At 73.1% G+C, this 56,027-nt stretch carries 53 protein-coding genes and 1 pseudogene (2 of these 54 cut by a window edge); 27 read left to right on the top strand and 27 right to left on the bottom strand.

Translation table 11 applies throughout. The annotated features are described in order from the left end of the window. On the top strand, positions 1–165 hold the final stretch of the coding sequence (locus ACZ6N8_RS09865) for a glycosyltransferase family 2 protein (protein ID WP_466008924.1). The gene continues 960 nt to the left of window position 1, outside the view; only the last 165 of its 1,125 coding nucleotides appear in the window; its start codon lies beyond the left edge, outside the window; the stop codon is at positions 163–165. Between the two features lie 11 nt (positions 166–176). After that, positions 177–1,664, top strand: coding sequence for a phytoene desaturase family protein (locus tag ACZ6N8_RS09860; protein ID WP_466008923.1), 1,488 nt, complete (start codon positions 177–179; stop codon positions 1,662–1,664). Between the two features lie 10 nt (positions 1,665–1,674). Here the strand turns inward: ACZ6N8_RS09860 and ACZ6N8_RS09855 are convergent, their stop codons facing one another. Then, on the bottom strand, positions 1,675–2,388 hold the full coding sequence (locus ACZ6N8_RS09855; RefSeq protein ID WP_357989113.1) for a CDP-alcohol phosphatidyltransferase family protein: 714 nt from the start codon (positions 2,386–2,388) through the stop codon (positions 1,675–1,677). Between the two features lie 21 nt (positions 2,389–2,409). After that, positions 2,410–3,327: a methylenetetrahydrofolate reductase [NAD(P)H] gene (gene metF, locus ACZ6N8_RS09850; protein WP_357989084.1), complete on the bottom strand. Its 918-nt coding sequence runs from the start codon at positions 3,325–3,327 to the stop codon at positions 2,410–2,412. Between the two features lie 249 nt (positions 3,328–3,576). Here metF and ACZ6N8_RS09845 point away from each other — a divergent pair, with 249 nt between their 5' ends. Continuing rightward, positions 3,577–3,957 carry a helix-turn-helix domain-containing protein gene (locus ACZ6N8_RS09845; RefSeq protein ID WP_466008921.1) on the top strand — a complete coding sequence of 127 codons (381 nt, stop codon included), beginning with the start codon at positions 3,577–3,579 and terminating at the stop codon, positions 3,955–3,957. 9 nt (positions 3,958–3,966) lie between these two features. Beyond that, entirely contained in the window at positions 3,967–5,049 is a 1,083-nt protein-coding gene (locus ACZ6N8_RS09840; protein WP_466008920.1) for a polyprenyl synthetase family protein, read from the top strand. Between the two features lie 142 nt (positions 5,050–5,191). On the opposite strand, the gene ACZ6N8_RS09835 is transcribed toward ACZ6N8_RS09840, so the two are convergent. Then, a complete protein-coding gene (locus tag ACZ6N8_RS09835; RefSeq protein WP_139587435.1) occupies positions 5,192–5,581 on the bottom strand; it encodes an Rv2175c family DNA-binding protein in 390 nt (129 codons plus the stop codon). 188 nt (positions 5,582–5,769) lie between these two features. On the opposite strand from ACZ6N8_RS09835, the gene pknB reads away from it, so the two are divergent. After that, positions 5,770–7,752 (top strand): Stk1 family PASTA domain-containing Ser/Thr kinase, encoded by a 1,983-nt coding sequence (gene pknB / locus ACZ6N8_RS09830; RefSeq protein ID WP_466008919.1) that lies wholly within the window; start codon positions 5,770–5,772, stop codon positions 7,750–7,752. After that, a complete protein-coding gene (locus ACZ6N8_RS09825; RefSeq protein WP_466008917.1) occupies positions 7,752–8,633 on the top strand; it encodes a deoxyribonuclease IV in 882 nt (293 codons plus the stop codon). The genes pknB and ACZ6N8_RS09825 overlap by 1 nt, the downstream gene beginning before the upstream one ends. Positions 8,634–8,697: 64 nt before the next feature. On the opposite strand, the gene ACZ6N8_RS09820 is transcribed toward ACZ6N8_RS09825, so the two are convergent. From ACZ6N8_RS09820 to ACZ6N8_RS09805, 4 genes are all read right to left on the bottom strand, one after another. Beyond that, a complete protein-coding gene (locus ACZ6N8_RS09820) occupies positions 8,698–9,726 on the bottom strand; it encodes a threonine aldolase family protein (protein ID WP_466008915.1) in 1,029 nt (342 codons plus the stop codon). After that, positions 9,719–11,125, bottom strand: coding sequence for a class II 3-deoxy-7-phosphoheptulonate synthase (locus ACZ6N8_RS09815; protein WP_364362568.1), 1,407 nt, complete (start codon positions 11,123–11,125; stop codon positions 9,719–9,721). The genes ACZ6N8_RS09820 and ACZ6N8_RS09815 overlap by 8 nt, the downstream gene beginning before the upstream one ends. An 81-nt stretch (positions 11,126–11,206) precedes the next feature. After that, entirely contained in the window at positions 11,207–11,755 is a 549-nt protein-coding gene (locus ACZ6N8_RS09810) for a hypothetical protein (RefSeq protein WP_466008913.1), read from the bottom strand. 179 nt (positions 11,756–11,934) lie between these two features. Then, positions 11,935–13,560 carry a glycosyl hydrolase family 18 protein gene (locus ACZ6N8_RS09805; protein ID WP_466008911.1) on the bottom strand — a complete coding sequence of 542 codons (1,626 nt, stop codon included), beginning with the start codon at positions 13,558–13,560 and terminating at the stop codon, positions 11,935–11,937. A 166-nt stretch (positions 13,561–13,726) separates the two neighbouring features. Between ACZ6N8_RS09805 and ACZ6N8_RS09800 the strand changes: the two genes are divergently transcribed. Beyond that, on the top strand, positions 13,727–14,215 hold the full coding sequence (locus ACZ6N8_RS09800) for a glutathione peroxidase (RefSeq protein ID WP_466008909.1): 489 nt from the start codon (positions 13,727–13,729) through the stop codon (positions 14,213–14,215). Positions 14,216–14,266: 51 nt separating this feature from the next. Here ACZ6N8_RS09800 and ACZ6N8_RS09795 read toward each other — a convergent pair whose 3' ends face one another. Further along, positions 14,267–15,118, bottom strand: a complete 852-nt coding sequence (locus tag ACZ6N8_RS09795; protein ID WP_466008907.1) for a GNAT family N-acetyltransferase — start codon at positions 15,116–15,118, stop codon at positions 14,267–14,269. A 97-nt stretch (positions 15,119–15,215) separates the two neighbouring features. On the opposite strand from ACZ6N8_RS09795, the gene ACZ6N8_RS09790 reads away from it, so the two are divergent. Next, positions 15,216–15,890 (top strand): NADPH-dependent F420 reductase, encoded by a 675-nt coding sequence (locus ACZ6N8_RS09790; RefSeq protein WP_466008905.1) that lies wholly within the window; start codon positions 15,216–15,218, stop codon positions 15,888–15,890. A 27-nt stretch (positions 15,891–15,917) separates the two neighbouring features. Here the strand turns inward: ACZ6N8_RS09790 and ACZ6N8_RS09785 are convergent, their stop codons facing one another. Then, positions 15,918–17,519 carry a glycosyltransferase 87 family protein gene (locus tag ACZ6N8_RS09785; RefSeq protein WP_466008903.1) on the bottom strand — a complete coding sequence of 534 codons (1,602 nt, stop codon included), beginning with the start codon at positions 17,517–17,519 and terminating at the stop codon, positions 15,918–15,920. A 126-nt stretch (positions 17,520–17,645) separates the two neighbouring features. On the opposite strand from ACZ6N8_RS09785, the pseudogene ACZ6N8_RS09780 reads away from it, so the two are divergent. The 4 genes and pseudogenes from ACZ6N8_RS09780 to ACZ6N8_RS09765 form a co-directional block, all read left to right on the top strand. Further along, a pseudogene (locus ACZ6N8_RS09780) lies at positions 17,646–17,990 on the top strand (class I SAM-dependent methyltransferase); the annotation flags it as partial. 77 nt (positions 17,991–18,067) lie between these two features. Further along, positions 18,068–18,310, top strand: coding sequence for a hypothetical protein (locus ACZ6N8_RS09775; RefSeq protein ID WP_466008901.1), 243 nt, complete (start codon positions 18,068–18,070; stop codon positions 18,308–18,310). Positions 18,311–18,579: 269 nt separating this feature from the next. After that, on the top strand, positions 18,580–19,497 hold the full coding sequence (locus ACZ6N8_RS09770) for a DUF4397 domain-containing protein (protein ID WP_466008900.1): 918 nt from the start codon (positions 18,580–18,582) through the stop codon (positions 19,495–19,497). Next, positions 19,476–20,138 (top strand): class F sortase, encoded by a 663-nt coding sequence (locus ACZ6N8_RS09765; RefSeq protein ID WP_466008898.1) that lies wholly within the window; start codon positions 19,476–19,478, stop codon positions 20,136–20,138. Before ACZ6N8_RS09770 ends, ACZ6N8_RS09765 begins: the two co-directional genes overlap by 22 nt. Before the next feature lie 8 nt (positions 20,139–20,146). Here ACZ6N8_RS09765 and ACZ6N8_RS09760 read toward each other — a convergent pair whose 3' ends face one another. From ACZ6N8_RS09760 to ACZ6N8_RS09740, 5 genes are all read right to left on the bottom strand, one after another. After that, positions 20,147–20,497 (bottom strand): DUF2203 family protein, encoded by a 351-nt coding sequence (locus tag ACZ6N8_RS09760; RefSeq protein WP_466009170.1) that lies wholly within the window; start codon positions 20,495–20,497, stop codon positions 20,147–20,149. A gap of 46 nt (positions 20,498–20,543) precedes the next feature. Continuing rightward, positions 20,544–21,362 carry a pyrroline-5-carboxylate reductase gene (gene proC / locus ACZ6N8_RS09755; protein ID WP_139584494.1) on the bottom strand — a complete coding sequence of 273 codons (819 nt, stop codon included), beginning with the start codon at positions 21,360–21,362 and terminating at the stop codon, positions 20,544–20,546. A 73-nt stretch (positions 21,363–21,435) separates the two neighbouring features. Continuing rightward, the gene (locus ACZ6N8_RS09750) at positions 21,436–22,464 is read right to left on the bottom strand and encodes a 6-phosphofructokinase (protein WP_139584498.1); all 1,029 of its coding nucleotides are present in this window, start codon (positions 22,462–22,464) and stop codon (positions 21,436–21,438) included. Positions 22,465–22,625: 161 nt separating this feature from the next. After that, positions 22,626–23,129, bottom strand: a complete 504-nt coding sequence (locus ACZ6N8_RS09745; protein ID WP_466008895.1) for a pyridoxamine 5'-phosphate oxidase family protein — start codon at positions 23,127–23,129, stop codon at positions 22,626–22,628. A 77-nt stretch (positions 23,130–23,206) separates the two neighbouring features. Further along, the gene (locus tag ACZ6N8_RS09740) at positions 23,207–23,704 is read right to left on the bottom strand and encodes a polyadenylate-specific 3'-exoribonuclease AS (protein WP_354826934.1); all 498 of its coding nucleotides are present in this window, start codon (positions 23,702–23,704) and stop codon (positions 23,207–23,209) included. A 261-nt stretch (positions 23,705–23,965) separates the two neighbouring features. On the opposite strand from ACZ6N8_RS09740, the gene ACZ6N8_RS09735 reads away from it, so the two are divergent. After that, positions 23,966–24,658 (top strand): Crp/Fnr family transcriptional regulator, encoded by a 693-nt coding sequence (locus ACZ6N8_RS09735; protein WP_088988366.1) that lies wholly within the window; start codon positions 23,966–23,968, stop codon positions 24,656–24,658. Positions 24,659–24,734: 76 nt separating this feature from the next. Here ACZ6N8_RS09735 and ACZ6N8_RS09730 read toward each other — a convergent pair whose 3' ends face one another. Further along, on the bottom strand, positions 24,735–24,932 hold the full coding sequence (locus ACZ6N8_RS09730) for a hypothetical protein (RefSeq protein WP_466008894.1): 198 nt from the start codon (positions 24,930–24,932) through the stop codon (positions 24,735–24,737). Positions 24,933–25,094: 162 nt separating this feature from the next. Here ACZ6N8_RS09730 and ACZ6N8_RS09725 point away from each other — a divergent pair, with 162 nt between their 5' ends. After that, positions 25,095–28,619, top strand: a complete 3,525-nt coding sequence (locus ACZ6N8_RS09725) for an adenylate/guanylate cyclase domain-containing protein (RefSeq protein WP_466008892.1) — start codon at positions 25,095–25,097, stop codon at positions 28,617–28,619. A 6-nt stretch (positions 28,620–28,625) separates the two neighbouring features. Here ACZ6N8_RS09725 and ACZ6N8_RS09720 read toward each other — a convergent pair whose 3' ends face one another. Further along, a complete protein-coding gene (locus ACZ6N8_RS09720) occupies positions 28,626–29,303 on the bottom strand; it encodes a lysophospholipid acyltransferase family protein (protein WP_466008890.1) in 678 nt (225 codons plus the stop codon). 422 nt (positions 29,304–29,725) lie between these two features. Here ACZ6N8_RS09720 and ACZ6N8_RS09715 point away from each other — a divergent pair, with 422 nt between their 5' ends. Beyond that, positions 29,726–30,577, top strand: a complete 852-nt coding sequence (locus ACZ6N8_RS09715; RefSeq protein WP_466008889.1) for a DUF308 domain-containing protein — start codon at positions 29,726–29,728, stop codon at positions 30,575–30,577. Between the two features lie 159 nt (positions 30,578–30,736). Then, positions 30,737–32,218: an alpha,alpha-trehalose-phosphate synthase (UDP-forming) gene (locus tag ACZ6N8_RS09710; RefSeq protein ID WP_466008887.1), complete on the top strand. Its 1,482-nt coding sequence runs from the start codon at positions 30,737–30,739 to the stop codon at positions 32,216–32,218. A 19-nt stretch (positions 32,219–32,237) separates the two neighbouring features. On the opposite strand, the gene ACZ6N8_RS09705 is transcribed toward ACZ6N8_RS09710, so the two are convergent. The 6 genes from ACZ6N8_RS09705 to ACZ6N8_RS09680 all read right to left on the bottom strand — a co-directional run bounded on the left by ACZ6N8_RS09705 (position 32,238) and on the right by ACZ6N8_RS09680 (position 37,515). After that, the gene (locus ACZ6N8_RS09705) at positions 32,238–33,032 is read right to left on the bottom strand and encodes an alpha/beta hydrolase (protein ID WP_466009168.1); all 795 of its coding nucleotides are present in this window, start codon (positions 33,030–33,032) and stop codon (positions 32,238–32,240) included. A gap of 57 nt (positions 33,033–33,089) precedes the next feature. Beyond that, positions 33,090–34,484, bottom strand: coding sequence for a flavin-containing monooxygenase (locus ACZ6N8_RS09700; RefSeq protein ID WP_466008885.1), 1,395 nt, complete (start codon positions 34,482–34,484; stop codon positions 33,090–33,092). 114 nt (positions 34,485–34,598) lie between these two features. Further along, the gene (locus ACZ6N8_RS09695) at positions 34,599–35,303 is read right to left on the bottom strand and encodes an endonuclease/exonuclease/phosphatase family protein (protein WP_364362552.1); all 705 of its coding nucleotides are present in this window, start codon (positions 35,301–35,303) and stop codon (positions 34,599–34,601) included. A gap of 11 nt (positions 35,304–35,314) precedes the next feature. Next, on the bottom strand, positions 35,315–36,262 hold the full coding sequence (locus tag ACZ6N8_RS09690; protein WP_466008883.1) for an ROK family glucokinase: 948 nt from the start codon (positions 36,260–36,262) through the stop codon (positions 35,315–35,317). Positions 36,263–36,338: 76 nt separating this feature from the next. Next, entirely contained in the window at positions 36,339–37,031 is a 693-nt protein-coding gene (locus tag ACZ6N8_RS09685) for a hypothetical protein (protein WP_466008881.1), read from the bottom strand. 28 nt (positions 37,032–37,059) lie between these two features. After that, on the bottom strand, positions 37,060–37,515 hold the full coding sequence (locus tag ACZ6N8_RS09680; RefSeq protein ID WP_466008880.1) for an SRPBCC family protein: 456 nt from the start codon (positions 37,513–37,515) through the stop codon (positions 37,060–37,062). Positions 37,516–37,667: 152 nt separating this feature from the next. On the opposite strand from ACZ6N8_RS09680, the gene ACZ6N8_RS09675 reads away from it, so the two are divergent. The 7 genes from ACZ6N8_RS09675 to ACZ6N8_RS09645 all read left to right on the top strand — a co-directional run bounded on the left by ACZ6N8_RS09675 (position 37,668) and on the right by ACZ6N8_RS09645 (position 45,920). Continuing rightward, positions 37,668–39,476 carry an AMP-dependent synthetase/ligase gene (locus tag ACZ6N8_RS09675; protein WP_466008878.1) on the top strand — a complete coding sequence of 603 codons (1,809 nt, stop codon included), beginning with the start codon at positions 37,668–37,670 and terminating at the stop codon, positions 39,474–39,476. Between the two features lie 14 nt (positions 39,477–39,490). Next, the gene (locus ACZ6N8_RS09670) at positions 39,491–41,182 is read left to right on the top strand and encodes a sensor histidine kinase (protein WP_364362547.1); all 1,692 of its coding nucleotides are present in this window, start codon (positions 39,491–39,493) and stop codon (positions 41,180–41,182) included. A 7-nt stretch (positions 41,183–41,189) separates the two neighbouring features. Beyond that, positions 41,190–41,858, top strand: coding sequence for a response regulator transcription factor (locus ACZ6N8_RS09665; RefSeq protein ID WP_007072219.1), 669 nt, complete (start codon positions 41,190–41,192; stop codon positions 41,856–41,858). Between the two features lie 189 nt (positions 41,859–42,047). Beyond that, positions 42,048–42,857, top strand: a complete 810-nt coding sequence (locus tag ACZ6N8_RS09660; protein WP_364362546.1) for an SAM-dependent methyltransferase — start codon at positions 42,048–42,050, stop codon at positions 42,855–42,857. 79 nt (positions 42,858–42,936) lie between these two features. Next, positions 42,937–44,595 (top strand): putative bifunctional diguanylate cyclase/phosphodiesterase, encoded by a 1,659-nt coding sequence (locus ACZ6N8_RS09655; RefSeq protein WP_466009166.1) that lies wholly within the window; start codon positions 42,937–42,939, stop codon positions 44,593–44,595. A 59-nt stretch (positions 44,596–44,654) separates the two neighbouring features. Continuing rightward, positions 44,655–45,239: a TetR/AcrR family transcriptional regulator gene (locus ACZ6N8_RS09650; protein ID WP_466008876.1), complete on the top strand. Its 585-nt coding sequence runs from the start codon at positions 44,655–44,657 to the stop codon at positions 45,237–45,239. Between the two features lie 12 nt (positions 45,240–45,251). After that, positions 45,252–45,920 (top strand): lysophospholipid acyltransferase family protein, encoded by a 669-nt coding sequence (locus tag ACZ6N8_RS09645; RefSeq protein ID WP_466008875.1) that lies wholly within the window; start codon positions 45,252–45,254, stop codon positions 45,918–45,920. Between the two features lie 13 nt (positions 45,921–45,933). Here the strand turns inward: ACZ6N8_RS09645 and ACZ6N8_RS09640 are convergent, their stop codons facing one another. From ACZ6N8_RS09640 to ACZ6N8_RS09630, 3 genes are all read right to left on the bottom strand, one after another. Next, positions 45,934–47,058, bottom strand: a complete 1,125-nt coding sequence (locus ACZ6N8_RS09640) for a glycosyltransferase family 4 protein (RefSeq protein ID WP_387119969.1) — start codon at positions 47,056–47,058, stop codon at positions 45,934–45,936. Then, positions 47,055–48,314 (bottom strand): M48 family metalloprotease, encoded by a 1,260-nt coding sequence (locus tag ACZ6N8_RS09635; protein ID WP_466008873.1) that lies wholly within the window; start codon positions 48,312–48,314, stop codon positions 47,055–47,057. Before ACZ6N8_RS09635 ends, ACZ6N8_RS09640 begins: the two co-directional genes overlap by 4 nt. Positions 48,315–48,430: 116 nt before the next feature. Then, on the bottom strand, positions 48,431–48,649 hold the full coding sequence (locus ACZ6N8_RS09630; protein ID WP_466008872.1) for a hypothetical protein: 219 nt from the start codon (positions 48,647–48,649) through the stop codon (positions 48,431–48,433). Between the two features lie 257 nt (positions 48,650–48,906). Here ACZ6N8_RS09630 and ACZ6N8_RS09625 point away from each other — a divergent pair, with 257 nt between their 5' ends. Beyond that, positions 48,907–49,398, top strand: coding sequence for a hypothetical protein (locus tag ACZ6N8_RS09625; protein WP_466008870.1), 492 nt, complete (start codon positions 48,907–48,909; stop codon positions 49,396–49,398). A gap of 30 nt (positions 49,399–49,428) precedes the next feature. Here ACZ6N8_RS09625 and ACZ6N8_RS09620 read toward each other — a convergent pair whose 3' ends face one another. Together ACZ6N8_RS09620 and ACZ6N8_RS09615 are read right to left on the bottom strand one after the other, a co-directional pair. After that, on the bottom strand, positions 49,429–50,148 hold the full coding sequence (locus ACZ6N8_RS09620) for a DinB family protein (protein WP_400312878.1): 720 nt from the start codon (positions 50,146–50,148) through the stop codon (positions 49,429–49,431). 106 nt (positions 50,149–50,254) lie between these two features. Next, positions 50,255–51,706, bottom strand: a complete 1,452-nt coding sequence (locus ACZ6N8_RS09615; protein ID WP_466008867.1) for an NYN domain-containing protein — start codon at positions 51,704–51,706, stop codon at positions 50,255–50,257. A gap of 127 nt (positions 51,707–51,833) precedes the next feature. On the opposite strand from ACZ6N8_RS09615, the gene ACZ6N8_RS09610 reads away from it, so the two are divergent. The 3 genes from ACZ6N8_RS09610 to ACZ6N8_RS09600 form a co-directional block, all read left to right on the top strand. Further along, the gene (locus ACZ6N8_RS09610; RefSeq protein ID WP_466008866.1) at positions 51,834–53,588 is read left to right on the top strand and encodes a DEDD exonuclease domain-containing protein; all 1,755 of its coding nucleotides are present in this window, start codon (positions 51,834–51,836) and stop codon (positions 53,586–53,588) included. Between the two features lie 128 nt (positions 53,589–53,716). Continuing rightward, positions 53,717–55,510, top strand: a complete 1,794-nt coding sequence (locus ACZ6N8_RS09605; protein ID WP_466009164.1) for a RelA/SpoT family protein — start codon at positions 53,717–53,719, stop codon at positions 55,508–55,510. 53 nt (positions 55,511–55,563) lie between these two features. Further along, positions 55,564–56,027, top strand: partial view of an NUDIX hydrolase gene (locus ACZ6N8_RS09600; protein ID WP_139585795.1) — the 5' portion only. Its footprint extends 79 nt past the window's final position; only the first 464 of its 543 coding nucleotides appear in the window; the start codon lies at positions 55,564–55,566; the stop codon falls past the right edge of the window.

The following is a 56,027-nucleotide window of genomic DNA, read 5'->3' as shown; positions in this document are numbered from 1 at the left end:
GGGGTGGTCGGGCGGGTGCTGACCGCGCGGGCGACCGGGGGCCGGTGGTGGCCCGACGCGCTCGCACACCCCGTGTCGGTCGTGGTCCTCGGTTGGTTGACCCTGCGGTCGTACCATCTGCGGAAGCGGCGCCGCCTGACCTGGCGGGGCCGCCCGGTCAGCTAGGAGGGCGCGGCATGGCGCGGATCGTGGTCGTCGGCGCCGGGGTGGGTGGCCTCGCCACCGCCGCCCGGCTGGCCGCCACCGGGCACCAGGTGACGGTCTTCGAGGCCGCCGACACGGTCGGGGGCAAACTCGGCAGGTACGCGCACGACACCCCGGCCGGGTCGTTCCACTTCGACACCGGGCCGAGCCTGCTCACCCTGCCCGAGGTCTTCCACGACCTGTTCGAGGCGACCGGGGCGAAGCTCGACGAGTACCTGGACCTGGTCCCGCTGGACCCGATCGTCAGGCACGTCTTCCCCGGCGGCGGCCCGGCGCTCGACTCGTGCGCCGACCCGGTGGAGTTCGCCGCCCGGATCGGGGCCGCCTTCGGTGACCGGGCAGCCGCCGACTGGCAGCGGCTGTGGCGCCGGGCCGCGCGGGTGTGGAACGCCTCCGAGCGGGACATCCTGCGCCGTACCGTCGACTCGCCCCGGGACCTCGCGTCGCTGGCCTGGCGGATCGGTGACCTGGCCGCCATCGCCCCGGGCCGCACCCTGCGCGGGCTGGGCCGCCGGCACCTGTCCGACCCCCGGCTGCGGATGCTGCTGGACCGGTACGCCACCTACACCGGCGCCGACCCGCGTCGGGCGCCGGCGGCGCTGGTCGCCGTCCCCTACGCGGAGCTGGCCTTCGGCGGCTGGTACCTGCGGGGTGGGCTGGGCACCCTCGCCGACGCGCTGCTGACCCGCTGCCTGGACCTCGGCGTGGTCGTGCGGACCGGCATCCGGGTGACAGGGATCGACGCGACAGGCGGCCGGGTGCACGGGGTACGCCTCGCCGGCGTCACCGCGCCGGTGCCCGCCGACGTGGTGGTGGCCAATGTGGACGCGATCACCGTCTACCGCGACCTGCTGCCGCATCCGCGCCGGCTGGCCGCGCTGACCGACCGCAGCCTCGCCGGCTTCGTGCTGCTGCTCGGCGTCTCCGGCAGCACCGGGCTGGCCCACCACAACGTCTTCTTCCCACACGACTACGACGCCGAGTTCGACGCCGTCTTCGGCGCCCCGGGGCGGGGCGTACGGGCCCGACCGGCCGTCGACCCGACGGTGTTCGTCACAGTGGCCGACGACCCGACGGCCCGTCCGGCCGGGCACGAGGCGTGGTTCGTGCTGGTGAACGCCGCACGGCAGGGCACCGCCGCGGGCGCGGTCGACTGGCGCCGCCCCGGGCTTGCCGACGCGTACGCCGACCGGATCCTGGAGGTGCTGGCCGAGCGCGGCGTCGACGTCCGGGACCGGTTGCTGTTCCGCGAGGTCCGTACGCCGGCCGACCTGGACGCGGCGACCGGCGCCCCGGGCGGCTCGATCTACGGCACCGCCGGCGGGCTGCTCCGCCCGGCCAACCGGGGCCCGGCGCACGGGCTGTGGCTGGTGGGCGGCTCCAGCCACCCCGGCGGCGGGCTGCCGATGGTGACCCTCTCCGCGCAGATCGTCGCCGACGAGATCGGCCCCGCCTGGTAGGGCCGGCCGCTCAGCCGGCGTCGAGCAGCGCGCGGCGGACGGTGGACAGCAGCTGCCCCAGGCCGAAGCCGGCCAGCAGCACCCACACCGCGGTCGCCATGGTGATGGTGCCGGCGGCCAGGTCCGGCTCGATGAGCCCGGCCAGCCCGGCGACCAGCAACCCGACAAGCGCCACCGACACCCGGGTGGGGCGCTCGCCCACTGTCACCGCACCGATCTCGCGCATGCCGGCCGAGACCGCGCGGGCCCGCACGTACTCGTGCAGCCAGGACAGCGCGCCGCCCGCCACGACCAGCGCGCCCGGGGCGCCGACCAGCCAGAACGCCAACAGCCACGCCACCTCACCGAGCCGGTCGGCGAGCGAGTCGTAGACGTAGCCGAGGCGTGTGGTGCGGCCGGTGGCGACGGCCACCGCACCGTCCACGCTGTCGGCCACGGCGGCGAGCAGGACGAACAACGCGCCGAGGAACGGCCCGTCGGCCGGCCGGGTCGCCAGCAGCGGTACGCAGAAGCAGAGCAGCACCCCGGCCACGGTGACCGCGGTGGGGCCCACCCGCAGCCGGCCCAGCACGTACCCGACGTGGTACGCGAACCGCAGCCACGCGCGTACCACAGGCGCGGCGGCACGGGGGTCGAACCCGCCGTGCAGCCGCGCCCACGCCGTGGCGTACTGATCCCAGTTCAGCTGTGTGCCCACCTGGGGATCAACCGCCGTGCCGGGCATGAGGTGTCGCGGGACCACAGTTCACACCCGCGCGCCGACCTTCAGGTTCTGCCAGACCTCGCGCGTGGCGGTGGACCGGTTCAGGGTGATGAAGTGGATCCCCGGTACGCCCTCGTCCAGCAGTCGGCGGCTCATCTCGCTGGCCTGCTCGATGCCGAGCTGACGGACCGCCTCCGGGTCGTCGGCGACGCGCTCGAAGCGGGCCGCCAGCGCCTGCGGGAAGGGTGCCCCGGACAGCTGCACGGACCGCTCGATGGTGCCGATCTGGGTCACCGGCATCACCCCGGCCAGGATCGGCGTGGCACAGCCGGCGGCGGCCACCCGGTCGCGCAGGCGCAGGTAGTCGTCGGCGTCGAAGAACATCTGCGTGATCGCGAACTCGGCGCCGGCCCGGCACTTACGGACGAAGTGCGCGGTGTCGCTTGCCACGTCGGGCGAGCGGGGGTGCTTGTACGGGAAGGCCGCGACGCCCACGCTGAAGTCGCCGGAGTCGCGGACCAGGCGGACCAGGTCCTCGGCGTAGTCCACGCCCTCGGGATGGCGGACCCACTCACCGCCCGGGTTGCCCGGGGGGTCGCCGCGCACCGCCAGCACGTTGCGTACCCCCACCCCGGCGAGCCGGCCGATGACGTGCCGCAGCTCGGCGACGGAGTGGTTGACGGCGGTGAGGTGGGCCATCGGCAGCAGGGTGGTGTCGGTGGCGATCCGTTCGGTGACGGCCACGGTGGTGTCCCGGGTCGAGCCGCCTGCTCCGTAGGTGATCGACACGAACGACGGGCGCAGCGACTCCAGCTCGCGGATGGCCTGCCACAGCAGCCGCTCCCCCGCCTCGGTCTTGGGCGGGAAGAACTCGAACGAGAAGGTCGGCTGGCGGTCACGGATGAGCTCCCCGATCGCCGGTTGGGGATTGGGGAGTACCGAGGGAAGACCGAGCGCCACGAACCGACTCTAGCGGGCGACGCCACCGCGACCCAGGCGCTTCCCACAGCGGGGGCGTGGCACCGCCGCGCGGGCCGGTCCGGCGGGCGCGAAGGAGTCGTACCCCCGGGGTAGGAATGGGTGGCGCGTACGGGTCGACGGGGGCCGACCGGGCTCGCGCGGGGGGGTCGGCAGCCGCGTGGTGGCGGTCCGGTTCCGTCCGGTCGGGCGGGTGGTCGTCACCGCGCCGACGCACCGCCGGGAGGACCGATGACCCCGCACCCACCACCGCGCCCCGCGCAGCTCGGGCCGCTGCTGGCCCGCCGTCGGCTGGCTCTGGGCTGGAGCCAGCGGCGCACCGCCGCCGAGTTGTGCGCCGCCGCTGGGGTGCCGACGTTGAGCCGGCACGAGGTGTCGAGGTGGGAGAGACAGCGGCGGGTGCCCGGCGGCTTCTGGCTCGGCTGGCTGGCCGTCGTGCTCGACGTACCCCTGGTGGTGCTCGCCGCGGCCGCGGCCGCCACCCGGCGGGCCACCCCGTCGGGCGCCGGTGGTCCGGGGCGGCGGGCTGCCGGGCCGGCCGGGCGGACGGGCCCCGGCCGCCCTGGCGGGAGTACGCGTGGCGGTGGAGCGCGAACGTCGGCGACCGGCTAGCGTCGTGGCGTGACCCACGCTGCTCCCGTTTCTCCCGTCGACCGCGCTGGCCTGCGACAGCGTGTCGACAAGGCGCTCACCGAGTTCCTGGCCGGCCAGCGGACCCGGCTGATCCAGGTGGACGACGCCCTGGTCGAGGTGGCGGAGGCGATCGAGGCGTTCGTGCTCGGCGGAGGCAAGCGGCTGCGTCCGGCCTTCGCCTACTGGGGTTTCCGGGGCGCCGGCGGGGTGGACGGCGACCAGGTGCTCACCGCCCTCGCCTCGCTGGAGTTCGTGCAGGCCAGCGCCCTGATCCACGACGACCTGATGGACCGCTCCGACACCCGCCGCGGTGATCCGGCGGTGCATCGTCGGTTCGCCGAGCAGCACCGGACGGCCGGCTGGGGTGGTGACCCGGACGGGTTCGGCGACGCCGCCGCGATCCTGCTCGGCGACCTGTGCCTGGTCTGGTCCGACGAGCTGCTGCACTCCGCCGGGCTGGACCTGCGGGCGGCGGCCCGGGCCCGGCCGGTCTTCGACGAGATGCGCACGGAGGTCACCGTCGGGCAGTACCTCGACGTGTTGACCCAGGCCACCGGGGACACGTCGGTGGAGCGGGCCAGCAAGGTCGCCAGGTACAAGTCGGCGAAGTACACGGTCGAGCGGCCGTTGCTGCTGGGTGCCGCGCTGGCCGACGCGCCGCCGGAGGTGTGCGCCGCCTACTCGGCGTACGGGCTGCCGCTGGGCGAGGCGTTCCAGCTCCGCGACGACGTGCTGGGGGTCTTCGGTGACCCGGCCCTGACCGGCAAGCCGGCCGGTGACGACCTGCGCGAGGGCAAGCGCACCTATCTGGTGGCGGCGGCCGTGGAGACCACCGACGACGCCGGGCGGGAGCTGCTGCTCAGCCGGCTCGGCGACCCCGAGCTGGACGAGCGGGGGGTGGCCCGGCTGCGCGAGCTGATCACCGCGAGTGGCGCTCTGGCCCGTACCGAGCAGCGGATCGTCACGCTGACCGACACCGCGCTGGCGGCCCTGAGCGCCGTGGACCTCGACACCGAGGCCCGCCAGGCCCTGGTGGACCTGGCGATAGCGGCGACCCGCCGAGCCGACTGACCCAGCCCTCACCCCCCGCTCGCTGGGTTGACCATGAAGTTAGCGGCACTCGCCTCGGCGTGGGCGCGCCGCCAACTTCATGATCAACGGAGAGCGCGGGGGCCGGAGGCCCCGGGGCGCGGGTGGGGGCGGGTGGTGGGGGTTAGAAGCCGAGGGCCTGGGCTCGGCGCTTGACCTCGCGCGCCTGGTCCCCGGACAGGGCCGCCGCCGGGGTGTTGCCGGGGAGCGTGTCGTCGGGCTCGTAGAGCCAGCGCAGCGCGGCCTCGTCGTCGTAGCCGTTGTCGGAGAGCAGGTTGAGCACGCCGGGCAGGTGCTTGAGTACGGTCTCGTTGGCCACCAGGTCGGCCGGGATCCGGCGGACGCCGTCGCGGCGGACCGCCAACAGCTCCCGGTCGCGGATCATCTGGTGCACCTTGCTGATCGACACGTCGAGGCGCTCGGCGACGTCGGGCAGGGTGAGCCAGCCGGCCGGGTCGGCGGGTCCGGCGAGCTCGGGGCCGGGCACGGCCTGGTCGGGTACGGGTTCGGTCACCCGGACACCCTGTCACGCCGCCGCCGCGTCGAGCCACCGGCACCCCGGACGACCTGGTGGACCTTCGTCCCGCGTACGCCGCTGACCAGCGGACGAGGGCCCGCGAGTGCGGCGGGACGGACCGTGTCGGCCGCCGGCTGTAGCATCCTGTTCAACCTTCACCCCCTGGACACATAGACTCCCTGCCGATGGACACACAGGTCGCCGACACGTTGCTGGGCTCGCTTATCGACGGGCGCTACCGCATTCGCGGTCGCGTGGCCCGTGGCGGCATGGCGACCGTGTACACCGCCACCGACGAACGCCTCGAGCGCACCGTCGCAGTCAAGATCATTCATCCGACCCAGGCGCCCGAGGCTCGGGCCCGGATCGCCAACTTCGTGGCCCGGTTCACCGACGAGGCGAAGACCATCGCCCGGCTGACCCACCCGAACGTGGTGGCGGTCTACGACCAGGGCACCCACGCCGGCCTGCCGTACCTGGTGATGGAGTACGTGCGCGGTCGTACGCTGCGCGACGTGCTGGCCGAGCGACGCCGCCTCAACCCGGACGAGGCGTTGGCGATCGCCGAGCAGATGCTCGCCGCGATCGCCGCCGCGCATCGGGCCGGCCTGGTGCACCGCGACGTCAAGCCGGAGAACGTGCTGGTCGCCGAGGCGCCCACCGGCGGCGTCGCCAATCTGGTCGACAGCGTCGTCAAGGTTGCCGACTTCGGGTTGGCCCGGGCCGTCGAGGCGAGCGCCGACGACGAGCAGGGCAACCAGCTGATGGCCACCGTGGCGTACGTCGCCCCGGAGCTGGTCACCGAGGGCCGCGCCGATCCGCGCACCGACGTCTACTCGGCCGGGATCGTGCTGTTCGAGATGCTCACCGGTCGGGTGCCCTACGACGGCGACCGCCCGGTGGATGTGGCCTGGCAGCACGTCGACCGTGACGTGCCGGCGCCCTCGACGCTGGTGCCGGGCCTGCCGTCGGTCCTCGACGACCTGGTGCGGCGGGCCACCCGACGCGACCCGGCCGCCCGGCCGGCCGACGCCGGCGCGCTGCTGGCCGACGTGCAGGTGGCGCGGGACAACCTGGGTGACGCCAACAGCCGCACCACTGTGTTGAGCCGGGTCACCGACGAGCCGCCGGTCTCCCAGCCGACAATGATGGTCGCCACGGTCCGGCCGGCCGAGCGCCCGGCCTGGGCCAGGCTGCCGGAGGGCGGTCAGGGGCCGGGCCGGAGGCGGGCCGCGCCGGAGCCGGCGGAGGGGCTGTGGGCCCGGCTGGCCGAGCTGCGGACCAGCGTGATGGGCGACCCGCGTGGCCGGCGGGCCGTCGCGGCAGTGGTGGTGGCGTTGGGCCTGGTGGTCGCACTTGGTGGTTGGTGGTTCGGCGTCGGGCGGTACACGTCCGCCCCGCAGCTGGTCAGCCTGACCAAGGCCGAGGCGCAGGCGCAGGCCGACCGGGCCGGGCTCACCCTGGCGTACGGCGAGCCGCGTTTCGACGAGAAGGTCCCGAAGGACAGCGTGCTGGGGCAGAGCCCGGGATCCTCCGCCAAGATCGTCAAAGGTGGCACGATCACCCTGACCCTCTCGCTGGGCCCGGAGCGCTTCCCCGTGCCCGACGTGATCGGCAAGGAGTACGAGCTGGCCGAGGCCGATCTGGTCAACGCGAAGCTGGTGGTGGCCAAGGGCGCCACCCGCTACGACGACACACTCCCGGCCGGCGTCGTCCTGGACAGCAACCCGAAGGTGGGCGCCGAGGTCAAGCCGGGCACGAAGATCACGCTCATCCTGAGCAAGGGTCGCGCCCCGGTGTCGGTGCCGAACCTGGTCGGCAAGAGCCTCACCGAGGCCCGCACCGCCCTGACCGGGCTCGGCCTGGTGGCGGTGGAGACGTACAAGGACTCCGACAAGCCCAAGGACGAGATCCTGGGGCAGAGCCCGGCCGACGGCGCCGGCGTGGAGAAGGGCACCCAGGTCAAGCTGGAGGTCAGCAAGGGTCCACCGCTGGCGGTCGTGCCCCGGGTGATCGACCTGCCCTGCCAGCAGGCCAAGCAGGTGCTGGAGAGCCAGGGCTACCCGGTGACCATCGCGCTCAACCCGAACGCGGTGGTCCGGATCCAGGCCCCCGGTGAGAATTCGCAGGTGCCACCGGGCACCCCTGTCGTCATCACGTGCTTCTGATGCCGACGGTCCACTCGCGTCCGGTGGGCGCGCACACCTCCACCTCCGGCGGGCTGGCGAAGGCAGCCCTGCCGTACGCCGACGTGACGGGCGCGCAGGTGGTGCAGGTCTACGTCTCCAACTCGCGGGGCTGGGCGCTGCCCGCCGGTGACCCGGCACAGGACGCGCTGTTCCGGCAGGGCTGCGTCGAGCGGGGCATCCCCGCGTACATCCACGCGTCGCTGCTTGTCAACCTGGGCTCACCCACCCCGGCCACTGTGGAGAAGTCGGCGCAGACGCTGGCGCACGCGCTGCGCCGGGGCGTGGCGATCGGCGCCCGGGCGGTGGTGTTCCACGCGGGCAGTTCGGTGGACGAGGGGCACGCCGAGGAGGCGATGCGGCAGGTCCGCCGGGAGCTGCTGCCGCTGCTCGATTGGGCCGCCGAGACCGGTGGGCCGATGCTGCTTGTCGAGCCGAGCGCGGGCGGCGGTCGGTCGCTCGCCTCCCGGGTGGAGCAACTCGGACCGTACCTGGACGCGGTGGACCGGCACCCCATGCTCGGGGTCTGCTTCGACACCTGCCACGCATGGGCGGCCGGGCACGACCTGGCTGCCGAGGGCGGCATGACGGCCACCCTGGACACGCTTGTGGCGACAGTGGGCGCGGACCGGCTGCGGCTGGTGCACGCCAACGACTCGAAGGACCTGTGCGGCTCCACCCGGGACCGGCACGAGAACATCGGCAAGGGCACCATCGGCGAGCCGGCCTTCGCCGAGCTGATGGCCCACCCGGCCACCGCGGGCGTCCCGATCGTCGTGGAGACCCCCAGCGGCGACAAGCACGAGGGCCACGCCGCCGACATCGAAACGCTGATCCGCCTGCGCCCGTCACCGCCGGGCTGATCAAGAGGTTCGCGTCATCCGGAAGCCGGAGTCCGACGCGAACCTCTTGATCACCAGGTTCCGGTCAGGCGGACAGGATCCGCGGTAGGGCTTCGACCGCGCGGTCGATGTCCGCGTCGTCGACGCCCAGGTGGGTGACCAGGCGTGCGGTACGGGGGCCGAGCACCGAGATCAGGATGCCCTCGGCCCGCGCGGCGGCGGCCAGGGCACGCGCGTCAAGTGCGTGCTTCGTCAGATCCAGTGCGACGAGGTTGGTGCGGGCCGGGGTGGCGAGCACCCCGAACGGCGCGATCACCTCGGCGAGCCGGGCCGCCCGGGCGTGGTCGTCGGCCAGCCGGTCGATGTGGTGCGCGAGCGCGTACCTGCCGGCGGCGGCGAGAACACCTGCCTGACGCATACCGCCGCCCATCCGCTTGCGGATCGTCCGGGCCCGGCCGATCTTCTCGGCGCTGCCGACCACGAGCGACCCGACGGGCGCGCCGAGCCCCTTGGACAGGCAGACCGACACGGTGTCGAAGAGCTGGCCGTACTCGATCAGGGGAACCCCGTCCGCGACGTGCGCGTGCCAGATCCGGGCGCCGTCGCAGTGCAGCGCGACCCGCGTTTCGTCGGCGACGGCGCGCAGGTCCCGCAGCGTGGCGAGGGGGATCACCCCACCGCCACCCCGGTTGTGGGTCTGCTCGACGGCGATGGCCCGGGTGGGGACGGCGAAGTAGCCGTCCGGACGGATCATCCGGGCGACCGTCTCCGGGTCGATGTCCGCGCCGACCGCCGGCCAGGTCCGCGAGGAGATCCCGCCGTACGCGGCTGCGGCGCCGATCTCGTACGTCACCACGTGCGCGTCGGCGTCGCAGAGCAGCTCGTCACCGGGCGGCACCAGCAGTTGCAGGGCGATCTGGTTGGCCATCGACCCGCTCGGGGCGAACAACGCCGCCTCGTGGCCGAACAGCGCGGCGACCTCGGCTTCGAGGGCGTTGACTGTCGGGTCCTCGCCGTAGACGTCGTCGCCGACCTCGGCGGTGGCCATCGCCTCCCGCATCCCGGCGGTGGGCCGGGTCACCGTGTCGGACCGCAGGTCAACAAGATCAGCCACGCAACATCTCCGCTACCAGGAAGGCCAGCTCCAGCGACTGCTGGGTGTTCAGTCGCGGGTCGCAGGCGGTTTCGTACCGGTCGGGCAGGTCGAGGTCCTCGATGCCCTGGGCGCCACCGAGGCACTCGGTGACGTCCTCGCCGGTCAACTCGACGTGCAGGCCACCGGGGTGGGTGTCCAGGCCCCGGTGCACCTCGAAGTAGCCAAGCACCTCGTCGACGATCCGGTCGAAGTGCCGGGTCTTGTACCCGTTCGACGACTCGTGGGTGTTGCCGTGCATCGGGTCGCACTGCCAGACGACCTTCGCGCCGGCGGCGGTGACCTTGGCCACGATCGGCGGCAGGGCGTCGCGTACGCGGTGGTTGCCCATCCGGCTGATCAGGGTGAGCCGGCCGGGGACGTTGTCCGGGTTGAGCTTCTCGCACAGCTCGATCGCCTCGTCCGGGGACGTGGTGGGGCCGAGCTTCACGCCTATCGGGTTGGCGATGCGGGAGATGAAGTCGATGTGCGCGCCGGTGATCTGCCGGGTGCGCTCGCCGACCCAGAGGAAGTGCCCGGAGAGCCCGTACGCCCGGCGGTCGGAGACCCGGGTCAGCGCCCGGTCGTACTCCAGGGCGAGGGCCTCGTGGGAGCAGTAGAGCGTGACGGTCCGCAACGCCTCGTCGTCGGTCATCCCGCAGGCCCGGATGAAGGCCAACGCGCGGTCGATCTCCCGGGCGATCGCCTCGTAGCGCTCCCCCGCCGGGGAGTTCTTCACGAACCCCTTGTTCCAGTCGTGCACGGCGTGCAGGTCGGCGAGCCCTCCGGCGAGGTAAGCCCGGAGCATGTTCATGGCCGCCGCCGAGTTGGCGTACGCCCGGATCATGCGCTGCGGGTCGGCGACCCGGGCGGCCGGGTCGGCCTCCAGCGAATTGATCATGTCGCCGCGGTAGGCGGGCAGGCCGCGCGCGTCGGTGGGCAGCGAACGGGGCTTGGTGTACTGGCCGGCCACCCGGGCGACCTTGACCACCGGCAGCGACGCGCCGTAGGTGAGCACGATCGCCATCTGGAGCAGGGTGCGGGCGTTGGCCAGCAGGTGGCTCTCGGTGTTGTCGACGAACGTCTCGGCGCAGTCACCGCCCTGGAGCAGGAACGCCTTGCCCTCGCAGACCAGGGCCAGCTTCTGCCGCAGCTGGTCCACCTCGTAGGGCGCGACGACCGACGGCACGGTGTCGAGCACCTTGCACACCTCGGCGACGGTCGCCGGATCGGACCACGGCGGGGTCTGCTCGCGGGGCAGCTCCCGCCATCGGTCCAGGCCGAGGGCGGCGTCCTCGGCGGAGTCGACTGTCGGTCGGCTGGTCTGCAGGCCCGGGCTACCCACCGCGGGATGGCTCAGCTGATGCCACTCATGGCGCATGAGAGAAAGCGTACGGCGACGGTCGGCGTGCCTGGTCGGCGAGGGGGATGGTTCCGGCAGGTGGGAGATCGATCCGGTGGGTCAGGACGCGGGCGGCGACGGTGCGCCGCCCGGTGCCCCGTCACCGGGTGCCGGGGCGCCAGCCGGCGGCGGGGCGCCAGCGGGTGCGGAGGCGTCGCCGGGTGCCTCGCCGGCGATGCACCAGTCACCGCCGTCGCGGGTGACTGTGAACACCAACGGCCGGGTGATCGTGCGCTTGCCGGCGGCCACCGAGACCGAGACGCTGACCTCCTGCCCGCGCGGGCCTGGTTCGACGGCGTCGATCGTCGCCCCGGGCACCTCGAAGTGGTCGGCGAAGTCGCCGTTCGGGCCGGTGGCGCTCAGGTCGAAACCCTCCTGGAACAGCGCGCAGAGCTGGCTGCGGCCGGCAGCGACGTCCTTGGCGGTCATCGCGTCGAGGTACGCCTGCACCCGTTCACGGGAGCGGGTGGCGGCCTCCTCGGCGGGTGCCCGCTCGGGCTTGGCCGCCTCCTGCTCGTCACCGCCGCCGATGCCGCAGCCGACCAGGGAGACCGGTAGCAGCACAAGCCCGGCGGCGGTCGCCGCCAGCCTGCGGTGGGTCGGGCGCATGACCACCTCCGTCGACCGTGCCATCGAGACGTGCCGAGCCGCGAGTCTGCCACATCCCGGCAGTCCCGCCCAACGCCGTCGGCCCGGCCGACGCGGGGCGTCGACCGGGCCGGTGCGTCACGGGCGGGGAGGGACGGTGCGGCCCCTCCCCGCCGTGTGGGTACTGCGTCGCCCTCGGCTCAGCCGAGACCGCCCTTGATGGCGCCGATGAGCTCCCCGTTGCTGGTGTCACCGGAGAGTTCCCAGAAGAACGCGCCACCGAGGCCCTGGTTGTTCGCGTACGTCATCTTGCCGTTGATGGTCGACGGGGTGTCGTAGCTCCACCAGTTGCTGCCGCACTTGGCGTACGCGGTGCCGGCGATCGTGCCGGTGGTCGGGCAGGTGTTCTTGAGGACCTTGTAGTCCTCGATGCCCGCCTCGTACGTGCCGGGTGCCGCGCCGGTGGCGCTGCCGCCAGGTGCCGCCTGGGTGACACCGGTCCAGCCCCGTCCGTAGAAGCCGATGCCGAGCAGCAGCTTGTTGGCCGGGATGCCCTTGCTCTTGAGCTTCTGGATCGCCGCGTCGGAGTTGAAGCCCTGCTGCGGGATGCCGGTGTACGAGGTCAGCGGGGAGTGCGGGGCGGTGGGGCCCTGGGCGTTGAACGCGCCGAAGTAGTCGTACGTCATCGGCATGAGCCAGTTGAGGTTGCCGATGGCGCCTGCGTAGTCGGTCGCGTCGATCTTGCCGCCGTTGCTGCCGTCCGCCGTGATGGCGGCGGTGACCAGGGCGTTCGAGCCGAACTTCGACCGCAGCGCGCCGATCACGTTCTTGAAGGCGTTCGGGCCGCTGGCGTCACAGCTCAGGCCGCACGCGTTCGGGTACTCCCAGTCGACGTCGATGCCGTCGAAGACGTCCGCCCAGCGCGGGTCCTCGACCAGGTTGTAGCAGCTCTCGGCGAAGGCGGCCGGGTTCTGCGCGGCCTGGGTGAAGCCGCCGGACCAGGTCCAGCCACCGAACGACCAGATCACCTTCAGGTGCGGGTTCATCTGCTTGAGCTTGCGCAGCTGGTTGAAGCTGCCCCGCAGCGGCTGGTCCCACGTGTCGGCGACACCGTCGACGCTGTCCGCCGCCGTGTACGCCTTCTCGTAGTCGGCGTAGCTGTCACCGATCGAGCAGCGGCCACCTGTGGTGTTGCCGAAGGCGTACAGGATGTGGGTCAGCTTGGCGGCCGAGCCGCTGGTCTGGATGTTCTTGACGTGGTAGTTGCGGGCGTAGACGCCCCACTCGGCGAAGTAGCCGACGACCTTCTTGCCACCCGTGTTCGGCGGTGGGGTGGTCGGCGGTGGCGTCGTGGGCGGCGGGGTGGTGGGTGGCGTCGTGGTGGGCGGGGTGGTGGTCGGCGGCGTCGTGGTCGGCGGGGTGGTCCCGCCGCCGCACGCGGCGCCGTTCACCGTGCAGTTCAGCGGCGTCTTGTACGCGCCGGTGCCGTTGTAGCCCCAACTGAACGAGGCGCCGGGGGCCAGGCCGCCGGCCCAGCTCTTCTTGACCGCGACGTAGTGGTTTCCGCTGCTCGTGACGTCGGCGTCCCAGGCGCTGCTGATGGTGGTCCCCGACGGCAGGTCGAATTCGATGCGCCAGGTGCTGACGGTGGCGCCGGAGCCGTTGGTGATGGTCACCTTCGTCTCGTGACCGGTCCCCCAGTCCTGCGCCTTGGTGAACGTGGTGGTGACCGTGCCGGCGCCGAACGCGGTGGTCATCGGCACCGCTGCGACGGTCACGGCGACCACGGCACCGGCCCAGAGGGCCCGGCGGAGCGATCTTTTCATGAGGCGTCTCCCGAACTGTTAGGAAACTTTCCAAAAGAGATTGGTGAGACGGTACTCACAGCGTCATCACTTCGTCAAGATGCGCATGTGTCGATTTCCCTGATGCGTGGAGTCCTCCCCCGCGTCCCGTCCCGGGCCCCCGCCGCCCGACGCGTAGCCTCGAACCATGACCGTCTTCGACATCCCGATCGACGCCCTCAACGGCGGCCCCGCGGACCTGGACCGCTACCGCGGCAAGGCGCTCCTGGTCGTCAACGTCGCCTCCCGCTGCGGCCTCACCCCCCAGTACGCGGGCCTCCAGGCGCTCGCCGACACGTACGCCGCGCGCGGTCTCGTGGTGCTCGGCGTGCCGTGCAACCAGTTCGCCGGTCAGGAGCCGGGCAGCGCCGCCGAGATCAGCGACTTCTGCCAGGTCAACTACGGCGTGACCTTCCCGCTGACCGAGAAGGTCGACGTCAACGGCCCCGAGCGGCACCCGCTCTACAGCGCGCTGGTCGACACCCCTGATGTCGACGGGCACACCGGGGACGTGCGGTGGAACTTCGAGAAGTTCCTGGTGGCCCCGGACGGGACGGTCGCCGCCCGCTTCGCCCCCACGGTCACCCCCGACTCCGACGACCTGCGCGCCGCCATCGAGAAGGTCCTCCCCGCCTGAGCGCCGGCGACCAAGAGGTTCGGGCCCCGCGCGGTGACGCGGACCTCTTGGTCACCGCGCTGTGGTGTGGAAGCGCCACTGGGCCGCGTCGGCCACGGGGAGGTAGCCGAGAGCCTGGTAGATGTGGTTGCTCGTCGGGTTGGCCAGGTCGGTGTGGAGGGTGCAGGTCGTCGCGCCGGCGCTCAGGGCGTACCGGCTGACGTGGGCGACGCAGCCGCTGGCGAAGCCGCGCCCCCGCCGCTCCGGTGGTGTGTAGACGCCGCTGACCCTCACCACGCCTGCAACCTGTCGGCTCAGCCACGCCATCGCGACAGGTGTGCCCGCGACCTCCCAGAGCCAGAGCAGGTCCCCGTGCGGCAGCCGGGCGTCCACCTGTCGCGGCAGGTCGACGCGCCGCTGGCCGGGCGTGGTCTCCGCACCGAACGCCTCGGCCCAGGCCACCAGCAGCTCGCGGTCCGCGACGGTCGCCGGCCGGGCGTGTCCGGGTACGCCGGCCGGCGGCCGGACCGCGTCCAGGTGGAAGATCCGCTGCGCGGTTCCGGGTACGGCCAGCAGGCCGGCGCGATCGGCGTACCACCTGGCGAACTCCACCACGGCCGGGACCGGGCCATGCACCTCGACCAGTGGCGGCGCCGCCCGCACGAAGTGCTCGGCGAGCGCCCGCGCGGCGGCCACCGGCACCGCGCCGAGCAGCGGCCCGCGCGGCGGCGTCCACACCGCCGCGCCCACAGTCACCCCGCCGTCGACCACCCGCACGAACCGCTCGTCACCGGAGAGTGGCACGTCCCCGGAGAGCCGGTCGGCGACGAGCGTGAGCAGTACGTTGTGCAGGACGGGCTCGCGGCGCAACCAGGCGCCCGCCGTACCGGCGAAGGCCGCGAGATCCTCGACGAGACAGCGCATGCCCGGCAGTGTGCGCAGCCGGACGGCGGTGCGGCAACCGGATAACCCACCAGCCCGGTCGGGAATGCGTCGCGGGTGGACGGAGTTGGGAACGAGCATGACAACAGTGGGATTGATCGGCAGCGGCAACATCGGCGGCACCGTGGCCCGGCTGGCGGTGGACGCCGGCTACGACGTGGTGCTGAGCAACTCGCGGGGGCCGGAAACCCTCCAGGGCCTCGTCGACGAGCTGGGCAAGCAGGCCAGTGCCGGCACCGCCCAGGACGCCGCCCGGGTCGGTGACCTCGTGGTGGTCAGCGTGCCACTGAAGGCGTACCGCGCGGTGCCCGTCGAGCCACTGGCCGGCAAGGTCGTCATCGACACCAACAACTACTACCCGCAGCGCGACGGGAACCTCCCCGAGCTGGACTCCGGCGAGACCACCAGCAGTGAACTGCTCCAGCGGCACCTGCCCGACTCGCGGGTGGTGAAGGTCTTCAACAACATCTACTTCAAGGGCCTGGCCACGCTTGCCCGGCCGTCCGGCGCCGCCGACCGCAGCGCCCTCGCCATCGCCGGTGACGACGCCGCCGCGAAGGCCGAGGTGACAGCCTTCCTGGACCGGATCGGCTACGACGCGGTCGACGTCGGCCCGCTCGCCGAGGGATGGCGCTACCAGCCCGACACCCCGGCGTACGGCCTCCTCTACGCCGCCAGCCCCACCGACTGGGAGCACCCGGCACCGGGCGACGCCGAGAAGCTGCGCGCCGCCCTGGCCGCCGCCACCCGCTGATCCACCGCCGCGCCCTCCGGCGACCGCCTACCTGGTGGCCGTACGGAGGGCGGCGGCGAGTTCGTCGTCGTAGCTGGCGATCGGCTGGCCGTCCGAGGCGTACGCCACGAGCCGCCCCTGGGCCATCGTCGCCGAGCGGAACGAGAAGGTCCGCGTCCCCGGGTAGGCGGCGAGCAGTGGAATGGTCCGGGGCGCCCCGCCCGGGGCGGAGTAGTACTCCAGGCGGGTCACCTGCGGTGAGACCACGCCGTTGACCCGGACCTTGGTCTTCTCCGCACGGGTGCCGAAGGTGACAGGCGCGTCGGTGCCGTACGCGGCGCACTCGGCAGCCCCCCGGCAGACGAAGAAGTACCTGGGGTTGGCCACGTCGTCGAGGGTGTACGCCTTGAAGGTCGGGTCGGCGCCGGCCGGCAGCGGCTGCACGGCGAAGAACGCGACAGCCACGGTCGCCGTGACGCCCACCCGCAGCCACGCCCGCCCGGCGGCCGGTCGTCTGCTCGTCCGCCGGGCGGCGACGGCGACACCGCCGAAGCCGACCAGGCACAGCAGGCACACGCCGACGGCGCGGGCGTTCTCGAACAGGAACTGCACGCCCGGCCGCGTCGAGACCGGGCTGAGCAACGCGCCCAGTGAGACGACCATGGCGGCGAGCAGCGCCGCGCCGGCGGCCCGTTGGGCGACACCTGACGCACCGATCAGCAGCATCGCGGCGAGCACCGGCCACACCTGGTGGTGGGTCCAGGACACCGGCGACGCGGCCACCGTGGCGCAGCCGACGAGCACCGCGGCGTGCCCGGGGCGGCCCTGCCGGGTCAACTGCCGGGCCCGCAGCAGCGCCGCCGCGCAGATCACCGCGACCAGGCCGGCCCAGAGCAGGGGCAGTGTGGACTCCTCGACGCCGACCCGCAGCAGCATCCCGTGCAGGGACTGGTTGCCGAGCGAGGCCAGGTTGCCGATTCGGGAGGTCTGCCGGACGGCCTCGGTCCAGTACGTCCAGCTCTCGCCGGGCAGCACGATCGCGGCGAGCGCGGCGCAGGCCGCGAACGTCCCGGCGGCCCGGGCGGCGTCGCGGTAACGGCCGACGGCGAGGAAGTAGACCACGAACAGCAGGGGGGTGAGCTTGATGGCCGCGGCCACCCCGACGAGGGTCCCGCGCAGCCGGGGCGGCAGGACGCCCATCCCGTCCAGCAGGGCCATCAGCACGATGAAGATGCTCACCTGACCGAACCGCAGGTTGCTCTGCACCGGCGCGGAGAGCATCAGCACCGTGGCCGCCACCGCCACGACCAGCGGCCGCCGGGACGGCCGGGTGCTCAGCGCGACACCTACCGACGCGGCGATGGCGACAACCGCGGCGCACGTCGCCACCAGCCAGAACCCCTGCACCACGCCCTCGCTGACGGCGGTCATCGGCCCCAGCACGAGGGCGGCGAACGGCGGATAGGTGAACGGCCCCCCGTTCTGCGCCACATACCCGTACAGCGGCCTGCCGGCGTGCAGGTCGGACAGCGCGCCGTAGTAGATGTGCAGGTCGGAGAGACGATCCGGACGGTCCAGGACGAGCAGACAGGACACCAGCGCGACGACGACGAAGGCCGCCCACGCCAGTGCCACCCGGCGATCCCGCATCGACCGAGAATAGGCGAACAGGAATGCCTTCGGCGTCCCTTCCGCCCGTGGGTTCGGCCGTCCGGCGTTTCTGCCCTCGGAACAATCGGTGACCGCCCGCCGGACGTCCGTCCGTAGCATCGGCGGATGGGAGTGACGAGCACACCGGCGTACGACGCCCACGCGGACTGGTACGAGGGGTACATCGCCGGAGGCGGCGAATACCTGCGGCGGGTGCACGCGACCGTCGGAGATCTGCTCGGCGCGGGCGAAGGCACCTGCCTGGACATCTGCTGCGGCACCGGCGCCCACACGTCGGTGCCGCAGAGTCTGGGCTGGACACTCGTCGGGCTGGACCTGTCCGGCGGGCAACTGCGGCATGCCCGTGGACGGCTTCCGGTCGTCCGGGGTGACGCCGCCATGCTGCCAATCGCCGACGCGTCGACGTCGGCGGCGATGTGCGTGCTGTCCAGCACCGACCTGCCCGACTACCCGGCCGTGCTGCGCGAGGCCGCGCGGGTGCTACGCCCCGGCGGACGGTTCGTCCACGTTGGTGTGCACCCTGCTTCGTGGGCGCGTTCGCCGACTGGGGTCGGCACCCGAGGATCGTCGTCGACGAACGGTACGCGGATCGGGCCCGCAGCTTCGACAGCTGGAACACAAGCGGCGTTCGGGTACGCGTCGGCGCCTGGCACGTACCGCTCGCCGACCTGCTCAACGCGACCATGTCCGCTGGCCTCCGGTTGGCCCGGGTCGTCGAGGCCGGACCGGGCGGCGTACCGGACCTGTTCGGCTTCCTCGCGGTGCGGTAGCGGCACCAGTCCGCCTACAAGATCGTGCTCGATCCTTGAGGTAGTGGCATCCCCACGACACCGAGACCACTACTTCCAGGATCGAGCACGATCTTGCGGCGGGCGGCGGGCGGCGGGGCGCGAGGCGGCCGGGCGGCGGGCGGCGGGGCGCGAGGCGGGGGGCGGCGCGGGAGAAAACTTGCCGCGGCAACTTGCGCTGAAGTCCTGCTCACGGGACTCTGATCCCTGGGTGTTGCCGCCCGCTCACCGAACGTGCCCCCGGAGGCGACATGCACACGCTTCGTACCGCGCCCCGCCGGCTGCTGGCCGGCGCTGGCGCGCTCCTGCTCGGCACCGCCCTCGCCGCCGCCGGCACGCCGGTGCCGGTCAGCGCCGCCGGCACGTCCGTGCCCGTCGGCGCTGGCGCGCACACGCCGGTCAGCGCCGCCGGGGCGGACACCGTCGGCTACGTCCGGCTCGCCCACCTCTCCCCCGACACGCCCGCCGTCGACGTCTACCTGTCCGCGCCTGACGCCCCGAAACCACAGGTCTTCCCCGGGGTGGGCTACGGCGTCGTCTCGGACTACCTGTCGCTGCCTCCCGGCCGCTACGCCGTGGCGATGCGCGAGGCCGGCGCGCCCGCCACCGACCCTCCGGTGCTCACCACAGAGGTGGCGGTGAGCAGCGGCGACGCCTACACGGTGGCGGGTGTCGGCCGACACGCCGACCTCGGTCTGCGGGTGCTCACCGACGACCTCAGCGCACCCACCGACGGCCGCGCCAAGGTCCGTGTCGTGCAGGCCTCGGTGCGCACGCCGGTGCTGGACGTGGCGGCCGCCGACGGTCCGATGATCGCCAACGGGGTGCAGTTCGCCACGACCACCGACTACCAGCAGGTCGAGCCGGGCAGCTGGCGGTTGAAGCTGACCGGCGCGGGCGGGCCGAGCACCGACGCCGAGGTGCGGCTCACCGGTGGCGCGGTCTACTCGTTGCTGGTGCTCGACTCCAAGCAGGGCGGGCTCACCGCCGAGCTGCGCCGCGACGCCGAGGGCGGAACTGTCGTCCCGGCGGGCGGGGTGGACACCGGGGCCGGTGGCACCTCCAGGAACGGGCTCGACGCGTACCCCCTGGTGGCCGGCGGATTGACCGCGGCGGCCGTCGCGGCGGCGCTGCTGTTCTGGCGCCGGTGGCGGCGCACCACCTGGTGAGCGTCGGGCCGGGCCTGTCGATCCGGCGGCACCGCGACCGGCGGGTGCCGCTGGCCGCGCTCGTCGCGGCCGGCGCGGCCGTCTGCCTGGCCGCCGGCACCGGCGTCGGGCTGGCCGGCACCGGTCCGCCGCCGCCGGGGGCGAGCTGGCGCCCCGGCTGCGTCGACGACTGCCCGTCGGTGGCCACCGCGTCCGCGCCGCAGGGTCCACCCACCCGGGTACGCGTGCCGCGCATCGGCGTCGACTCCCCGCTCACCGTGCTGGGCCTGGACCGCGCGGGCGCGCTGGCCCCGCCTGACGACTTCGCCACCGCCGGCTGGTACGGCGGCGGGCCGGCCCCCGGCGACACCGGTCCGGCCGTGCTCGCCGGGCATCTGGACTCGCGGCGCGGCCCGGCGGTGTTCGCCCGGCTCGGCGAGCTGCGGCCCGGTGACCGGGTGCAGGTGTGGCGCGGCGGGCAGTGGTTGTCGTTCCAGGTGACCGGGTCACTGCGGACCGGCAAGGACCGCTTCCCCACGGCGGCGGTCTACGGGCCGACGCCCGGCGCGGAGCTGCGCCTGGTCACCTGCGGGGGCGACTTCGACAGGCGACGCGGGCACTACACCGACAACGTGGTGGTCTTCGCGGTGGCCGAGAGGTGACCGGCAGGTCAGACCGGGCGGCGGCCGGCGAAGCCGCACTCGGCCCGGTGGTACCAGCGCACGTCGGAGTCGCCCTCCAGCCAGCACCACAGCACCGAACGGCCGGCCCGCTCACCGGGAAAGTCGAGCAGCACCGGCGCGATGCCCTTGACCTGGATGTCGTGCTGGTGCAGCTCGTCGACGACGGCGTGCAGGCGTGCTTCCAGTCCCTTGACCTCGGCCAGCCCGCCGAGTGCGCTCACCCCGTGGTCGGCCAGGTCGGCGCGCAGCTCGGCCAGGTCGGCCCGGACCCGGATCAACTCGTCGACGCGTGGTTGCAGGGTGGCCACCAGGTGCCGGGCCTGGGCGAGTGTGAACACCGCGCCAGTATGCGCCACGCCCGGCTCCGCGACGTGCCCGCAACCGTCAGTCGGACTGGGCGGCCAGCTCGCGGGCGCGGTCCCGGGCGGCCTCCAGTGCGGCGAGCAGCGCCGCCCGGACGCCGTGCTTCTCCAACTCGCGGATCGCGGAGATGGTGGTGCCGGCCGGCGAGGTGACCGCCTCGCGCAACTTGACCGGGTGCTCACCGGAGTCACGGAGCATCACCGCGGAGCCGATGGCGGTCTGCACGATCAACTCGTGCGCCACCTGCCGGGGCAGCCCGAGCAGGATCCCCGCGTCGATCATGGCTTCGACGAGCAGGTAGAAGTAGGCCGGGCCGGACCCGGAGAGCGCGGTGACCGCGTCCTGCTGCGATTCGGGCACCCGGATGGTCTGCCCGAGAGGCTTGAACATCTCCTCGGCCAACGCCAGATGCGCCCCGGTGGCGTACGCGCCGGCGGAGATCGCGGTCATCGCCTCGTCGACGAGCGCCGGAGTGTTGGTCATGACCCGGACCACCGGGGTGCCCTCGGGCAGCCGGCGGTTGAAGAAGCTGGTGGGAAGCCCGGCGCAGAGCGAGATGACGAGCTTGTCGGCAGGCACCTTGGGGCCGATCTCGTCGAGCAGCGCGGCGGCGTCCTGCGGCTTCACCGACACGGCGAGCACCGCCGCCTCGTCGACGGCGGTCAGGTTGTCGACCACCCGTACGCCGTAGCGGGCGGTCAGCTCCTCGGCCCGCGCCGGGCGACGGGCGGTGGCCAGCAGCCGGTCCACGGGCCATCCCGAGCGCAGCAGCCCGGAGAGCATCAACTCGCCGATCTTGCCCGCGCCGATCACCGCGACCGTGTGCACACCGGGTGACATCTGGGCCGTACCCCCTCGCGTCGGATCGCGGCGCGGCGGACCCGCAGGCCCGCCGCGCCGCCCTACCGGTCGATCAGCTGCCGAAGAAGACCTCGGCCTCGGCGTACCGCTCCAGCGGCACGGTCTTCAGCTCGCGGGTGGCCTCGGCGAGGGGCACCCGGACGATGTCGGTGCTCTGCATCGCGACCATCTTGCCCCAGTCGCCGTCGTTGACCGCGTCGATGGCCTGCAGGCCCAGGCGGGTGGCGAGCACCCGGTCGAACGCGGTAGGGGTGCCGCCGCGCTGGATGTGACCCAGCACCACGGTGCGGGCCTCCTTGCCGGTCTTGGCCTCCAGCTGCTCGGCCAGCCACTGGCCGATGCCGCCGAGGCGGACGTGGCCGAACGAGTCGAGCTCCTGGTTGGCGAGCACCATCTGGCCGTCCAGCGGCTGGGCGCCCTCGGCGACCACGACGATCGGGGCGTACTGGTGCTGGAAGCGCTTCTCGACGTAGCCGGCCACCTGGTCGACGTCGAACTGCCGCTCCGGCAGCAGGATGACGTTGGCGCCACCGGCCAGGCCGGCGTGCAGGGCGATCCAGCCGGCGTGCCGGCCCATCACCTCGACGACGAGGGTGCGGTGGTGGCTCTCGGCGGTGGTGTGCAGCCGGTCGATGGCCTCCATCGCGATGTTGACAGCGGTGTCGAAGCCGAAGGTGTAGTCGGTGGCGCCCAGGTCGTTGTCGATCGTCTTCGGCACGCCGACCACGTGCACGCCCAGCTCGTAGAGCTTGGTGGCGACGCCGAGGGTGTCCTCGCCGCCGATCGCGATGAGCGCGTCCACGCCCTGTTCGGCGAGGTTGTCCTTGATCCGCTCGACGCCGTTCTCGATCTTGAACGGGTTGGTGCGGGACGAGCCGAGGATGGTGCCGCCTCGGGGCAGGATGCCCCGGACGTCCGCGATGTCCAGCGGACGGGAGAGACCCTCGAGCGGGCCCTTCCAACCGTCCCGGAAGCCCACGAACTCGTGACCGTAGGTGGCGACGCCCTTGCGGACCACCGCCCGGATGACCGCATTGAGACCCGGGCAGTCGCCGCCGCCGGTGAGCACGCCGATACGCATGATCCGCTCATCCTCCTGGAGCATCAGGGTAAAGCCCGATTTGCCCCAGGATATGTGTCAGGTCAGACCATCGGCGCCGTTGCCGGCCCGGGGCGGGCCGTCACTGCGCACTGTAGTCGGCCTGCCTGTGCGATGACAGCGCGCCCCGGGACGGCTGCAGGTCAGTAGCTCACCTCGTGGTTCTCGCCGACCTCCGGCGGCTGCCCGGTGACGGCGGCCTTGGCGAACCCCAACAGGTTGACCACGCTGCTGCTCGGCGAGTCCCAGTACTCGGCGGAGCTTGCGTGCACCTTGATCAAGGTCAGGCCGGGCGTGTCCAGCCCGTCCGGGAACCACGTCTTGAGCAGCGGGTTCCACAGCCGCTCGGCGCGAGCCCTGTCGAACTCGTCCCTGGCGGTGCCGGAGACGGAAACCCAGACGTTGTGCTTCTGGTCCGAGAACGAGACGTTGACCTCCGGGTTCACCCGGATCTGGCGGACCTTGGCCGAGTCGGCGGAGGCGAAGAACCAGAGGTCCCCGTCGAACTCGGCCTCCTGAAGCCCCATCGGCCGGCTCACCTGCCGCCCGTCCAGCGCGATGGTGGTGAACATGCAGATCCGCGCGTCCCGGACCAGCTCGGTGACCCGGGCGCGGGCCTCGGTGGCGCTGGTCGGTTCCTTGCTCATGGCAGTCTCCCTCGGCTCGACTGGTCGAACCGATGCCCGGGACAGAACCGGTCAAACCTGCAAAGGTACGACGACTGTCAGCGGGACGTCATCGCCCGCCAGCGGGCCAGGTTGTGCCGGGCGTCGACCAGGGCGTCGTGCCGGGCCGCGTCGGCGTCCGGCAGGGTCGGCCGGCCACGGTCGTCCCAGAGCTGCCGCAACTCCTTGGTGAACCGGGGGATCTCCCGGGGCAGCGCCGGCATCGCACCCCAGAGCTGCGCGAGCACCACGTGGTCGTACGCGGCGTACCAGGCCCACAACTCCAACTGTTCCCCCGGCCGGTCCCGGATCGGCTCCATGAGGAAGTCGTACAGGTCGTCGCGGATGCGCTCACGCGAGCGCCAGGCCCGGTCGGCAGGCGAGGGCAGCTTGTCCAGCACGTTGCGCCGCACCCAGGGCACGGCACGGGAATCGTCGTACTCGGTGGAGACCGCGTAGAACTCGCGGCCGTACTCGTCGACGACACCTATCGACACGAGGTCGACGAGCCGGCCGTCCTCGATGAACTCGCAGTCGTAGAAGTAGCGGTAGACCATTCCGGCCATCCTCGCCCACCGGCTCGCGGCGGTGCCCGGCGGGGGGCGACCGGTGGCCGCCGGAGGCCGGCGACGAGGGGGTACGCCGCAGCTGGCGACGGTCACGGAAGTGCTTCGAGGGGTGTACAGCAAGCGACCGGACCGTCATGATCTGATGTGTACCGCTACCGGACGCCGAACCGGTGTCAGTTCACCTTGTCAGGGCCATCAGGTTCACCCGGTGAGCGAGTTTGTGGTCCATGACCGGGGAGGGGTTGGACCGTGGAGATGCGCCTGCCGGAGCCGGGTGACGCGCTCACGGGTGTCGAGATGTTCGCAGGGCTGGAGCCCGAGGTGCGGCAGCGTGTCATCGCCGCCGCCGTTCCGCGCACCTACCGCAAGGGCCAACTGCTCTTCGTCGAGAACGACCCGGGCGAGTCGCTGATCGTGCTGCGCCGCGGCGCGGTCGCCGTCTTCCGGACCGCGCCGACCGGCGAACGGGCCGTGCTGTCGGTTATCCGTCCGCCCGACGTGCTCGGCGAGGTCTCCCTGCTCGACGCGTCCACCCGGTCCGCCTCGGCCGAGGCCATCGAGGACTGCGCGGCGCTCGCGCTCTCCCGGGGGGCGTTCATGGAACTGGTGCACTCCAACCCCCGCATCCTGGACGCGGTGATGCGCTCGCTGGGCGGGCTGATCCGCCGGCTCACCGAGCAGAACGCCGACCACGTCTTCCTCGACCTGCCCGGCCGGGTGGCCAAGACGCTGGTCCGGTTGGCTGGCGAGAGCCAGGCCCCGATGATCACGATCGAGCTCAACCAGAGCCAGTTGGCCGAGATGGCCGGCGGTTCCCGGCAGAGCGTCAACCAGGCGATCGGGTCGTTCGCCAGCCGGGGCTGGCTGCGCACCGAGGGCCGCCGGATCGTGGTGACCGACGTGGCCGCGCTGCGCCGACGCGCCGGCATGAGCGACCGCTGATCCACGGGTACGCGCACGACGCGGCCGGGTCACCCGTGGGCGACCCGGCCGCGTCGACGCGTCACTGAGCGCGGGATCAGACCCCGGAACTGCCCGGGCCGGCCCACTTGTCCGGGCCCTTGCCGTCGCCGCTCGGGCCGTGGGACTGCTCGCTGACGATGCCCTCGGCCTGGAGCGTGGCGAGCGTGGCGGCGTCGACGTCCACCGAATCGCCCGCGGAGTGGCTGACCCCGTTGCCGTCGGTCCAGTCGCTCTCCAGCTTGACGTACACCATTGACCTGTCCCCCTCTGGTCGCTGATCGACATGTGGCTGACTGAATGTAGTCCGCATCTGCCCTGATGGACTGTCCACAAGCCAACAGGCCGGTACCTGACAGGTTCGCCGGCGGTGATACTCCTACCAGGCGACGCCGGGGGGCGTCGACCGGTTCCGCCAGTGGAGGGTGTCATCGCCGCGCAGTGTGAGCGCTGTGGACGGACGGCTGCCGACGGCGACCGCTTCTGCGGTGGCTGCGGCGCCGAACTGGGTGCGGTCTGCCCGCACTGCCTGCGTCCGCTCGCCTCCGACGTCACGTTCTGCACCTCGTGCGGGTCACCCCGGCCGGGCGCGGACCGGCCCGCCGCGGTCACCCCGCAGGAGGACCGCCGCCGGGTGAGCGTCCTGTTCGTCGACCTGATCGACTTCACGCCGTACGTCGAGCGGGCCGACCCGGAGCAGGTGCGCGGCATGCAGACCGGGTTCTTCTCCGCCGCCCGCCGCGTCGTCGGCCAGTACGGCGGGGTGGTGGAGAAGTACATCGGCGACGCGGTGATGGCGCTCTTCGGCGCGCCGATCGCCACCGAGACGGACGCGCTGCGCTGCGTACGGGCCGGCCTGGAGCTGCAGCGGGTGCTCACCCGGTTCGCGCCGACCGGCAGCACCGAGCTGCGGTTCCGGGTGGGGGTGGCCACCGGGGAGGCGCTCGTCGACGTGGCAGCCGCCCGCGACGGCGGGCAGGCGATCGTGGCCGGGGACGTGGTGAACACCGCCTCCCGGATGCAGTCCGTCGCACCGCCGGGCGGGGTGCTGGTGTGCGGCACCACGCACGCGTTGACCAAGGACGCGGTCCGGTACGAGGAGCAGCCACCGGTCACCCTGCGCGGCAGGTCCTCGCCGACCGAGGTGTGGCTCGCCCTGTCCCCGCTGCGGCGCCAGCCCACCGACCGGGAACCGGACACCACGCCGCTCGTCGACCGGGAACACGAGCTGGGCATGCTGGTCAACGCCCTGCACCGGTCTCTGCGGGACCGACTGCCGCAGGTGGTGACGATCTTCGGTCGGGCCGGCATCGGCAAGAGCCGCCTGCTGCGCGAGTTGTACCGGCACACCGGCCGCCTCGTCGACGAGCCGCTGACCTGGCGGATCGGGCGCTGCCCGCCGTTCGGGGAGAACGTCACGTACGCCGCGCTCGCCGACATCGTGAAGTCCGAGGCCGGCATCCTGGACACCGACCCGGCCGCCAGCGCGGCGCAGCGGCTGGCCGCCGCCGTCGCCGAGCTGATCGGCCCTGGCGAACGGGACCGGGTCGTCGACGCGCTGCGCCCGCTGGTCGGGTTGCCCGGCACGCCGCTGCCCGCCGAGGAGGCGGAGTCGGCGTGGCGGCGTTTCCTGCTGGCGCTTGCCGCCCGCCGCCCCACCGTGCTGGTCTTCGAGGACCTGCACTGGGCCGACGACGCCATGCTGCGCTTCGTGGAGCTGCTCGGGTCGGCGGCCCGCGAGGTGCCGTTGCTGCTGCTGTGCACCGCCCGCCCGGAGCTGGTCGACCGCGACCCGAGCTGGGCCGGCACCATCACCGGCTCGGTGACCATCACCCTGCCGCCGCTGCGGGACACCGGGATCGCCGCGCTGTACGCGCACCTGTTCGGCCAGGCGGCGTTCTCCGCCGACATGTTGAGCCCGCTGATCGAGGTGGCCGGAGGCAACCCCCTCTACGCCCACGAGTACGTCCGGATGCTCATCGAGCAGGGCGCGCTGCGCCAGTCCGGGCGGGGCTGGTCACTGGACAAGCACCTCGAACTGACCATGCCGGAGAGCGTGCACGCGGTGATCGCCAACCGGGTGGACCTGCTCGACGCGAAGGACCGCGCCGTGCTGCTGGCCGCCTCGGTGGTCGGGGTGCAGTTCTGGCCCGGCGCGGTGGCCGCCGCCCTCGGCCAGCAGGTCGAGTCGGTCGAGCGCTCGCTGCGCCGGCTGGAGCAGCGTGACTTCGTGCACGAGCAGGCCGCCTCCACGATGGCCGGGCAGGCGGAGTTCCGGTTCCGGCACGTGCTGGTGCGCGACGTCTGCTATCAGCGGCTTCCGCGTACCGAGCGGGTGGCCCGGCACGAACGGGCCGCGGACTGGCTCGACGCGTTGTCGCACAGCCGGGACACCGACCTGGCCGAGGTGCTCGCGCACCACCGCTGGGCGGCGCACGAGATCGCCCGCTCCCTCGGCATGGAGGTCCGCCGGTACGCGGCGCCGGCCCGGCAGGCGCTGCACCGCGCGGCCCGCCGGGCGTACGCCCTGCACGGGCTGGACGCGGCGGCCGCCCACGCGGGCCGGGCGCTCGGCCTGGCCGACGACAGCGACCCGGTCGGCCGCCTCCAACTGGAGTTGCTGAGCACCGAGATCTCGTTCTACCGCGACGGCAACGCGTTCCTCTCCGGCGGCGGGCCGGAGCAGGTGCACGCGCTGGCCGGGCGGCTGTCGGCGCACGGCGACGACGCGTGCGCGGCCCGCGCCTGGACGCTCCTCGGCCAGGCCGCCTGGCTGCGCGCCGACCGGGCCGACGCCCTGGTCTGCCTGGACCGGGCCGTGCAGTTGTTCGAGTCGCTGCCGGACACCCCGCAGAAGGCGGACGCCTACGCGGAGCTGGGCCGGCTGCACATGCTCAACTACGAACGGGACGCGGCAGTCGCGGCGGCGGAGATCGCCGCGGAGATCGCCGAGCGGCTGGGCCTGACCGAGACCCGCACCAACGCCCGGATCACCGCCGCGACCGCCCGCTACCAGGCCGGGGACCGGGTCGGTCTGGACGAGCTGCACGCGATAGTGGAGTTCAGCCGGGCCGGTCAGTTGCTGGCGCTGCCCCGCGCCACCCAGAACCTCGCGTGGGCGATCCGGGAGGAGGGCGACTGGCTGCGCTCGGACGCCCTGCTCTCGTCCGCGCCGGCGCGGACGGCCAGCGGCCAGACGTTGACCACCAGCTACTCGGCCGAGGCGATGCGCGCCTGGTTCGAGGGCGACTTCGGTCGGCTGCTCACCGCCGCCGAGGCGTTCGTGGACACGCCCACCGGCAGTTGGGACATGCAGGTGCGGGGTCTGCGCTGCTGCCTGCTGGTGCTGCGTGACGACGACGACCCGGACGACCTGGGCGACGCCCTGGACACCGCGCGGCGCAGCGGGTTCCACAGGCTGCGCTGGACGATGGTGGGCATGGCCGCCCTGTGCCGGGCGTTGCAGGGTCGCGCCGACGAGGCGGCGGAGCTGATCGACGAGTTGGACAGTTCCTGGTCGGAGGTGCCGGCCCTGGCCAGCGGGGAGTGGATAGCGGCAGCCGCGTACGCCGCCGCGCTTGCCGGCCGGGACACGGCGGTGCGGGTCCGGGCGATGCTGGGCCGGGTCGGGCATCGCACGCCCTGGTCGGAGGCGGCGCTGCGGACCGTGACGGCGGCGCTGGCCGCGGCCGACGGCGACCACCGGCGCTCGGCCGAGCTGCACCTGGCCGCCGCCGAGACGTACGGGCGGATCCCCGACGTCAGTGACCGGGTGCTGGCGCTGGCACTGGCGGCGGCCGAGCTGACCCGTGCCGGTGACCCGGCGGCGGCCCGGGCGCCGCGCGCCGAGGTCCGCACCTTCGCGCTGCGCAACGACGCTCCCGGCCTGCTGGCGCTCGCGGGGCGGCCGATCAGCCCGGCCGGACCGGCAGTGGCCTGCTGAGCCGGCTCAGGCGGCCACCAGTTTGAGCTTCTGCGCGTAGACGTCGACGTACTCGCGGCCGGACAGCTCCATCAACTCGTACATGATCTCGTCGGTGACCGCCCGTTCGACGAACCGGTCGCCGGCCATGCCCGCGTAGCGGGAGAAGTCCAGCGGCGCGCCGAAGCGGATCCGCACCCGGTCGATCCTGGGGATGAGCCTGCCGGGCGGCTGGATCTCGTCGGCGTTGAGCATCGCCACCGGCACCACCACGGCACCGCTCTCCAGGGCGAGCCGGGCCACCCCGGTCTTGCCCCGGTAGAGCCGCCCGTCGGGGGATCGGGTGCCCTCGGGGTAGATGCCCGCCACTCCCCCGGCGCGCAGCACCCGCAACTGGGTGTCCAGCGCGGCCCGGGCTGCCCGGCCACCTGAGCGGTCCACCGGGACGGTGCCGGTGCCGACGAAGAACATCCTGGTCAGCCAGCCCTTGATGCCCTTGCCTGTGAAGTACTCGGCCTTGGCCACGAAGGTGACCCGCCGCGAAATGATCAACGGCGTGAAGATCGAGTCGGAGAAGGAGAGGTGGTTGCTGGCCAGGATCACCGGGCCGGTCGCCGGCACGTGACGCAGGCCCTCCACCTGCGGGCGGAAGATCAGCTTGAGCAGCGGACCGAGGAGAACGTACTTCAACAGCCAGTAGAGCACCGGCGTCCTTTCCCGTGGTGTGCCCCGCGACGGCGCCGTGCCCGGGAGCGCCGCCGTCGCCGACGAGCCTACGAAGCGAGCGCTCTCACCACAACGGACGGACGCTCACCACCGCCGCGCGGGCGACCCCTGCCGCGAGGCGGCGGCGAGGGGGCACCGGGACCATCTGGCCGCCGCGAAGCGCCCACCCCGACCCCCTGGCGGACCCGCCGCCTGACGATCATCGAGATCGCACGTGTCGCGCAAGAACGGACATCGGAGCACCGCCGCGACCTGCGACGGCAGCCGTGACTTTGGAAGACGCGACACAACGCACTCCCGGAACCGACCCCTGACGTGTCACGATTCAGAGCACGGCGTGCGTACGGGCGTCGAGGGGGCAGGGTGGCCGCGCCGCACGGCGCGTTGAGGAGGATGTCCGGGTGTCAGCGGGTGGGGCCCGCCGGGGACGGCGGGACAACGGGCTCGACGCGAGCGAGTACGCCGTCGTCGGCGACGTCGATCCGCGCGTCGGCGAGCACCTGCTCGACGTGCTGGCCGCCGGTGGCATCGCCGCGTACCTGCAACCCTCGGCCGACCTCAACCCGGTCACCCGCACCACCACCGTCCCGGCCCGTCCGGTCGACCGGCTGTACGTCGACCGTTCGCACCTGACCACGGCACGGGACTATCTGACCCAGCTCGCCGACGAGACGTCCCCGGAGCAGTCCCCGGCACGTGACGAACCGGACATCGACGCCGAGTGGGCGCGGATCGTGGCGGGCTTCCACACCACCTCGACCGTCGGTGAGCACCCGTGGCCGGCCTCGGAAAACGTGGACGAACCGGACACCCGGGACGAGCCGGCGGCCGGCCCCCTGGCCCGCTCCGGCGTCGACGAGCCCGGCCCGACCGCCACCGACGTCCGGCGACTGCCGTCCGCCACCGACATCTCCGGCATCTCGGTCGGGCGGGGCACCCGTCCGGACGAGCCGTCGCTGCTCGACGGGTTGGACACGTTCGGCGCGGACCTGCCCGACGACGAGGACGACGAGGGCTACCACCCGCCGCCCCCGCCGCCGCTGCCCCGGATCTCGAAGTACGCGGTGGTGGGCATCCTCGCGGTGGTGGTCGGGTTCGTGCTCTTCCTCTTCCCGTCACTGGTCCCGGTGGACCGCTCGGCGGTCACCCTGTTCGGGTTCACCGGCATCCTTGCCGGTTTCGTCACGCTGATCTGGCGTCTGCGCCCCGGCGACGAGGAGGACGACGACCCGGACAACGGCGCCGTCGTCTGACCTCCGGCCCGCATCGCGGGACGACGCCGCCCCGCCCGGCGCGTAACAGTGGTGTAACTTACTGTCAGTAGGAATACCGCTGTACGTCACTTCCCCCGCTGACTGACCGGTTTTCTCCTGCTCGTGGCGGTCAGTCCTCTGCTGATCGGAATGCCCGAGATGCGACAGAGTTCCCTCGTGGTGGTGGCCAACCGCCTCCCCATCGACGACAACCAGGCGCCCGACGGGGCCTGCGAGTGGCGACGCAGTCCAGGGGGCCTGGTCAGCGCGCTGCACCCACTGCTGAAGCACACCCCGGCGACCTGGGTCGGCTGGGCCGGCGGCACCGGGCCCGCCCCCACCCTGCCCGACGTGGACGGCGTCCGCATGCACGCCGTCGCGCTCAGCCAGGACGACCTCCGCGACCACTACGAGGGATTCGCCAACGCCACCCTCTGGCCGCTCTACCACGACTCCGTCGAACAACCGCAACACCACCGCCGGTGGTGGGAGACGTACCAGCGGGTCAACCAGCGCTTCGCCGAGGCGACAGCCGAGGTGGCCGAGCAGGGCGCCGTCGTCTGGGTACAGGACTACCACCTGCATCTGGTCCCCGGCCAGCTCCGCGCGCTCCGGCCGGACCTGCGCATCGGGTTCTTCCTGCACGTGCCGTTCCCACCCCCGGAGCTGTTCATGCAGCTGCCCCGGCGCGCCGAACTGCTGCGCGGGATGCTCGGCGCCGACCTCGTCGGCTTCCAGCGGATCCAGGCCGCGCACAACTTCGCCCAGCTCGTGACGAGGGTCCTGGAGCTGCCGGCCACCGACCGGCGGATCGGCATCGACGACCGGGTGGTGCGCATCGGCGCGTTCCCCGTCTCCATCGACACCGCCGAGATGGCCGCGCTGGCCTCCCGCCCCGACGTCGCCGCCCGGGCCCGCCGACTCCGCCAGGACCTCGGCGACCCCCGACAGGTCATCCTCAGCGTCGACCGGATGGACTACACCAAGGGCATCGAGCAGCGGCTCAAGGCGTACAGCGAACTGCTGGCCAGCGGCGACGTCAAGGTCCGCGACACCGTGCTCGTGCAGGTGGCCATGCCGAGCCGGGAACGCGTCGGCCAGTACCAGATCCTGCGCGAACGGATCGAGCGTGAGGTCGGCCGGATCAACGGCGAGTTCGGCCGGGTCGGCGAACCCGCCATCCACTACCTCACCCAGCCCTTCGACCGGGCCGAACTGGCCGCGCTCTACCGGGTCGCCGACGTGATGGCGGTGACCCCGCTGCGCGACGGGATGAACCTGGTCGCCAAGGAGTACGTCGCCGCCCGGGTGGACGACGACGGTGCGCTGCTGCTCAGCGAGTTCGCCGGCACGGCCGCGGAACTGTCGCAGGCGTACCTGGTCAACCCGCACGACCTGGAGGGGCTCAAGCAGGGCCTGCGCGCGGCGCTGCGGGCCAGCCCGGCCGACGTCACCGAACGGATGCGGGCGATGCGCGCCCACCTGCACGAACACGACATCCGGGCCTGGGCGCGCTCCTACCTCGGCGCGCTCGACGAGACCGGCGCCCTGGTCAGCCTCCTGACCAGCACCGACGACGCGGTCCGGGTGCCCCGCCCGGCGACCCGGGCCACCCCCGCCGCACACCACAGCGGCGGCTGATCGGCCGTCGGCCGCCAGCTCAGTGCGCGGCGGGTTCCTTCTCCAACCAGTCCAGGATCGCGTCGATCGGCTCCACCCACCGCGCGTCAAGCATCAGGTCGTGCCCCATGCCGGGGAAGAGCAGCGGCGCCGAACCGTACCGGCGGGCCACCCGGGTCAACGTCGACGACGGCACCACCCGGTCGTCCGGGCTGCCCATCACCAGCACCGGCGGCGCGCCCACTGCCGGTTCGGCCGCCGGCTCGCCCAGCAGCGCCCACTGCGCCCGCCGGCCGGCCCGACCGAGCCGACCGACATACCGCCGGGCCTCCTCGTCGGGCAGCTCCCGGCTGAACAACTGCCCCCGGCTGAGGCGCAGCGGCCCACCGAACACCGCAGGCAGCGTCCCGGCCGGATTGCGGCGCAGCGCCGCCCCCAGCACCCCCCAGCCGCCGAAGACCGGTGCCACAAGCACGGCGCCCCGCGCCGGGTAACGCGCCAACGCGTGCGCCACGACAAGCGCCCCGGCGCCGTGCCCCACCAGCACCGCCTGCCGCGGCAGGCCCGCCGCCACCTGGACCACGTCGTGGGCGTACGCCCGCAACGTCGCCTCCGGCGCCGGCTCGCTGGCACCGTGCCCGCGCAGACTCATCGCGTACGCCGGGAAGCCCCGCGACGCCGCGTGCCCCAACCAGTGCTCGGCGAACGCCCACGCGCCGTGCCCGAACCCGGGAACGAACAGCAGCGGCGGCCGCCCCTGCTCCACCTCCGGCACGGCGCTGAGCACCTCACGACGCGCCGGCCGGACCGGTCGGGCCCACTCCCGCCCCCGCATGATCCGCAGCTCACTCACCTGTGCGACCTTCCGTTCGCGACTGCGGGGCTCGCAAGCTCACTTGGCCTCCAGATCGTGCAGGGCGCGCTGGACAGCGCGCAGATAGTCGGCGTGGCCGACCTCGAACCAGTGCCGGCTGCTCTCCTTGACCTGACCGGAGTACCGCTCGCCGGCCCGCTCCCGCACCCGCTGCGCGAACGCCGCGGCACGCTCCGGGCGGTCCCGGCGGGCCTGCAACACACGCGCGAAGAGCACCGTCTGCCAGTGCGCCAGGGTGAACATCCCGGAGTCCGGCTGCAACAGACCGGCCACCGCCAACGTCGGATGGCCCGGGGTGAACGCGTTGAGCCACAGCGTGGGCCGACCCGCGCCGGCGCTGTCGGCGAACACCGACGCGTCGAGGAACTCGAACCGCGGCAGGTACCCGGTGGCGAAGATGACCACCTCGGGGTCGATCTCACGCCCGTCGGTCAGCTCCACCGCGTACGGGTGGAACCGGGCGACGTCCGGCACCGGGCCGATGGCGCCGTGGCCCACGTAGTAGACGAGCTGGCTGTTCGCGATGGGGTGCGTCTCGTACACCCGGTGGTCGGGCTTGGGCAGGCCGAAGCGGGTCAGGTCACCGACGGTCAGGCGCAGCGTCCAGTGGTAGAGCCACTGCCGCAGACGCAACGGCACCCGCAGGGCCAGCAGCGCGTCGTTCACCTGGTCGGCCGGGCGGCCGAACACGTACTTCGGGGCGTACCAGTAGCCGCGCCGGCTGGAGTGCCAGCAGCGCGACGCCTGCTGGGCGGCCTCGACGGCGATGTCGCAGCCGGTGTTGCCGGCACCGACCACCAGCACCCGCTTGCCGCGCAGTTGGGCCGGGTCCTTGTAGGACGAGGCGTGCATGATCTCGCCTCGGAACTCTTCGAGGCCCTCGTAGCGGGGCAGTTTCGGCGACCAGTTGTGGCCGTTGGCGATCAGCACGGCGGCGTACCGGGAGGTGCGCTCCGGACCGTACCCGCCGGTGGAGCGGGTCGTGACGTCCCAGCGGTCCCCCTCGGCGGGTTCGACCCGGACCACCTCGGTGCCGAACCAGATGTGCGACCGCAGGTCGAAGTGGTCGGCGTACCGCTCGAAGTAGGAGAGCAGCTGGCTGTGGTGCGGGTAGTCCGGCCACGAGTCCGGCATCGGGAAGTCGGGGAACTGGGTGAACGGCTTCGACGAGAGCAGGTGGGTGCTGGCGTACACCGGGCTGCGGTCGTGGCGCCAGTTCCAGGCGCCGCCGACGCCGGTCTCCCGCTCGTAGCAGTCCACGCCGAACCCGTGCTCGCGCAGATTCTTGATGGCCGTCAGGCCGCTGGCCCCGGCCCCGATGACGCAGACCGTGTCGCCCCGGTCGGAGACGGGGGCGGCGTCGCGGCCCTGCGCGGACGGATCGGGCCGGCCGTGGTCGGTGGAGGTGGACACCGGGGCATCTCCTTTTGTGCGGCACGCGTGCCGGTCGCCGCGAAATCCTCTCCACATCGGAGCCGGATGTCCAGCGCCGGCGCGGACCGATCGGCGGGTCCCGGCCGGTGGGGGTCAGCCGGTGGTGGGCAGCAGCAGGTCGACCAGGACCGGGAAGTGGTCGCTGGCCCGGCGGGTCTGCGGGGTGTCCACCACGTCGTAGTCGACAACTGTGATCCGCGGGTCGACGAAGAGCGCGTCGATGCGCCGACGCGGGTCGGCGCACGAGTAGGTGAGCCGGTCCGCCGCGTCGGCCGCCACCGCGGCGTCGGTGAGCCCGCGCGCCACGGCGGCCCACGCCGGGCCGTCCGGGCCCTCGTTGAGGTCGGCGCCGGCGAGTACCGGGCTGGTCGCCGCGTCCAGCCCGCGCTTGAACTCGGCGGCCTGCGCGGGACGCTCCGCCGGATCGGTGGACAGGTGCGAGCCGGCGAGGGTGAACCGGGCGCCGGCGACCCGGCAGTCGGCGTACGCGGCGCCGCGCAGGTGCCGGCCGGGGGTCAGCGGGAAGCGCTGGCACCTGGTGCCCGTCACCTGGACGCGCAGGCTGGTCAGCAGCAGGTTGCCAAGCGCGGGCAGCCCACCTGCGGCCACCACCAGGCCGAAGGACTCGGCAAGCGTGGCGGACTTCTGCCGCCACCGGAACCGGCGCGGCCCCTCCTGCACGATCACCACGTCCGGGCGCGCGGCCCGGACCACCGCCGCCAGCGCGGCCGTGTCGTCGCGCTGGCTGTGAATGTTGTACGACACCACGCGCAGCGGTACGCCGGCAGCCTCGCCCATCGGTCCCCGCCTCAGATCCGGCGGGCCAGGTCGGCGGCGCCGATCACCCCGGCGCTGTTGCCCAGCTCGGCGGGGAGCACCTCGGCCACCGGCAGGCGGCCGCGCTGCGCGAGCGCGTCGAGGTACGAGCGGCGGGTCGGGCCGAGCAGCAGGTCGCCGGCCTCGACCACACCGCCGCCGACCACCAGGGTCTGCGGGTCGAGGATCTGCGCCATGTCGGCGAGGCTGGTGCCCAACCACCTGCCGATCTGCGCGAACGCCTCGGCGGAGATCGGGTCGCCGTCCTGCGCGGCGGCGGTCACCATGTGACCGGTGATCGCCTCGGCCTCGCCACCTGCCAGCTCCAGCAGCGCGGTCGCCCGGTTCGGTTCCTGTCGGGCGCCGGCGCGGGCGAAACGGACCAGGGCGCTGCCGCTGGCGTACTGCTCGATGCAGCCCAGTCGTCCGCAGCCGCACTGGTGCCCGTCCGGCACGGCAAGCATGTGACCCAGCTCCGCGGCGACGCCGTGCGCGCCGCGCATCAGCTCGCCGCCGAGGACGATGCCGCCGCCGACGCCGGTGCCGATGGTGAACATGATCATGGAGTCGTCGGCGTCGCGGGCCGCGCCGTAGCGGAACTCCGCCCAGGCGGCGACGTTCGCGTCGTTCTCGACGATGACCGGCAGACCCACCGCGGCGCTGACGTACTCGCGCAGCGGCTCGTCGCGCCAGGCGAGGTTCGAGGCGAAGAGCACGGTGGACCGGGTGGCGTCGATCCAGCCGGCCGCGCCGATCCCGACGGCCTCGATCGTCCGCCCGGCAGCGAGTTCGCCGACCAGATCGATGATGACGTCGCGGGTCTTGCCGACGTCATCGGCGGGAGTGTCCCGTCGGGTCTGCACGAGTACCGCGCCGGTGTCGTCCACGACACCGCCGGCCACCTTCGTGCCTCCGACGTCGACTCCGATGGTCAGCGTCACCGCTGCCGCTCCCCTCTGCTGTGCTGTCCGGCCCGCGCGCCGACGAAACGTCGGTCCGGGTCGGGATGTCCCGCGGTCAGGCCTCGTCGCCCGGTGCGTCCGCGCCGGCGTCGTCGGGCACCCGCGACGCGGGCACCACGGGTCGGTTGGTCGGCACCGGTGCGGCCACCGCCCCGGCGTCGTCGACGGGTGGCGCGGTGGGCGGGGCGAGTGGGTCCGCCGTCCGGGTGGCGGCCGACCAGACATCCCGTTCCGGCGCCGGCTGAGAATCATGCCCGGTGCGGGTGGCATCGCGCCACACGTGGTCGTCGCCGGCGTCGGACAGCCGGTCGGTCCGCGCGGGCCGCGGGGCCTCGCCGTCGCTTGTCGGAGCGGGTGCGGGCGCGGCCGGAGCGGCGGAGTCGGAGGTGTGCGCCGGTGGCGGCTCCGGCGGGGAGAACGCGCGCAGCAGGCTGGCCACACCTGCCGCGAGGTCACCGGCGCCGGTGGCGAGCCGTTCGGCGAATTCGGGACTCGGGTCCCGCAACGCGGCGATTCCCCGACAGACCGGACAGACGCAGCACTCACGTGAACCGGTGGCGAAACCTCCGGTCCCACCGGGCCGGTCGGCGGGGGTGTCGCTGTGACCGAGGACACCCGCCAGCAGGCCACCGAGCGGGCCGGACGCGCCACCCGCCGACCCGGCGGCGGCCAGTCGCGCCCCCGCGAGCAGGGTGGCGACAAGCCGCTCCGCCTCGTGCCGGGCCGAGCCCGGATCTGTGCCGCTCAACCTCGGCTCCTCCGCCCTGCCGGACGCGTCACTGCGCCGCACCGGATGCTTCTACCCGGCGCTTGAGCTGCTTCAACGCGGTGTCCATGATCATCTTTTCGGCCTTGCGCCGGAACATGCCGAGCATGCCCACCGACAGTTCGACCTCAAGGGTGTACGTCACAGTGGTGCTGGCGTCCGGGTTACCCACCAGGTCGTACGAACCGCGCTGGCTCTTCTGCATCTTCGACGGCGCGACCAGGTGCCACTCGATCCGGGACAGGTCCTCGGCGTACTCGTAGGCCAGGACGTACTCGTCGGCCATCACCCCGGCGTCGATGGTGAACCGCACCTGGCTGGCGTAGCCGTCCTCGTACTCCTCGACGACCTCGACCCGGCGCACCGCCTCGGTCCACTCCGGGTAGCGCGGGAAGTCGCAGATGACCGCCGCCACCAGGTCCGGTGACGCGCCGATGATGATCGACTGGGTGGAGGAGTCCGCCATGGGGGGAGGCTACCCGGCGGGTGCCGCCCCCGCGGCGCGCCGCCCCCGCCGCGCCCTGCCTACGGCACCGTAACCACCCGCCGGGTAGGTTTCGACGGGACGGACGCCGTGGTGGCGACCGGTCTGGCCAGTGCGAGCACGAAGGAGTGCAGGTGCGCGAGTTCTCCGTTCCGCCGATCGTCACCGTTGGCGACGCGGCCAACCTCACCGATCCGGTCTGGGAAAACGCCGAGGTCGCACCGGACACGGTCCAGTTCGCCCGCCACACCCGCACCGCCGAGGGCACCACCTGGGCAGAGGTGACCTGCCTGCAGTTCCGCGACGAGGTCGTGGCTGTCGCACGCGGGCTGATCGCCTCCGGCGTCCAGCCGGGTGACCGGGTCGGGTTGATGAGCCGCACCCGCTACGAGTGGACCCTGCTGGACTACGCCATCTGGACGACAGGCGCGATCACCGTGCCGATCTACGAGACGTCCAGCGCGGAGCAGGCCGCGTGGATCCTCGCCGACTCCGGCGCGGTCGCCGTCATGGTGGAGACCGACCGGCACGCCGAGCTGATCGCCGATGTGCGCGACCGGCTGCCCGAGCTGAAGCACCTCTGGCAGATCGAGCTCGGCGGGGTCGACGACCTGGTCACCGTCGGCGCCTCGGTCGAGCTGGCCGAGGTCGAGCAGCGCCGCAGGGGGGTCCGCTCCGGCGACGTCGCCACCATCATCTACACCAGCGGCACCACCGGCAGGCCCAAGGGCTGCGTGCTCACCCACCGCAACATGTACGCCGACATCGCCAACGCGGTGCCGGTGCTGCCGAACCTGTTCAACGCCGGCGCGGCCACCCTGCTCTTCCTGCCACTGGCGCACGCCTTCGCCCGGCTGATCCAGATCGGCGTGGTGCAGGCCCGGGCCACCATGGCGCACTGCGCCGACCCCAAGAACCTGGTCGCCGAGCTACAGGAGTTCCGGCCGACCTTCGTGCTCTCCGTACCCCGGGTGTTCGAGAAGGTCTACAACGCGGCCAAGCAGAAGGCCGAGGCCGACGGCAAGGGCGGCATCTTCGCCCGCGCCGAGCAGGTCGCCATCTCGTACAGCGAGGCGCTGGAGACCCCGGGCGGGCCGGGCCTGGCGTTGCGGGCCCAGCACGCGGTCTTCGACCGGCTGGTCTACCGCAAGCTGCGCGCGGCACTCGGCGGCCGGTGCCGCGACGCGATCTCCGGCGGCGCGCCGCTCGGCGCCCGGCTCGGCCACTTCTTCCGCGGCATCGGCGTGACGATCCTGGAGGGCTACGGCCTGACCGAGACCTCGCCCGCCGCCGCGGCGAACCTGCCCACCGGCACCCGGATCGGCACCGTCGGTCGCCCGCTGCCCGGCGTGACAGTGCGGATCGAGGACGACGGCGAGATCCTGATCTCCGGTGAGCTGATCTTCCAGGGCTACTGGCACAACGACGAGGCGACCGCCGAGGCGCTCAGCGCCGACGGCTGGTTCCGCACCGGCGACCTGGGCCAGCTCGACAACGACGGGTACCTGAGCATCACCGGCCGCAAGAAGGAGCTGATCGTGACCTCCGGCGGCAAGAACGTCGCCCCGGCGGTGCTGGAGGACCAGGTCAGGGCGCACCCGCTGATCAGCCAGTGCGTCGTCGTCGGCGACCGGCAGCCGTTCATCGCGGCGCTTGTCACCCTCGACGAGGAGGCGCTGCCCGCCTGGCTGGCCGGCGCCGGGCTGCCCGCCGACACCACTGTCGAGCAGCTGCGGGAGCACGAGGGTCTGCGCGCGGAGATCCAGTCCGCGGTCGACGCCGCGAACCGGGCCGTCTCCAAGGCCGAGGCGATCAAGGTGTTCCGGATCCTGCCCCACGACTTCACCGAGAGCACCGGCGAGCTGACCCCGTCGCTCAAGGTCAAGCGGCAGGTCGTCCACAAGACGTACGCGGCGGAAATCGCCGACATCTACCAAGGCTGACTACCATCCGTCACGTGCCCGCATCGACATCCGCCGCACCGCACCCGCATCCCCTCGCCGCGGCCGCCCGCCTGGTGATGCTGGCGCTGGTCGCCGTCCTGACCCTGTTCGCCACCCGCGACGTCGCCCAGCTGTGGTGGATCGCGTTGCTGGCCGTCGCCGGGCTGCCGTCGCTGCTCGCCCCGCAGCACCGGCTGATCGGCCCGCTGAGCCGGGTTGCCGAGGTCGTGGTGCTGGGGCTGGCCGCGAGCCAGGTCGCCGCGGACGCGGCGATCGGGGGCGCGGTCGCCGGCCTGGGCGCGTCGGCCGTGCTGCCGTACCTGGCGGTCCCGGTGACAGTCACCGCGCTGCGCCGCCGCTTCTCCGAGGGCGCCGCCCTGCTCGCCGTCACCGCCGCCACCCTGCTGGTCAGCGGCGCGCTGACCGAGGTCGGCGGGGGGCGCCAGCTCGGCCAGCCGGGCTATCTGGCGGTGTGCGCGCAGTGGTTGATCCTGGCCGCCCTGGGGCTGTACGCCGCCGGCACCCTGCACCGGGTGATGGCGGTACGCGGCGAGGGCAAGCCCCAGCCGTACGCCGAGGCGACCCGGCTGCTGACCCAGCTGCGCACGGTGGCCCGGCAACTGCCCGGCGCAACCCTGGACCCGGGCGGTATCTCCGAGCACCTGATCGAGGAGCTGCGCACGGTGGCCCGGGCCGACCGGGGCGCGGTGCTGTCGGCCAGTGGGGGCGGCCGGCTCGTGGTGCTCGCCCAGGCCGGGGTCGACCGGGTGGACTGGGAGACGACAGTCGACGCGGACTCGGCGATCGCCGACGCCTGGGCCAGCCAGCAGGCCACCACCGCCGCCCGGTCGCAGTCCCGGACGCACCGCGGCGGGGACGTGTCCGCGCTGATCGTGCCGCTGGTCGCCGGCGTCCGCACGGTCGGGCTGGTGGTGCTGGAGGCGGACGTCGCGCAGGCGTACCCGCCGCCGGTGGTGGACCGGGTGACCGCGCTGACCCGGCCGGCCGCGCTGCGGCTGGAGGCGGCGCTGCTCTTCGACGAGGTCCGCTCGCTGGCCACCAACGAGGAACGGCAGCGGCTGGCCCGGGAGATCCACGACGGGGTGGCGCAGGAGCTGGTGATGGTCGGCTACGGCATCGACAACGCCCTGGCCACCGTCTTCGACGACGCCGACGAGACCGCCGAGGCGCTGCGGACGCTGCGCGGCGAGGTGACCCGGGTGATCACCGAGCTGCGGTTGAGCCTCTTCGAGCTGCGCAGCGAGGTGGACCGGCAGGGCGGGCTGGCCGCCGCGATCGCCGAGTACGCGCGCACGGTGGGCGCCTCCGGCGGGCTGCGCGTGCACCTGTCGCTCGACGAGTCCACGGCGCGGCTGCCGGCGGCCACCGAGGCCGAGTTGCTGCGCATCGCGCAGGAGGCGGTCACCAACGCGCGCAAGCACGCCGGCGCGTCCAATCTGTGGGTCACGTGTGAGGTGGACCCCCCGTACGCGCAAATAGAAGTGTCGGATGACGGTCAGGGGATGGCTGACCAGCGCCCCGACGGACGGTACGGTCTTGCGATCATGGCCGAGAGGGCGGAACGTATCCGGGGCCGGTTGGAGATCAGGCCGCGGCAACCCAGCGGCACGACCGTGGCGGTGGTTCTCGGCACCTCGTCCCGGCGAGATAACGTGCGCGACAGCGCAGCACCAGAAGGGGAGTAACCCGAGGATGACCACAAGTCCGACACCGGCCACCCGCACCAAGGTCCTCCTTGTCGACGATCACGACCTGATTCGCAAGGGCCTGCGGCACGCGTTCGAGCGCGACAGGCAGTTCGAGGTCGTCGGTGAGGCCGCCACGGCGGCAGAGGGTGTACGTCAGGCCGGCGCGCTGCAGCCGGACGTGGTGATCATGGATCTGCGCCTGCCCGACGGCAGCGGCCTGGAGGCCACCCGCGCGCTGCGCAAGTCCAGCGCGTCCATGGGCATCGTGGTGCTGACCATGTACGCGGGCGACGACCAGCTCTTCGGCGCCCTGGAGGCCGGTGCGAGCGCCTTCGTACCGAAGACCGCCCCGGCCGACGAGGTGGTGGCCGCCGCCCGGCACGCCGCCTCCTCCCCCAGCGCGTTCACGGCCGCCGACCTGGCCGAGGCGATGAAGCGTCGCCTCGCCCCGTCCGGTCCGCAGCTCTCCCCCCGCGAGGGGCAGGTGCTGCGGCTGCTCGCCGACGGCATGAGCGTGGCGGGCATCGCCAAGCAGCTGTTCGTCAGCGAGTCCACGGCCAAGACCCACATCTCCAAGCTCTACGAGAAGCTCGGAGCGGCCAACCGGGCTCAGGCGCTGATGACGGCGCTGCGGCTCGGCCTTCTCGAAGCGCCGGACGCCCCGAAGTTCTGACCGCCCCGCTCGTCGAGCGGGACACCGCGACCGAAGTCCGCGCCAGCCTCACCGCCGGCGCGGACTTTCGCGTATCGACCGACGTCGGCGGGAGACCTGGCGGCAGGCTATGGTCTGGCGGGCGTGTCGGGGGCACAATACCCGCGCGGGCGACGATGCCCACGACGCCGACTCGGAAGGGGTGAGCGCATGCAGCGGCCGGACTGGGCGCCCGACACCATCGACATCGAGCGCCCGAGCGTCGCGCGGATGTACGACTACTATCTCGGCGGCTCGCACAACTTCGCGGCCGACCGGGCCGCGGCGCAGGCGATGGTGGCCGCGGTGCCGGAGGCGCCGCTGATGGCTCAGGCCAATCGCGCGTTCCTGCGCCGGGCGGTGCACCACCTGGCCGAGGCCGGGATCCGGCAGTTCCTGGACATCGGCTCGGGCATCCCCACTGTCGGCAACGTGCACGAGATCGCCCAACGGATCGACCCGGCGTCGCGGGTGGTCTATGTGGACGTCGACCCGGTGGCGGTGGCGCACAGCCGGGAGATCCTGTCCGGCAACGACCTGGCCGTGGTCGTCCAGGAGGACCTGCGGCACCCGGAGGCCATCCTGAGCCACCCGGACGTGCGCAAGCTGCTCGACCTGAGCCAGCCGGTGGCCGTGATGATCGTGGCGGTGCTGCACTTCGTCCCCGACGACGACCGGCCCGCGGAGCTGCTGGCGACCCTGCGCGACGCCCTGGCCCCCGGCAGCTACCTGGTGTTGTCGCAGGCCAGCGACGACGGGCACAGAGCGGACGAGCGGGCCGAGGCGGAACGCGTCTACAGGCGTACCGACAGTCCCCTCTGGGTCCGCAGCCGGGCCGAGCTGACCGCGTTGTTCGACGGGTTCGAGCTGCTCGACCCGGGTGTGGTGTGGGTGCCGCAGTGGCGACCGGACACTCCGGACAGCGCGGAGGACGCCGAGCGCGCGGTCTTCATGGGCGGCGTCGGGCGACTCGGTGGCTGAATCGCCCGAGGCGGCGTCCCGTCCGAGCACGTTCGCGCGGGCCTGGGCGAAAGCCGTCTCCGGCACCAGCTACCTGCCGATGACGCAGGCGCAGCTCGAGGCGCTGCTGCACCGGCTCACCGGCCAGTTGGCAGGCGCGTTGCTCGCCGAGCCGTTCGACCTGCGCGCCGGGCACCGGGTCGGCGCCGAGCTGGTCGCCGCGCACATCGCCTCGGCGGAGGGGTTGGGCCGGACCGTCGAGGTGATCCAGCTCCGGCTGGTACGCGACCTGGGCCTGGTGGCCGAGGACGTCGAGGACCGGATGGCCCGGCTGCTGGCCGCCGTGGCGACGGGTTACGCCCGCGCACTTCGCGACCGGACGCTCGACGAGCAGGAGTCGATCCGTCGGGCCGCCATGATGGCGCGTACGCAGGCGGAGCGGGCCCTGCGGGCCAGCGAGGCGCGGTTCCGGCACCAGGCGACGCACGACCCGCTCACCGGCCTGCCCAACCGGACGCTGTTCACCGAGCGGCTGGCCGCCGCCCTCAACGAGCCGGGTCGGGGCGCGCAGCGGGTCGGGGTGTGTTTCCTCGACCTGGACCGGTTCAAGGTCGTCAACGACAGCCTGGGCCACCAGGTGGGCGACCGACTGTTGACGATGGTGGCCGAGCGGCTGTGCCAGGACCTGGGCGAGCACCTGGTGGCCCGGCTGGGCGGCGACGAGTTCGTCATCCTTGTCGAACGGACCGGCGGCACCGACGACATGGTGAAGGTGGCCGAGACGGCGCTGGCCGCGGTGCGCACCCCGGCGCTCGTGGACGGGCACGAGTTGCAGGTCTCGGCGAGCATCGGCATCGTCGAGCGGCAGGTGGCCGGCGCCAATCCCACTGATCTGATGCGGGCGGCCGACGCGACACTGCACTGGGCGAAGTCGGCCGGCGGGGACCGTTGGGCGCTCTACGACGCCGAACGCAGCCGGCGGGAGCTGGCCCGGTACGCGCTCTCCGCGGCGATCCCCGCCGCTCTGGAGCGGGGCGAGTTCTATCTCGACTACCAGCCGCTGACGTCGCTGCGCGACGGCCGGCTGCTGGGTGTGGAGGCGCTGGTGCGGTGGCGCCATCCGGAGCTGGGTGTCCTGCGTCCGGACAGCTTCATCGGGCTGGCGGAGGAGACCGGCCTGATCGTGCAGTTGGGCGGGTGGGTGCTGGCCGAGGCGTGCCGGGAGGCGGAGGCGTGGTCGGCCGGCGGGGTCCAGGCGCCGTTCGTGAGCGTCAACCTGGCAGTCCGGCAGGTGCACCGGCCCGGTCTCGTGCAGGACGTGCTCGCCCTGCTGCGGCAGACCGGGTTGCCACCGGAACGGCTCCAGCTGGAGATCACCGAGAGCACGATGATGAGCACCGCCGAGGAGCCGGTACGCGCCCTGCGGGTGCTCGCCGACCTCGGTGTGCGGATCGCCATCGACGACTTCGGCACCGGCTACAGCAATCTGGCGTACCTGCGGGACCTTCCGGTGACCGAGTTGAAGGTGGCCGGGGAGTTCGTGGCCGGGCTGCGGTCCCCGGCGGTGGGGCGTACCGACGAGCGGATCCTGGCCTCGCTCGTCTCGTTGGCGCACGCCCTGGATCTGACGGTGACGGCCGAGGGTGTGGAGACCGCGGGGCAGGCCGAACGGCTGCGGGCGATCGGCTGCGACGCCGCCCAGGGCTGGCACTTCGGCAAGCCGGCGCCGGCCGACCGGATCCTGGCCCGCATCCGCTGATCGGTGCCGGGAAGGACGGGGAGTAGACACCGTCTACGCCATCCTGGTAGACAGTGTCTATGAACGACGGGGACGCGGGCGTTCGGGCCCGACTGGTTGCCGCCGGGGTGGACCTGGTGCTCCGCGAGGGCCAGTCGGCCGTGTCGCTGCGGGAGATCGCCCGCCGGGCCGGCGTCTCCCACGGCGCGCCGCGACGATACTTCCCCACCCACGTCGACCTGCTCTCCGCCATCGCCCGCGAAGGCTTCGCCGACCTCACCACACGGGTCCAGAAGACGATGCGCGACGCCGACCCGGACCCGCGTACCCAACTGACCGCGCTGGCCCGGACGTACCTGGACTTCGCGGCGGCGCATCGCGGCATGTTCGAGCTGATGTTCCGGCACGACCTGCTGGACAGCGGCCGGCTGCGGCTGCGCGAGACGAGCCTGCCGCTGTTCGCCGTCCTGGCCGACCTGGTGACCCAGGTACGCCGGCCCGACGACGTCCCCGCCTCGGTGCTGGCCGGCGCGCTCTGGGCCAACCTGCACGGCATCGCCCAACTCTGGGCCTGGGGCAGCCTGCCGCTGGCCACCGGCGTCACCGACGACGACGCCCTGCTGCGCGCCACGCTCGACGCCCACCTCGGCCCCGCCCCGCACTGAACCGGAGGACACGTGCCCCTGCTGTACGACCTCAGCAAACTGACAGTCGGCACCGTCCTGCGGGCGGGCTGGCGGCCCCGCGTGGAAGGGCTGGAGCATCTGCCGCCACGCGGCGGGGCGATCCTCGCGGGCAACCACCTGTCCGTCGCCGACGAGGTGTTCCTCGCCTGCCTGACACCGCGACACGTCACCTTCTGGGCCAAGTCCGAGTACTTCACCGGGCGGGGACCGGGCGGCTGGGTCAGCCGGGGGATCGTCGCCGGCATGGGCGCGATCCGGGTCGAGCGCGCCGGCGGACGGGCCGCCCTCACGGCCCTCGACGCCGCCGGTCCGGTGCTGCGCGGCGGCGGTCTGGTCGCCATCTACCCGGAGGGCACCCGCTCCCCCGACGGCCGGCTCTACCGGGGCCGCACCGGCATGACCAGGCTGGCCCGCGACGCCGGGGTGCCGATCGTCCCGGTGGGCGTTCTCGGCACCGCCGAGGTGCTGCCCGTCGACGCGCGACTGCCCCGCCGGCACCCGGTCACCCTGCGGTTCGGTCCACCGATCCCCGTCGCCGGTCGGATCAACGGGCCACGCGACATCCGGGTCGTCACCGACGAGGTCATGGCCGCGATCCAACGGCTGACCGGCCAGGAGTACGTGCCGCGCTACGCGCCACCCCGGGTGGGCACCACCTGAGCGGGACAGGTGGTCAGCCGGCGAGCAGCTCCGCCATCCGCTGCGCCTGCGTCTCCCAGCGCCACTCCCGCTCCACCCAGGCCCGGCCCGCCGCACCCAGCTGACGGGCCAGGTCCCGGTCGGCGAGCAGCCGGGCGACCCGGTCGGCGAGCTGGGCGACGTCCCGCCCACCGACCACGTAACCGGTCTCGCCCTCGCGGACCGCGTCCGGCGCGCCCCCGGAGTCGCCGGCCACCACCGGAAGACCTGTGGCGGACGCCTCCAGGTAGACGATGCCCAGCCCCTCCACGTCGAGGCCGCGGTTACGGGTGCGGCACGGCATGGCGTACACGTCGCCTGCCGCGTAGTGAGCCGGCAACTCCGCCGACGGCACCGAGCCGGTGAAGACCACGTCGCGTTCCACGTCGGTCTGCCGGGCCAGTTTCTCCAACGTCGCCCGGTACGGGCCACCGCCGACGATCAGCAGCGCCGCGTCGGGCACCCGGCGGCGAATCTCCGGAAGCGCCCGGATCAGCATGTCCTGTCCCTTGCGGGGCACCAGCCGGGACACACAGACCACCACCGGCCGGTCGGTAAGCCCCAGCCGGGCCCGGACCTGTTCACCGTCCACAGTCGGGTGGTAGGTGTCCACATCCACCCCCGGCGCCAGGCGGCGCAGCTCGGTCACCCCGTCCAGCACGCGGGCGAGCCGGGTACGGGTGTACTCACCCAGGTACGTCGTGACGTCCACACCCCTACCGATGCGGCGCAGCGCCGGCCGGGCCGCCGGCACTGCCGCCCAGCCGACCTCGTGACCGTGGGTCTGCGCCACCACCCGGCGTACGCCCGCCCGCCGGCGCAGACCCGCGGCGAGCAGCCCCAGTGGTGCCGCCGCGCCGAACCACACCGTGTCGCAGTCGTACGCACGGGCCAGCCGGGCCGCCCGGCGGGCGATCAGCGGGGTCGGCAGCAGCACCCGGGTGCGTTCCCGGATCACCTCGAACGGCTGGTCGGCGTCGAACTTCGCGGCACCCCGCCAGCTCGACGCGTACACGACAACCGAACCGGCCGGCTGGCGCAGGGCGAGGTTGTGCACGAAGGACTGGATGCCCCCGGGGCGGGGCGGGAAGTCGTTGGTGATCAGCAGCGTACGGCTCATCGGCCAGCCTCCCGGGCGTACGCGCGGGCGGCGGCCATCCGCTCCACGGTGGACGGATGCGAGGCGGAGTAGAGGTATTCCCAGCGCGGCGGATCGGGGTCACCCAGGTTGACCGAGCCGAGCCGACGCTGCATCGACTCGAAGGCCACCGGGTCGCCGGTGAGCGCTAGCGCGTGCGCGTCGGCGCGCGCCTCCACCCGGCGCGACATCAGCGCCTGCACCGGCGCGGCGACCAGCCCGGCCACCGTGACGAGGGCGAGCAGCAGCGGGAACGCGCGTGGGTGGGCCACCGAGTCGACGCCGGCCAGCCGCAGCAGCGGCCCCCACGAGCCGAGCAGGTAGAGCGCCACCACCGCCGCAGCGGCGCCCAGCGCCCCGGTGAGCGTGCCGACGGCCACGTCGGAATCCTTCGCGTGCCCCAGCTCGTGCGCCACCACGGCTGTCACCTCGGCCGGGGTCCCCTCGGTCAGCAGGGTGTCGTAGACGACCACCCGCCGGGTCGGGCCGAGACCGGAGACGTACGCGTTCACCGCCCTGGTGCGGCGGGAGGCGTCGGCGACGAGCACATCGCGCACCGGCACCCCGTCGCGGGCGGCCATGCTCATCAGCTCGGTGCGCAGCGGACCCTGCTCCATCGGCGTGAACCTGTTGAACACCGGCTCCACGAGCACCGGCAGCACGAACGACAGCAGCACCACAAGGAGGGCGGCGCCCGCCGCGCCGAACGCCCACCACCAGCGCGGCGCGAGCCGGATGACCGCGTAGAAGCCGAACAACGCCACCGCGCCGATCACCGCGCTCACCGCGTACGACTTGAGCAGGTCGACGGCCCAGCCGCTCCAGCCGTTGGTGCTCAGCCCGTAGCGGGTGAGGACGCTCTGCCGCCAGGCGGCGAACGGGAGGGTGACCAGGTCGGCGACGAGCACCACGGCCAGCCCGCCGAGCACGGCCTGCGCGGCCCAGTGCCCGCCGAAGGGTCGGCCCACCAGCTCGACCAGGCGACTGCCCAGCGGGGTGAGCCCGAGCGCGAGAGCGACGAGCAGGCCGACGGCGAGCGCCGTGTAGCCGCCGGGGCGCAGGGCCGAGCGGAACTCCCGCCCCCTGGCCACCTGCTCGGCGGGCAGGTCCCGCAGCGCGGCAAGCTGGTCGGCCCGGGGCGCGGGCGGCCGGTGCCACGGGATGAGCAGCGTGGCGACCACCACGAGCGCGACAGTCAACCCGGCCAGGGTCAGCAACGCCCAGCCGCGCGGGGTCACGCGGACACCGCCGTGCCGGCGACGCCTTTTGGTAGCCCGCTCATCCCGCCCGCTCCTCCCGCCGTGACCGCTCATCCTATGGCCCGCGGAAAGCCCTCTCTGGAGGCGGTGTCGCGTCAGGCGACCCGTCGGGCCGCGTCGCGGCCGGTGTCACCGCGACGCCCGGGCGCGGTGAGCACCTCCACGTCGAATCCGGCCCGTGCGAGCACCTCGATCGCCTGGACCTCGGCGGCGACCAGCCCTGCCGCCGGGGACGTGTCGTCGAACAGGGCGGCCAGCAGGCAGCCCGAACAGCCGTCACCCCGCCTCGCGCACCCGTCGCAGTCGATGAGCATCACGCCTCCTGATCGTTGGCGGAGCACGGTCGACGCCTTGTCGTCGCCGCCCGAGCACCGTCGGTCACATCGACGCTAACCACCGGGTACGACAGAAACCCCGCCCGACCGCCCGTTGCGGCCGAGATCCACTCCAGATCAGCGAAATCGGGTATCCCGACCGCCAGGACACACCCACCGTCGCCGACCCCGCGCCTGTCACACGACCACCGCGTTTGGCGCGGCGGCCGGTCGGGCAGAGCAGGACGGTGACCAGCATGGATGACACGTCCGTCGTGGACTTTCACTCATCGCCGGCCCGACGCCGCACGGCCCTCGCCGTCGTCACGGTGCTGGCGGCGGGGCTCCTCGTCACGTACGCGGCGATCGTCGACGAGCCGTGGTGGCACGCGCTGTTGCGGTTCGGTGGGATCGGCCTCGCCAGCGCGGCGGTGATCCGCTGGCAGCTACGCCGTCAGCCCCGGCTGCCCCTGCGCTTGACCGCGGAGTCGCTGCGCCTGACCGGGCCGGACGGCACCACGCTCACCATCGACTGGACGAACGTGGCGAGCGTCCAGGTGCGGGGCGCCGTGGACCCGCGACTGGTTGTCCGGCCGCGCGACCCCGGGCAGACCCGGCCCCCGATGCGGCCCGGCCAGTGGTCGACACCGGGGCGCGGACCGTACGAGTTGGTCGTCCAGCTCACCTGGATGATCCCGGACCGCCACGCCCTGCGCCGCGAGCTGGCCCGGCGGCTCCCCCCCACCTGACAGCCACACCCGGGGCGAATCTCGTCGTCGTCAGCCCTGCGCGTCCAGGTCACGCAGGGCGTAGCGCAGGTGCTGCCACTCCTCGGTGAAGATCACGTGGACGCAGTGCAGGACCGACACGTGCTGCTCGGGCCACCAGACGCTCGGACGCTGCTCGGCCAGCAGCTCCGGTGTGGCGGTCGCGAGAAAGTCACGCAGCATGGCCTGCCGCTGCGCCCGCACCTCGAGAACCTCGTCGAAGGTCGGCGGCGCGGTGGCGAACACCGACATGTCGAAGCCGTCCGTCTCGTACTCGACGTGTGACTGACCGAGCGGGTGGAACGGCCGCGGCAGGCGCAGGATCGCCTTGCCCAGCCACGCGTCGGTGGCGAACACCAGGTGGCGCAGCGTCTGCGCGAACGACCACTCGCCATCGACCGAGACGTCGGCGGCGCCCTCGGGCAGGGCGCGGACCCGGTCCACGGCCGCCGCCCAGGCCCGCTCGGTGGCTGCCAACGCCGCGCGCAGGTCGGCCGGGTCGGTGGCCCGCCTCAGCTCCCGGCCCGGGAACCGTCGGTCCAGCTCGGCCTCGACGAGCGGCACGACATCGACGCCGTTGACCACGAGCGTCGAGTCGGCCAGCCAGGGCGCGTCGATGTCCAGACCGGCCACCTCCACGCCGCGCATCACCGCACCGGCAAGCGTCGACCTGGTGAAACGCGCACCGCTCAGATCGCGGTCGACGAAGACCGCGACGTCGTCCTGGCCCATCGTGACTCCCCTCCTCGGCGGTGCCGCGATGCTAGCGCCCCGGTCCGACACGCGAGGGGCGACCGGCATGCACATCCGGCCGGGTCAGAGCGGGCAGCGGGTGCGCTCAGGAGCGGGCGAGTCGCCGCAGCAGCGAGTCCGCGCCCAGCGGGTACGCCCCGTGCCGGCGTACCCCGTCGGCGACCTCGCGGTCGGAGGAGACAACCACCACCGGACGGCCGGCCGGCTCGGCGCGGACCAGCCGCCGGATCAGCTCGTCGGCGGTCTCGCCCTTGCGGGAGAAGAGCACCCGTACGCCGCGCGGCGCGGGTGGCAGCCCGTGCATCCGCTCGGCGCCGTCGAAGACGACTGTGACCTCGTCGCCGGTCTGCGCGGCGATCCCGCCCAGGCCGGTGATCAGACGCTTGCGCTGCTGTTCCAGGGACATCTCGCCGAAGCCCCGCTTGGTGACGTTGTAGCCGTCCACCACGAGGTGCGCCCGGGGCAGGGCGAGCAGCTGGTCGAGCCGGGCCGGGTCGTCGGTATCCCGGGCGCGGGCGGCGGGGCTGGCCGGGGCGCTGCCCGGCTGCTCGGCGAACGCGTCGGCCACGAAATCGGCGGGGAGCTTGTCGACCGGGTCGAGCGCCAGCTCGCGGCGCAGACCGACGGCCGCCTGCCCGATGGTCTCCAGCAGCAGCCAGAGCCGGGCGTCGTCGACCGAACGGGCCTCCTTGGCGCTGGCCCGGGCCACCCCTGCGGCGGCCTCCGCCTCGGCCAGCCGGGCCCGGGCGCGGCGCAGCTCGGCGTCCACGTCGGCGCTGGCGCGGGCCGCCCGGCCGCGTTCGGTGGCCAGCAACTCGGTGGCCCTGCGCTCGCGGGCCTGGGTCTCGCGCAGGGTGCGGGCCACCTGCCGGGACTCCTCGCGGAGCTGACCCAGCTCCTCCCGGACGCGGGCCAGCTCGTCGCGCAGCTTCTCGGCCTCGACCCGGGCCACCGCCCGGTCGTGCTCGGCGCGGGTGGCCCGCTGCTCGGCCTCGCGGACCAACTCGGCGACGACCGCGCTGTCCGCCTCGGCGCGGACGGCGGCTCCGCTGGCGTCGATCAGCTCCCGCCAGCCGCGCGGACGGGCCAGGTAGGCCAGGGCGGCGACCTCGACCGGGTCGGCGGCGGCGGGCGCGGTGCCCTCGACGACTGCCGCGCCGAGGTCACCGGCGTCGGCCAGCACGCGGGCGGTGACCCGCTGCCGGAACAGCGGGTCGGCGGTGAGCTGGGCGGCGATGGCCGGCGCGCCGAGCCGGGCCCGCCGGTTCGGGGCGAACTTGGCCACCCGGCGCAGCGGCACCGGCACCTCGTCGGCGGGCAGGGTGGGCAGCACCGCCGCGGTGAGCGTCACGATCCGCTGGCGCACCGCCTCGGGCAGTGTCGGTTCCGGCTCGACGCCCGCACCGTCGTCGGGCGTCGTGGGGGCGGATGCGCCCGATGGGTCCGTGACTACGTTGTCGTCCGGGTTGCCCGCACCGTCGCGCGCGACCGGATCCTCCTGCGGGAGGTGGTCGTCGTACGGCTCGGTGAGGGGCATGTGGCAAGTCTCCCACCGCGACCGGGCCCACCGCCCGGTGAGTGAGCCGATCTCTCATCCTACCCCCATGGTGACTGGTGGGGACGTTGCGACAGGAGTGTCGGACCGGGGCGCTAGCGTGCCGCCGATGGCACAGGCGGAGTACGTCCAGGAGTCACTTGCCGGTCTCGACCCGGCGACGGGCGGGGTGGACCCGGCGCTGCCGCTCTACGCGACCACCTTCGTGGTGGTCGACCTGGAGACCACCGGCGGCGCGCCGGACGGCGGCGGCATCACCGAGATCGGCGCGGTCAAGGTGCGCGGCGGCGAGCAGTTGGGCGTGCTGGCCACCCTGGTCAACCCCGGGCAGCCGATCCCCCCGTTCATCACCGTGCTGACCGGGATCACCCAGGCCATGCTGCTGCCCGCCCCGCCGATCGAGCAGGTGCTGCCGAGCTTCCTGGAGTTCATCGCCGACGCCGTGCTGGTGGCCCACAACGCCCCGTACGACGTGGGGTTCCTCAAGGCGGCCTGCGCCAAGCACGGTTACCGCTGGCCCAACCCCCGGGTGCTGGACACCGCGGCGCTGGCCCGCCGGGTGCTGACCCGCGACGAGGTGCCCAACCGCAAGCTCGGCACCCTCGCCGCGTACTTCCGCACCGCCACGCAACCCACCCACCGCGCGCTCGACGACGCGAAGGCCACTGTCGACGTGCTGCACGGGCTGATCGGCCGGCTCGGTGGGCACCGGGTGGACACGATCGGCGACGCCATCGAGTTCGCCCGGGCGGTCACCCCGACCCAGCGCCGCAAACGACACCTGGCCGAGGGGCTGCCCAAGGTCCCGGGCGTCTACATCTTCCGGGCCGCCGACGACCGCCCGCTCTACGTGGGCACCTCCGTCGACATCGCCACCCGGGTGCGCAGCTACTTCACCGCCGGCGAGAAGCGCGCCCGGATCTCCGAGATGCTGGCGGCGGCCGAGCGGGTCGAGGCGGTGGAGTGCGCCCACTCGCTGGAGGCGGAGGTCCGCGAGCTGCGCCTGATCGCCGCGCACGCCCCGCCGTACAACAGGCGGTCGAAGTACCCGGAGCGGATGGTCTGGCTCAAGCTCACCGACGGTCCGTACCCCCGGCTGTCGATCGTCCGCGACCTGGCCCCCACCGACACCGCGTACCTCGGGCCGTTCACCTCCCGGCGGGCCGCCGAGCTGGCCGCCGCCGGCTTCCACGACGCGGTGCCGCTGCGCCAGTGCACGCACCGGCTCTCGCTGCGCACCGTCACGCCGGCCTGCGCGCTGGCCGAGCTGGGTCGCTGCGCGGCGCCCTGCGAGCACCGGATCACCCCCGAGGAGTACGACGACAGGGCCGTCCTGCCGTTCCGCACCGCCACCGCCAGCGACCCGCAGCGGGTGGTGGACGCGCTGCTGGCCCGGATCGACGTGCTCTCGAGCGACCAGCGCTACGAGGAGGCCGCCGTGGTGCGGTCCCGGCTGGCCGCGGTGCTGCGCGCCACCGTGCGGATGCAGCGACTGGCCGCGCTGACCGGGATCGTCGAGCTGGCGGCGGCCCGCCCGGCGGCCCGGGGAGGCTGGGAGCTGGCGCTGATCCGGCACGGCCGGCTGGCCGGCGCGGGGGTGTCCCCGCCCGGCGTCCACCCGCGACCCACCCTGACCGCCATCCGGGCCACCGCCGAGACGGTGGCGGGCGGGCACGGGCCGGTGCCGGCGGCCACGGCCGAGGAGTCCGAGCGCATCCTGTCCTGGTTGGAACGACCGGAGACGCGACTGGTGGAGATGTCGTCCGGTTGGTCGTCGCCGGTGGGTGGCGCGGGGCGCTTCCGTGACCTGCTGGCGAAGGCCGAGAACGCTCCGTCCCACCAACTCTCGACCGAACGCTCATGACCAAGTGACCGATCGGACTACGTCGACTCGCTTAGGCTGTTGGAGAAGTGCAGTCCTGCCCGATTCGTGGGCCTGCTCCCGGCCGTCGGTCTCCGGCGTCGTGGAGCCGGGGTGAGGAGGTGTCCCTCGTGGACGTCGACGCCGGACACGGCGCCGCCCTGGGGGGCGCCCTTCCGACCCAGCCGGGTGAGCTGCCGCTCGCCCGCCGGCTGCGGTCACTGCTCACCTGGCCGACAACCGACTCCGACCCGGTCACGCAGCTGGTCCGCACCCACCGGGGCATCCACGCCGGCACCGACCCCGCGGTGCTGCGCCGGGCGTACACCATCGCGGAGAACATGCACCGTGGGCAGTTCCGCAAGAGCGGCGAGCCGTACATCACCCATCCCCTCGCGGTGGCCCAGATCTGCGCCGAGCTGGGGATGGACACCACCACCCTGGTCGCGGCGCTGCTGCACGACACGGTGGAGGACACCCGCTACACGCTCCAGGCGCTCTCGGAGGACTTCGGCGGCGAGGTGGCCCACCTGGTCGACGGGGTGACCAAGTTCGACAAGGCGTTCTACGGCAAGGCCGCCGAGGCGGAGACGGTCCGCAAGATGATCGTCGCGGCCGCCAAGGACGTCCGGGTGCTGATCATCAAGCTGGCCGACCGGCTGCACAACATGCGCACCCTCGGGGTGCGCTCCGCGTCGTCGCGGGAGCGGATCGCCCGCAAGACGCAGGAGGTGCTGGTCCCGCTCTGTGACCGGCTGGGCATCCAGACCCTCAAGCGCGAGCTGGACGACGTGGTGCTGCTGCACCTGGAGCCCGAGGAGCACGCCCGGCTGGCCCGGCACGTGCACGACCGGCCGGGCTGGGACGCGTACCTGGACTCGGTGGTCGCCCGGGCCCGGGTGGCCCTGAAGCGCAGCCGGGTCGACGCCGAGGTGAGCCCCCGCCCCCGGCACCTCTACTCGATCTGGAAGGACACAATCGCCGGCGGCCACACCGCTCCGTACGATCTGCCGCGCATCGTGGTGGTCGTCGACGGCCCGGCCACCGACTGTTACGCCGCGCTGGGCGCGATCCACGGCACGTGGCGGCCCGTCCCCGGCCGCTTCAAGGACTTCATCGCCTCACCGAAGAACAACCTCTACCGCTCGCTGCACACAAGCGTCTGCGGCCCGCAGGACCGCACGGTGGAGGTGCTGATCCGCACCGAGGAGATGCACCGCTCGGCCGAGTACGGCATCGCCGCCGACTTCCGCTTCCCGCGTTCGGGCAGCAGCAGCGCATCGGCCCGCGCCGAACAGCTGGACTGGCTGCGCCGGGTGCTCGACTGGGAGCCCGAGGCCGCCGACCCGGCGCAGTTCTACGAGTCGCTGCGCTGCGACCTGGCCGAGGGGCAGATCCAGGTCTTCGCCGACGGGCGGCAGGTGGTGCTGCCGGCCGGCGCCACTCCCGTCGACCTCGCGTACGAGCTGGGCAACGAGCGTGGCGACCACTGCCTCGCCGCCCGGATCAACGGCCGGTTGGCGCCGCTGAGCTCGGAGCTGGACGAGGGCGACGTGGTGGAGATCTTCACCGAGAACGACGGCGACAACGGTTTCGAGGCGGGCGTGGCGCCGCGCGGCCCGCGCCGGGAGTGGCTCAGCTTCGTCAAGTCGCCGCACGCGCAGATGCAGATCAACAGGTGGTTCGCCGAGCACACCGAGCCGGGCATCACGATCAGCGACAAGGTGCGGCTCGGTCGGGCCACCATCGGGCTGGCCCTGCGCCAGCACAACCGGGGCCTGGCCAGTGACCTGCCGCTGCTGCGCCTCTCCGAGGAGTTGGGCTACCCCGACCTGGAGACGCTGCTCGTCGCGGTCTTCGACCGGGTGATCGAACCGGACACCGTGGTACGCCAGCTCATCGACCTGGTCGACCATCGGCAGTGACCGGGCCGGCCCCAGCACGTCCGAAGGACATTCGTGACCACTAGCCTGGAGTCATGATCCCCCGCTCCCGCGCCACCGGTCGGGCCATCTTCTACCAGGCCTTCTACCGGCTGCCTCTGCCGGTACGTCGGCGCCTGGTCAAGCTGGCCGTACCCAAGTACATCGTCGGCGCGGTCACCCTGGTCCGCGATTCCGAGGCGACGGGCGCGGGCCGGCTGCTGATGCTTCGCCAACCGCCCGGCAAGGGTTGGTCGCTCCCCGCCGGCCTGCTGAACAGGGGCGAGGCGCCGGTGGTGGGCGCGGCCCGGGAGCTGTTCGAGGAGTCCGGCATCCGGCTTGCCCCGTCCCGGCTGCGCCCCGCCGTACCGAACGCGATAGTGCACGCCAAGGGCTGGGTGGACGTGGTCTTCGAGGCGGAGGTGCCGGCGTCCAGCACCGAGCTGGTGGTCGACGGCGCGGAGGTCTTCGAGGCGGCCTGGCATCCGCTGGACGACCTGCCCAAGCTGAGCTGGTCGAC

It is taken from the genome of Micromonospora sp. NPDC047521, from assembly GCF_055587305.1.
Note: the sequence above shows the minus strand (reverse complement) of the source record. Positions and strands in the feature narration are given on the sequence as shown.

Excerpts from the sequence above, each read along its gene's own strand:
- ACZ6N8_RS09860 (WP_466008923.1), top strand. The coding sequence starts at position 177 with ATGGCGCGGATCGTGGTCGTCGGCGCCGGGGTGGGTGGCCTCGCCACC.
- ACZ6N8_RS09855 (WP_357989113.1), bottom strand. The coding sequence starts at position 2,388 with ATGCCCGGCACGGCGGTTGATCCCCAGGTGGGCACACAGCTGAACTGG.
- ACZ6N8_RS09845 (WP_466008921.1), top strand. The coding sequence starts at position 3,577 with ATGACCCCGCACCCACCACCGCGCCCCGCGCAGCTCGGGCCGCTGCTG.
- pknB (WP_466008919.1), top strand. The coding sequence starts at position 5,770 with ATGGACACACAGGTCGCCGACACGTTGCTGGGCTCGCTTATCGACGGG.
- ACZ6N8_RS09825 (WP_466008917.1), top strand. The coding sequence starts at position 7,752 with ATGCCGACGGTCCACTCGCGTCCGGTGGGCGCGCACACCTCCACCTCC.
- ACZ6N8_RS09815 (WP_364362568.1), bottom strand. The coding sequence starts at position 11,125 with ATGCGCCATGAGTGGCATCAGCTGAGCCATCCCGCGGTGGGTAGCCCG.
- ACZ6N8_RS09810 (WP_466008913.1), bottom strand. The coding sequence starts at position 11,755 with ATGCGCCCGACCCACCGCAGGCTGGCGGCGACCGCCGCCGGGCTTGTG.
- ACZ6N8_RS09805 (WP_466008911.1), bottom strand. The coding sequence starts at position 13,560 with ATGAAAAGATCGCTCCGCCGGGCCCTCTGGGCCGGTGCCGTGGTCGCC.
- ACZ6N8_RS09800 (WP_466008909.1), top strand. The coding sequence starts at position 13,727 with ATGACCGTCTTCGACATCCCGATCGACGCCCTCAACGGCGGCCCCGCG.
- ACZ6N8_RS09795 (WP_466008907.1), bottom strand. The coding sequence starts at position 15,118 with ATGCGCTGTCTCGTCGAGGATCTCGCGGCCTTCGCCGGTACGGCGGGC.
- ACZ6N8_RS09790 (WP_466008905.1), top strand. The coding sequence starts at position 15,216 with ATGACAACAGTGGGATTGATCGGCAGCGGCAACATCGGCGGCACCGTG.
- ACZ6N8_RS09785 (WP_466008903.1), bottom strand. The coding sequence starts at position 17,519 with ATGCGGGATCGCCGGGTGGCACTGGCGTGGGCGGCCTTCGTCGTCGTC.
- ACZ6N8_RS09770 (WP_466008900.1), top strand. The coding sequence starts at position 18,580 with ATGCACACGCTTCGTACCGCGCCCCGCCGGCTGCTGGCCGGCGCTGGC.
- proC (WP_139584494.1), bottom strand. The coding sequence starts at position 21,362 with ATGTCACCCGGTGTGCACACGGTCGCGGTGATCGGCGCGGGCAAGATC.
- ACZ6N8_RS09750 (WP_139584498.1), bottom strand. The coding sequence starts at position 22,464 with ATGCGTATCGGCGTGCTCACCGGCGGCGGCGACTGCCCGGGTCTCAAT.
- ACZ6N8_RS09745 (WP_466008895.1), bottom strand. The coding sequence starts at position 23,129 with ATGAGCAAGGAACCGACCAGCGCCACCGAGGCCCGCGCCCGGGTCACC.
- ACZ6N8_RS09740 (WP_354826934.1), bottom strand. The coding sequence starts at position 23,704 with ATGGTCTACCGCTACTTCTACGACTGCGAGTTCATCGAGGACGGCCGG.
- ACZ6N8_RS09730 (WP_466008894.1), bottom strand. The coding sequence starts at position 24,932 with ATGGTGTACGTCAAGCTGGAGAGCGACTGGACCGACGGCAACGGGGTC.
- ACZ6N8_RS09710 (WP_466008887.1), top strand. The coding sequence starts at position 30,737 with ATGCGACAGAGTTCCCTCGTGGTGGTGGCCAACCGCCTCCCCATCGAC.
- ACZ6N8_RS09705 (WP_466009168.1), bottom strand. The coding sequence starts at position 33,032 with ATGCGGGGGCGGGAGTGGGCCCGACCGGTCCGGCCGGCGCGTCGTGAG.
- ACZ6N8_RS09695 (WP_364362552.1), bottom strand. The coding sequence starts at position 35,303 with ATGGGCGAGGCTGCCGGCGTACCGCTGCGCGTGGTGTCGTACAACATT.
- ACZ6N8_RS09680 (WP_466008880.1), bottom strand. The coding sequence starts at position 37,515 with ATGGCGGACTCCTCCACCCAGTCGATCATCATCGGCGCGTCACCGGAC.
- ACZ6N8_RS09665 (WP_007072219.1), top strand. The coding sequence starts at position 41,190 with ATGACCACAAGTCCGACACCGGCCACCCGCACCAAGGTCCTCCTTGTC.
- ACZ6N8_RS09660 (WP_364362546.1), top strand. The coding sequence starts at position 42,048 with ATGCAGCGGCCGGACTGGGCGCCCGACACCATCGACATCGAGCGCCCG.
- ACZ6N8_RS09655 (WP_466009166.1), top strand. The coding sequence starts at position 42,937 with ATGACGCAGGCGCAGCTCGAGGCGCTGCTGCACCGGCTCACCGGCCAG.
- ACZ6N8_RS09650 (WP_466008876.1), top strand. The coding sequence starts at position 44,655 with ATGAACGACGGGGACGCGGGCGTTCGGGCCCGACTGGTTGCCGCCGGG.
- ACZ6N8_RS09640 (WP_387119969.1), bottom strand. The coding sequence starts at position 47,058 with ATGAGCCGTACGCTGCTGATCACCAACGACTTCCCGCCCCGCCCCGGG.
- ACZ6N8_RS09630 (WP_466008872.1), bottom strand. The coding sequence starts at position 48,649 with ATGCTCATCGACTGCGACGGGTGCGCGAGGCGGGGTGACGGCTGTTCG.
- ACZ6N8_RS09625 (WP_466008870.1), top strand. The coding sequence starts at position 48,907 with ATGGATGACACGTCCGTCGTGGACTTTCACTCATCGCCGGCCCGACGC.
- ACZ6N8_RS09620 (WP_400312878.1), bottom strand. The coding sequence starts at position 50,148 with ATGGGCCAGGACGACGTCGCGGTCTTCGTCGACCGCGATCTGAGCGGT.
- ACZ6N8_RS09615 (WP_466008867.1), bottom strand. The coding sequence starts at position 51,706 with ATGCCCCTCACCGAGCCGTACGACGACCACCTCCCGCAGGAGGATCCG.
- ACZ6N8_RS09610 (WP_466008866.1), top strand. The coding sequence starts at position 51,834 with ATGGCACAGGCGGAGTACGTCCAGGAGTCACTTGCCGGTCTCGACCCG.